Origin of the sequence: Burkholderia sp. Bp9142 (assembly GCF_003853415.1) — a bacterium.
GTDB lineage: Bacteria > Pseudomonadota > Gammaproteobacteria > Burkholderiales > Burkholderiaceae > Burkholderia.
Genome location: NZ_QTPP01000002.1, coordinates 114657 through 171758, shown reverse-complemented (window position 1 = coordinate 171758; position 57102 = coordinate 114657). Strand labels below are relative to the sequence as shown.

At 67.8% G+C, this 57102-nt stretch carries 51 protein-coding genes (2 of these 51 running past the window's edge); 32 read left to right on the top strand and 19 right to left on the bottom strand.

What is annotated here, in order from left to right; genetic code table 11:
• Nucleotides 1–1126 carry the 3' portion of a DHA2 family efflux MFS transporter permease subunit gene (locus tag DIE22_RS03515; RefSeq protein WP_124604533.1) on the top strand. Its footprint begins 305 nt before the window's first position, so only the last 1126 of its 1431 coding nucleotides appear in the window; its start codon lies off the left edge, out of view; its stop codon occupies nucleotides 1124–1126.
• 31 nt (nucleotides 1127–1157) lie between these two features.
• On the opposite strand, the gene DIE22_RS38630 is transcribed toward DIE22_RS03515, so the two are convergent.
• Nucleotides 1158–1817, bottom strand: coding sequence for a hypothetical protein (locus tag DIE22_RS38630; protein ID WP_260426602.1), 660 nt, complete (start codon nucleotides 1815–1817; stop codon nucleotides 1158–1160).
• Between the two features lie 43 nt (nucleotides 1818–1860).
• Between DIE22_RS38630 and DIE22_RS03505 the strand changes: the two genes are divergently transcribed.
• A complete protein-coding gene (locus DIE22_RS03505) occupies nucleotides 1861–3102 on the top strand; it encodes a mechanosensitive ion channel family protein (RefSeq protein ID WP_124604532.1) in 1242 nt (413 codons plus the stop codon).
• A 67-nt stretch (nucleotides 3103–3169) separates the two neighbouring features.
• On the opposite strand, the gene DIE22_RS03500 is transcribed toward DIE22_RS03505, so the two are convergent.
• On the bottom strand, nucleotides 3170–4591 hold the full coding sequence (locus DIE22_RS03500; RefSeq protein ID WP_124497781.1) for a PLP-dependent aminotransferase family protein: 1422 nt from the start codon (nucleotides 4589–4591) through the stop codon (nucleotides 3170–3172).
• A gap of 155 nt (nucleotides 4592–4746) precedes the next feature.
• Between DIE22_RS03500 and DIE22_RS03490 the strand changes: the two genes are divergently transcribed.
• The 4 genes from DIE22_RS03490 to DIE22_RS03470 all read left to right on the top strand — a co-directional run bounded on the left by DIE22_RS03490 (nucleotide 4747) and on the right by DIE22_RS03470 (nucleotide 10389).
• Nucleotides 4747–7071, top strand: a complete 2325-nt coding sequence (locus DIE22_RS03490) for an FdhF/YdeP family oxidoreductase (RefSeq protein WP_124497783.1) — start codon at nucleotides 4747–4749, stop codon at nucleotides 7069–7071.
• A 12-nt stretch (nucleotides 7072–7083) separates the two neighbouring features.
• Nucleotides 7084–8004, top strand: a complete 921-nt coding sequence (locus DIE22_RS03485) for a bestrophin family protein (protein ID WP_124497784.1) — start codon at nucleotides 7084–7086, stop codon at nucleotides 8002–8004.
• Between the two features lie 325 nt (nucleotides 8005–8329).
• Nucleotides 8330–8662, top strand: a complete 333-nt coding sequence (locus DIE22_RS03475) for a sugar ABC transporter ATPase (protein ID WP_124497913.1) — start codon at nucleotides 8330–8332, stop codon at nucleotides 8660–8662.
• A gap of 137 nt (nucleotides 8663–8799) precedes the next feature.
• Nucleotides 8800–10389 (top strand): ABC transporter substrate-binding protein, encoded by a 1590-nt coding sequence (locus DIE22_RS03470; RefSeq protein ID WP_124497785.1) that lies wholly within the window; start codon nucleotides 8800–8802, stop codon nucleotides 10387–10389.
• Between the two features lie 76 nt (nucleotides 10390–10465).
• Here the strand turns inward: DIE22_RS03470 and DIE22_RS03465 are convergent, their stop codons facing one another.
• On the bottom strand, nucleotides 10466–11437 hold the full coding sequence (locus DIE22_RS03465; protein ID WP_409364631.1) for an Nramp family divalent metal transporter: 972 nt from the start codon (nucleotides 11435–11437) through the stop codon (nucleotides 10466–10468).
• 84 nt (nucleotides 11438–11521) lie between these two features.
• Here DIE22_RS03465 and sapR point away from each other — a divergent pair, with 84 nt between their 5' ends.
• The 13 genes from sapR (at nucleotide 11522) to DIE22_RS03400 (ending at nucleotide 25160) form a co-directional block, all read left to right on the top strand.
• Entirely contained in the window at nucleotides 11522–12403 is an 882-nt protein-coding gene (sapR, locus tag DIE22_RS03460) for a sap1 transcriptional regulator SapR (RefSeq protein ID WP_124497786.1), read from the top strand.
• 17 nt (nucleotides 12404–12420) lie between these two features.
• Nucleotides 12421–12984 carry a D-alanyl-D-alanine dipeptidase gene (gene ddpX / locus DIE22_RS03455; RefSeq protein WP_124497787.1) on the top strand — a complete coding sequence of 188 codons (564 nt, stop codon included), beginning with the start codon at nucleotides 12421–12423 and terminating at the stop codon, nucleotides 12982–12984.
• Nucleotides 12985–13049: 65 nt separating this feature from the next.
• Nucleotides 13050–14651, top strand: a complete 1602-nt coding sequence (locus tag DIE22_RS03450; RefSeq protein ID WP_124497788.1) for an ABC transporter substrate-binding protein — start codon at nucleotides 13050–13052, stop codon at nucleotides 14649–14651.
• Nucleotides 14652–14661: 10 nt separating this feature from the next.
• Nucleotides 14662–15732 (top strand): ABC transporter permease, encoded by a 1071-nt coding sequence (locus DIE22_RS03445; protein ID WP_124497789.1) that lies wholly within the window; start codon nucleotides 14662–14664, stop codon nucleotides 15730–15732.
• A 66-nt stretch (nucleotides 15733–15798) separates the two neighbouring features.
• On the top strand, nucleotides 15799–16713 hold the full coding sequence (gene nikC / locus DIE22_RS03440; RefSeq protein WP_124497790.1) for a nickel transporter permease: 915 nt from the start codon (nucleotides 15799–15801) through the stop codon (nucleotides 16711–16713).
• Between the two features lies 1 nt (nucleotide 16714).
• Nucleotides 16715–17629: an ABC transporter ATP-binding protein gene (locus tag DIE22_RS03435; RefSeq protein ID WP_124497791.1), complete on the top strand. Its 915-nt coding sequence runs from the start codon at nucleotides 16715–16717 to the stop codon at nucleotides 17627–17629.
• Nucleotides 17626–18402, top strand: coding sequence for an ABC transporter ATP-binding protein (locus tag DIE22_RS03430; protein ID WP_124497792.1), 777 nt, complete (start codon nucleotides 17626–17628; stop codon nucleotides 18400–18402). The genes DIE22_RS03435 and DIE22_RS03430 overlap by 4 nt, the downstream gene beginning before the upstream one ends.
• 412 nt (nucleotides 18403–18814) lie before the next feature.
• Nucleotides 18815–19366: a fimbrial protein gene (locus DIE22_RS03425; protein WP_124604531.1), complete on the top strand. Its 552-nt coding sequence runs from the start codon at nucleotides 18815–18817 to the stop codon at nucleotides 19364–19366.
• A gap of 112 nt (nucleotides 19367–19478) precedes the next feature.
• Complete coding sequence (locus DIE22_RS03420; RefSeq protein ID WP_124604530.1) at nucleotides 19479–20219, top strand: molecular chaperone; 741 nt, start codon at nucleotides 19479–19481, stop codon at nucleotides 20217–20219.
• A 210-nt stretch (nucleotides 20220–20429) separates the two neighbouring features.
• Complete coding sequence (locus DIE22_RS03415) at nucleotides 20430–23027, top strand: fimbria/pilus outer membrane usher protein (protein ID WP_124604529.1); 2598 nt, start codon at nucleotides 20430–20432, stop codon at nucleotides 23025–23027.
• Nucleotides 23028–23357: 330 nt separating this feature from the next.
• Complete coding sequence (locus DIE22_RS03410) at nucleotides 23358–24035, top strand: fimbrial protein (protein ID WP_260426601.1); 678 nt, start codon at nucleotides 23358–23360, stop codon at nucleotides 24033–24035.
• Between the two features lie 159 nt (nucleotides 24036–24194).
• Nucleotides 24195–24449, top strand: a complete 255-nt coding sequence (locus DIE22_RS03405) for a GlsB/YeaQ/YmgE family stress response membrane protein (protein WP_124497797.1) — start codon at nucleotides 24195–24197, stop codon at nucleotides 24447–24449.
• A 375-nt stretch (nucleotides 24450–24824) separates the two neighbouring features.
• Nucleotides 24825–25160 (top strand): type 1 fimbrial protein, encoded by a 336-nt coding sequence (locus DIE22_RS03400; RefSeq protein ID WP_124497798.1) that lies wholly within the window; start codon nucleotides 24825–24827, stop codon nucleotides 25158–25160.
• A gap of 25 nt (nucleotides 25161–25185) precedes the next feature.
• Here DIE22_RS03400 and DIE22_RS03395 read toward each other — a convergent pair whose 3' ends face one another.
• From DIE22_RS03395 to DIE22_RS03385, 3 genes are all read right to left on the bottom strand, one after another.
• On the bottom strand, nucleotides 25186–26058 hold the full coding sequence (locus tag DIE22_RS03395) for a LysR substrate-binding domain-containing protein (RefSeq protein ID WP_124604595.1): 873 nt from the start codon (nucleotides 26056–26058) through the stop codon (nucleotides 25186–25188).
• A gap of 124 nt (nucleotides 26059–26182) precedes the next feature.
• Nucleotides 26183–27082: a class A beta-lactamase gene (gene bla, locus DIE22_RS03390; protein ID WP_124604528.1), complete on the bottom strand. Its 900-nt coding sequence runs from the start codon at nucleotides 27080–27082 to the stop codon at nucleotides 26183–26185.
• A gap of 208 nt (nucleotides 27083–27290) precedes the next feature.
• Nucleotides 27291–28130, bottom strand: a complete 840-nt coding sequence (locus tag DIE22_RS03385; RefSeq protein WP_124497800.1) for a peptidoglycan DD-metalloendopeptidase family protein — start codon at nucleotides 28128–28130, stop codon at nucleotides 27291–27293.
• 535 nt (nucleotides 28131–28665) lie between these two features.
• Between DIE22_RS03385 and DIE22_RS03380 the strand changes: the two genes are divergently transcribed.
• Nucleotides 28666–29559, top strand: coding sequence for a LysR substrate-binding domain-containing protein (locus DIE22_RS03380; protein ID WP_124497801.1), 894 nt, complete (start codon nucleotides 28666–28668; stop codon nucleotides 29557–29559).
• A gap of 52 nt (nucleotides 29560–29611) precedes the next feature.
• The gene (locus DIE22_RS03375; protein ID WP_124604527.1) at nucleotides 29612–29998 is read left to right on the top strand and encodes an ester cyclase; all 387 of its coding nucleotides are present in this window, start codon (nucleotides 29612–29614) and stop codon (nucleotides 29996–29998) included.
• Nucleotides 29999–30010: 12 nt separating this feature from the next.
• Here DIE22_RS03375 and DIE22_RS03370 read toward each other — a convergent pair whose 3' ends face one another.
• Nucleotides 30011–30760, bottom strand: a complete 750-nt coding sequence (locus tag DIE22_RS03370; RefSeq protein ID WP_124604526.1) for a sulfite exporter TauE/SafE family protein — start codon at nucleotides 30758–30760, stop codon at nucleotides 30011–30013.
• A 142-nt stretch (nucleotides 30761–30902) separates the two neighbouring features.
• Nucleotides 30903–31919: an aldo/keto reductase gene (locus tag DIE22_RS03365; RefSeq protein ID WP_124604525.1), complete on the bottom strand. Its 1017-nt coding sequence runs from the start codon at nucleotides 31917–31919 to the stop codon at nucleotides 30903–30905.
• 144 nt (nucleotides 31920–32063) lie between these two features.
• Between DIE22_RS03365 and DIE22_RS03360 the strand changes: the two genes are divergently transcribed.
• A complete protein-coding gene (locus tag DIE22_RS03360; protein ID WP_124604524.1) occupies nucleotides 32064–32975 on the top strand; it encodes a LysR family transcriptional regulator in 912 nt (303 codons plus the stop codon).
• Between the two features lie 47 nt (nucleotides 32976–33022).
• Here the strand turns inward: DIE22_RS03360 and DIE22_RS03355 are convergent, their stop codons facing one another.
• Entirely contained in the window at nucleotides 33023–34177 is a 1155-nt protein-coding gene (locus tag DIE22_RS03355) for a porin (RefSeq protein ID WP_124497806.1), read from the bottom strand.
• A 379-nt stretch (nucleotides 34178–34556) separates the two neighbouring features.
• On the opposite strand from DIE22_RS03355, the gene DIE22_RS03345 reads away from it, so the two are divergent.
• The gene (locus DIE22_RS03345; RefSeq protein WP_124604523.1) at nucleotides 34557–35660 is read left to right on the top strand and encodes an OpgC domain-containing protein; all 1104 of its coding nucleotides are present in this window, start codon (nucleotides 34557–34559) and stop codon (nucleotides 35658–35660) included.
• A gap of 61 nt (nucleotides 35661–35721) precedes the next feature.
• Nucleotides 35722–36657, top strand: a complete 936-nt coding sequence (locus DIE22_RS03340; protein ID WP_124497808.1) for an esterase family protein — start codon at nucleotides 35722–35724, stop codon at nucleotides 36655–36657.
• A gap of 103 nt (nucleotides 36658–36760) precedes the next feature.
• Here DIE22_RS03340 and DIE22_RS03335 read toward each other — a convergent pair whose 3' ends face one another.
• A complete protein-coding gene (locus tag DIE22_RS03335; RefSeq protein WP_124604522.1) occupies nucleotides 36761–37999 on the bottom strand; it encodes an SfnB family sulfur acquisition oxidoreductase in 1239 nt (412 codons plus the stop codon).
• A 294-nt stretch (nucleotides 38000–38293) separates the two neighbouring features.
• Here DIE22_RS03335 and DIE22_RS03330 point away from each other — a divergent pair, with 294 nt between their 5' ends.
• Together DIE22_RS03330 and DIE22_RS03325 are read left to right on the top strand one after the other, a co-directional pair.
• A complete protein-coding gene (locus DIE22_RS03330) occupies nucleotides 38294–39559 on the top strand; it encodes an acyl-CoA dehydrogenase family protein (protein ID WP_124497810.1) in 1266 nt (421 codons plus the stop codon).
• Nucleotides 39556–40956: an LLM class flavin-dependent oxidoreductase gene (locus DIE22_RS03325; RefSeq protein WP_124604521.1), complete on the top strand. Its 1401-nt coding sequence runs from the start codon at nucleotides 39556–39558 to the stop codon at nucleotides 40954–40956. Before DIE22_RS03330 ends, DIE22_RS03325 begins: the two co-directional genes overlap by 4 nt.
• Before the next feature lie 113 nt (nucleotides 40957–41069).
• On the opposite strand, the gene DIE22_RS03320 is transcribed toward DIE22_RS03325, so the two are convergent.
• Complete coding sequence (locus DIE22_RS03320; protein ID WP_124497812.1) at nucleotides 41070–42284, bottom strand: NAD(P)/FAD-dependent oxidoreductase; 1215 nt, start codon at nucleotides 42282–42284, stop codon at nucleotides 41070–41072.
• A gap of 173 nt (nucleotides 42285–42457) precedes the next feature.
• Here DIE22_RS03320 and DIE22_RS03315 point away from each other — a divergent pair, with 173 nt between their 5' ends.
• The 3 genes from DIE22_RS03315 to DIE22_RS03305 all read left to right on the top strand — a co-directional run bounded on the left by DIE22_RS03315 (nucleotide 42458) and on the right by DIE22_RS03305 (nucleotide 45394).
• Nucleotides 42458–43402, top strand: coding sequence for a LysR family transcriptional regulator (locus DIE22_RS03315; RefSeq protein ID WP_124497813.1), 945 nt, complete (start codon nucleotides 42458–42460; stop codon nucleotides 43400–43402).
• A 116-nt stretch (nucleotides 43403–43518) separates the two neighbouring features.
• Nucleotides 43519–44277, top strand: coding sequence for an SDR family oxidoreductase (locus tag DIE22_RS03310; protein WP_124497814.1), 759 nt, complete (start codon nucleotides 43519–43521; stop codon nucleotides 44275–44277).
• 139 nt (nucleotides 44278–44416) lie between these two features.
• The gene (locus tag DIE22_RS03305) at nucleotides 44417–45394 is read left to right on the top strand and encodes a helix-turn-helix domain-containing GNAT family N-acetyltransferase (protein WP_124604520.1); all 978 of its coding nucleotides are present in this window, start codon (nucleotides 44417–44419) and stop codon (nucleotides 45392–45394) included.
• A gap of 13 nt (nucleotides 45395–45407) precedes the next feature.
• Here DIE22_RS03305 and DIE22_RS03300 read toward each other — a convergent pair whose 3' ends face one another.
• The 5 genes from DIE22_RS03300 to DIE22_RS03280 all read right to left on the bottom strand — a co-directional run bounded on the left by DIE22_RS03300 (nucleotide 45408) and on the right by DIE22_RS03280 (nucleotide 51710).
• Entirely contained in the window at nucleotides 45408–45740 is a 333-nt protein-coding gene (locus tag DIE22_RS03300) for a cupin domain-containing protein (protein WP_124497816.1), read from the bottom strand.
• Between the two features lie 113 nt (nucleotides 45741–45853).
• Complete coding sequence (locus tag DIE22_RS03295; RefSeq protein ID WP_124604519.1) at nucleotides 45854–47281, bottom strand: MFS transporter; 1428 nt, start codon at nucleotides 47279–47281, stop codon at nucleotides 45854–45856.
• A gap of 285 nt (nucleotides 47282–47566) precedes the next feature.
• The gene (locus DIE22_RS03290) at nucleotides 47567–49045 is read right to left on the bottom strand and encodes a sensor domain-containing diguanylate cyclase (RefSeq protein WP_124604518.1); all 1479 of its coding nucleotides are present in this window, start codon (nucleotides 49043–49045) and stop codon (nucleotides 47567–47569) included.
• Nucleotides 49046–49190: 145 nt separating this feature from the next.
• Complete coding sequence (locus DIE22_RS03285; RefSeq protein ID WP_124604517.1) at nucleotides 49191–50285, bottom strand: TrkA family potassium uptake protein; 1095 nt, start codon at nucleotides 50283–50285, stop codon at nucleotides 49191–49193.
• A gap of 90 nt (nucleotides 50286–50375) precedes the next feature.
• Nucleotides 50376–51710 carry an FAD-binding oxidoreductase gene (locus tag DIE22_RS03280; RefSeq protein WP_124604516.1) on the bottom strand — a complete coding sequence of 445 codons (1335 nt, stop codon included), beginning with the start codon at nucleotides 51708–51710 and terminating at the stop codon, nucleotides 50376–50378.
• 614 nt (nucleotides 51711–52324) lie between these two features.
• On the opposite strand from DIE22_RS03280, the gene DIE22_RS38040 reads away from it, so the two are divergent.
• Complete coding sequence (locus DIE22_RS38040; RefSeq protein WP_185640538.1) at nucleotides 52325–52465, top strand: hypothetical protein; 141 nt, start codon at nucleotides 52325–52327, stop codon at nucleotides 52463–52465.
• Between the two features lie 49 nt (nucleotides 52466–52514).
• Here DIE22_RS38040 and DIE22_RS03275 read toward each other — a convergent pair whose 3' ends face one another.
• Nucleotides 52515–52790 (bottom strand): hypothetical protein, encoded by a 276-nt coding sequence (locus DIE22_RS03275; protein WP_124497821.1) that lies wholly within the window; start codon nucleotides 52788–52790, stop codon nucleotides 52515–52517.
• Between the two features lie 332 nt (nucleotides 52791–53122).
• Nucleotides 53123–53332, bottom strand: coding sequence for a hypothetical protein (locus DIE22_RS03270; protein ID WP_124497915.1), 210 nt, complete (start codon nucleotides 53330–53332; stop codon nucleotides 53123–53125).
• Between the two features lie 532 nt (nucleotides 53333–53864).
• Here DIE22_RS03270 and DIE22_RS03265 point away from each other — a divergent pair.
• Both DIE22_RS03265 and DIE22_RS03260 read left to right on the top strand, forming a co-directional pair.
• On the top strand, nucleotides 53865–54719 hold the full coding sequence (locus DIE22_RS03265; RefSeq protein WP_124497822.1) for a helix-turn-helix domain-containing protein: 855 nt from the start codon (nucleotides 53865–53867) through the stop codon (nucleotides 54717–54719).
• A gap of 122 nt (nucleotides 54720–54841) precedes the next feature.
• The gene (locus tag DIE22_RS03260) at nucleotides 54842–56509 is read left to right on the top strand and encodes an ATP-binding domain-containing protein (protein WP_124604515.1); all 1668 of its coding nucleotides are present in this window, start codon (nucleotides 54842–54844) and stop codon (nucleotides 56507–56509) included.
• Between the two features lie 51 nt (nucleotides 56510–56560).
• Here the strand turns inward: DIE22_RS03260 and DIE22_RS03255 are convergent, their stop codons facing one another.
• A protein-coding gene (locus tag DIE22_RS03255; RefSeq protein WP_124497824.1) for a methyl-accepting chemotaxis protein crosses the window boundary here: on the bottom strand, nucleotides 56561–57102 show its final stretch. The gene runs 1018 nt beyond the window's last position; only the last 542 of its 1560 coding nucleotides appear in the window; its start codon lies off the right edge, out of view; it ends in the stop codon at nucleotides 56561–56563.

Genomic DNA, 57102 nt, shown 5'->3' with positions numbered 1-57102 from the left:
CGCGCCGTCGCTGATCGCGTTCCGCGTGCTGCAAGGCGTCAGCGGCGGGCTGCTCGCGCCGATGGCGCAGATGATGATCGCACGCGTGGCCGGCCAGCAGATGGCGCGCGTGATCGGCTATGCGGCGGTGCCCGTGCTGATCGCGCCGATCCTGGGCCCGGTCGTCGCCGGCGCGATCCTGCAGCACGCGTCGTGGCGCTGGCTCTTTCTCGTGAACCTGCCGGTCGGCGCGCTGGCGCTCGCGCTGGCCGCGTGGTTCCTGCCCGGCGACCGCGAGGAAACGCAGCGGCGCGAGCTCGACTGGGTCGGCCTCGCGCTGCTGTCACCCGCGCTCGTGCTGTTCCTGTACGGCGCGGAGCGGATCAACGCCGTGCCGGGTATTGCCGCGATCGCGGTTTCCGTGCTGCTGCTCGCTGCGTTCCTGCGCGTCGCGCGGCGCCAGGGCGAGCATGCGCTGATCGACCTCGCGCTGTTTCGCTCGCGCGTGTTCGGCGCGGCCGCCGCCACCCAGTTCCTGTCGAACGGCGCGATCTACGCGGGCCAGATGCTGATTCCCGTGTTCCTGATCGAAGCGTGCGGCCGCTCGCCCGGCGAGATGGGCTGGCTGCTGGCGCCGCTCGGGCTCGGCATGCTCGTCACCTTTCCGTCGATGGGTGCGCTGACGAGCCGGTTCGGCGTGCGCCGGCTGGCCGCCGCCGGCGCGATGCTCGCGTTCGTCGCGACGCTGCCGTTCGTGTATCTCGCGCTGGCCGGCTTCGATCCCTGCGTGCTGGTGCCCGCACTGTTTCTGCGCGGGATGGGCCAGAGCGCGATCGGCGCCCCGTCGATTTCCGCCGCGTATGCGTCGGTCGAGCGGCGCAACCTGCCGATGGCGACGACGTCGCTCAATATCGTCGCGCGTCTCGGCGGCCCGACGTTCACCACGACGTGCACGCTGTTTCTCGCGTGGCGGCTGCAGGTCGAATCGGCAACGACGAGCGGCTCGCACGGGGCCGCGTATGCATGGGCGTTCGGCCTGCTTTGCGCGCTGCATGCGGCGAGCGTCGTGACGACGCTGCGGCTGCCGCGATGGTCCAGCAGCGCGGGCGAACGGCCGACAGGAGCCGCGCGGGTCGGTTCGCGCTGAATGGCGCGCCTGCGCCGCGCGCGCAGCGTCGCTATCGCAACCACATCGGCACGATCGACGCCGCGAGCAGGACGCCCAACCCGGCATTCACGCAACGCCACTGCCGCTCCGTGCGCAGCACGCGCGCGAACAGCACGCCGATCCGGCGCGCGTGCAGCGCCTGGACGAGATCGGTGATCGTGCGCGCGGCCGAGTAATCGAGATCGGTGATCGCGCCCGCATCGACGACGAACCAGCACAGCGGAACCGGCGACGCATCGACGAGCTCGTCACGGCCGGCATGCCGGCTATGCGCGCATAGCCGAGCACCTGAGGGATATCCATCGACGCAAGCGAGATGCCGGCGAACGCGTCGCGGATCGCCGCGGCCCGGCGAATCGGCAGAACGCCCTTCAGCAGCGGTACACGTGACGGCAGGCTTTCGTTGGAATCTTGCATGCGTAAATGCGTGAAATGCGTGGATGACGTGAATGACGGGGAAACGGGATGCGCAAAGCCGTTCGTGCATCGTGCCCCGAGCGGGCATTGCGTGGCAAGTGCACAGTGTGTTGCGCGGCATGAACACGAGGAATGTCCACGCAACGGTGAGGATGTTCGGGAGCCGTGCGTCACGCATTCGCGGCATCCGGCCGGAACCCGATGGCACAATCACGGTCCCTTTCATGTGCCCTTCACCGGGCGCGCGCCGCATCGCGGCGCAGATTCAACGCACGAGAAGGACCCTGCCTGCCCTTATGACCCTGAACGAATCCTGGTTTGCGCCGCTCGTCGGCCTCCTCATCCTGCTCGCCGCCGCCGGCGCGATCACGGCCGCCGTCCATTTCCTGCTGTTTCGCGTGGTCGCGCGCCTCGCGCGGCTGTCGGCCACCCGCATCGACGACGCGCTGTTCGAGTTCGGCGCATTCAGGTGGCTGAACCGCATCGTCCCGTTCGTCGTGATCAAGCTCGGGCTCGCCGCGGTGCCCGGCATCCCGGCCGTGGCCGCGCAAGCCGCCGACAAGGTGCTGTTCGCGCTGACCGTATTCCTGTTGTCGATGACGATCAGCGCGACGCTGTCCGCGCTCGAACACACGCATCGCACGAGCCATCGCGACCAGCCGCGCCTGTCGCTGAAAGGCGCGATGCAGCTCGTCAAGCTGGTGATGTTCATCACGGCCGCGCTGGTCGTGATCGGCGACGCGACCGGCAAGCAGATCGGGCTACTGCTGTCGGGCATCGGCGCGATGTCGGCGGTGCTGATGCTGATCTTCAAGGACACGCTGCTCGGCCTCGTCGCCGGCGTGCAGCTGTCGTCGAACGACATGCTGCGGATCGGCGACTGGATCACGATGCCGTCGGCCGGCGCGGACGGCACCGTCATCGACATCACGCTGAACACGGTCAAGGTCGCGAACTTCGATCACACGATCATCACGGTGCCGACGTGGAAGCTGATCACCGAGAGCTACCAGAACTGGCGCGGGATGACCGAAGCCGGCGGGCGCCGCATCAAGCGCGCGCTGTTCGTCGACGCGACGAGCGTGCGCTTTCTCGGCAACGACGAGATCGAACGGCTCGAACGCCTGACGCTGCTGAAGGACTACCTGGAAGACAAGGTCGACGCGATCGCGCAATGGAACGGCACGCTCGGCGCGGCCGGCGAATGCCCGGCGAACCGCCGCCAGTTGACGAATCTCGGCACGTTCCGCGCGTACGTCGCGAACTACCTGAAGGGCCATCCGCGCATCCGCCGCGACATGACGTGCATGGCGCGCCAGCTGCCGCTGACCGCCGAAGGCATTCCGCTCGAACTGTACTGCTTCACCGACACGACGTCCTGGGTCGACTACGAGACGATCCAGGCCGACCTGTTCGATCACCTGATCGCGGTGCTGCCTGAATTCGGGCTGCGCGTGTACCAGCACCCGTCGGGCTTCGACATGCGGCGGATGGCCGGCACGGCGCAAGCCGAGCTGCAGGCGCCGCACGCGCGGTAATGCTACCCGCGGCGGCCTGCGACGGGCCGCCGCCCGCAGCCGCGTATCGCGGCGCGCGCGGCGCCGCTCACCGCCCCGCGCACTCGGACGCGAGCCGCCCCAGCACCTTCAACGCGTCCTCGATCTGCCGCGACCACGGATAGCTGTAGTTGAGCCGGATGAAATGCCGGTAATCGGCGCTCGCCGAGAACATGTGGCCGGGCCCGACCGTGATCCCTTGCGCGAGCGCGAGCGCATACAGCTTCATCGCATCGACCCGCGACGGCAGCTCGACCCACAGCACGTACCCGCCCTGCGGCTGCGACAGCCGCGTGCCTTCCGGGAAGAAACGCCGCACCATCGCGCTCATCAGGCTCGCCTGCTGCGCGTACTGCTTGCGCATCCGCCGCAGGTGAAAATCGTAGCCGTCGTGCTTCAGGTATTCGGCGATCGCGAGCTGCTCGATCGCGGGCGTCGCGAGCGTGTTCAGGAATTTCAGCTTCTCGACCTGGTCGCGGTAGCGGCCCGGCATCGCCCAGCCGATCCGGTAGCGCGGCGACAGGCTCTTCGTGAACGACGCGCAATGCAGCACGAGCCCGTCGCGGTCGTACGACTTCAGCGCGCTCGGCGTCGCGTCGCCGAAATGCAGTTCGTGATAGACGTCGTTCTCGATCGCGGGCACGCCGTGCTTCGCGAGCAGCTCGACGAGCGCGCGCTTGCGCGCATCGGGCATCTGGAAGCCGAGCGGATTCTGGAAATTCGGCATCACCATGCACGCGGCGATACGCTCGCGCCCGAGGATCCGTTCGAGCGCGTCGAGATCGATGCCGTCGCCCGGATGCGTCGCCACCTCCAGCGCACGCATGCCCATCCGCTCGATCGCGTGCAGCATCGCGTAGAACGTCGGCGACTCGACGGCGATCGTGTCGCCCGGCCGCGCGACGGCCTGCAGGCACAGGTTGATCGCCTCGGTCGCGCCGATCGTCATCACGATCTCGCCCGGCTCGACCGCGATCCCGCGCTCCGCATAGCGGCGCGCGATCTGGCGGATCAACTCCTGGTTGCCGGGCGGCAGATCGTCGATCACGCCCCAGCGCGTGCGGCGGCGGCCGATCGCCTGCGCGTAGCGCGCGAGGCGCTGCACCGGGAACTGCGACGCATCGGGATACGGCGAGCCGAGCGGCACCGCGTCGTCGCGCGCGATCGAGCGCAGCGTCGACAGCACGAGCCGGCTCACGTCCACGGCCGACGGCTCGGCGGCCGGCGCCGACACGTGCAGCTCGGCCTCGGCCGGCGCCGACGCGCGCGCCCGCACGAAGTAGCCCGATTGCGGCCGGCTCTCGATCAGGCCGCGGCTCTCCAGCACGAGATACGCGCGCAGCACGGTCGTGACGCTGAGCTGCTGCTGCCGGCTCGCCTGCCGCACCGACGGAATCCGCTCGCCGGGCCGGTACACGCCACGCTCGATCTGCGCCTGCAGATCGTCGGCCAGTTGTTCGTAACGCTTCACGCGCCTCCCTTTCAACTTCCCTTCAACAACACAGTTGCGATCCGCACTGCCTGGATGGCCGCAACTGTACTCTTTTTTGAAGTGACCAGGTGTACATACAGCCGGGCGAGCGCGCCGCGTACTCTGCACGCATCGACCCCGACACCCGCTGCACCATGAAAAAGAAATCCGCCACCGCGCGCATCGAACCGTATCACCACCCGGCCGCCGGCTGGGGCGCGCTGAAAGCCGTCGCGATCAACCTGATCAAGGAAAAGGTCACCGGCGGCAACTACCGCACGCTGCTGCGCCAGAACCAGCCGGACGGCTTCGACTGCCCGGGCTGCGCGTGGCCCGACCGCCAGCACGCATCGACGTTCGAATTCTGCGAGAACGGCGTGAAGGCCGTGGCCGCCGAAGCGACGAGCAAGCGCGTGACGCCCGAATTCTTCGCCGCGCATACGGTCACCGAGCTGCTCGAACAGTCGGATTTCGCGCTCGAACAGCACGGCCGCCTGACCGATCCGATGGTGTACGACGCGCGGACCGACCGCTACGTGCCGATCGCCTGGGACGACGCGTTCGAACTGATCGCGCGCCACCTGCGTGCACTGCCGGACCCGAACCAGGCCGCGTTCTACACGTCCGGCCGCGCGAGCAACGAGGCGGCGTTCCTCTACCAGCTGCTGGTGCGGCGGTACGGCACGAACAACTTCCCCGACTGCTCGAACATGTGCCACGAGGCGACGAGCCGCGGGCTGCCTGTGTCGGTCGGCGTCGGCAAGGGCACCGTCACGCTCGACGATTTCGAGCATGCGGACATGCTGCTGATCTTCGGCCAGAACCCGGCCACCAACCATCCGCGAATGATGGGCGAGCTGCGCGAATGCGCGAAGCGTGGCGCGACGATCGTGTCGATCAACCCGCTGAAGGAACGCGGGCTCGAGCGCTTCGCCGATCCGCAAAGCCCGCTCGAGATGCTGACGATGTCGGGCACGAAGATCGCATCGACGTTCGTCCAGCCGACGATCGGCGGCGATTTCGCGCTGATCAAGGGGATGGCGAAGCGCGTGCTCGAACTCGACGATGCCGCGCGCGCCGCCGGTGCGCCGCGCGTGCTCGACACCGCGTTCATCGGCGAGCACACGACCGGCTTCGACGCATTCGCCGACGACCTGCGCAACGAGAGCTGGTCGGCGCTGACGGCCGAAAGCGGCGTGCCGTACGAGCAGATCGACGGCCTCGCGCAGCGCTATGCGCGCAGCGAGCATGTGATCGCGACGTGGGGGATGGGCATCACGCAGCACAAGCATTCGGTCGCGACCGTGCAGATGCTGACGAACCTGATGCTGATGCGCGGCAACATCGGCCGGCCCGGCGCGGGCCTGTGCCCGGTGCGCGGCCACTCGAACGTGCAGGGCAACCGCACCGTGGGCATCGAGGAAAAGCCGTCGCAGGCGTTCCTCGACCGGCTCGGCCACGTGTTCGGCTTCGAGCCGCCGCGCCACCACGGCTACGACGTCGTCGAGACGATCGAAGGGATGCGCGAAGGCCACGTGAAGGTGCTGATCGGTCTCGGCGGCAACTTCGCGATGGCGACGCCCGACACGCCGCGCACGTGGGAAGGCATGCGCCGCTGCGATCTTTCCGTGCACATCACGACGAAGCTGAACCGCAGCCACCTGATCCACGGCCGCGATGCGCTGATCCTGCCGACGCTCGGCCGCACCGAGATCGACCTGCAGGACAACGTGCCGCAAGGCGTGACGGTCGAGGACTCGATGAGCATGGTCCACGTGTCGTACGGGATGAACCAGCCGGCTTCCTCGAACCTGATGTCGGAGCCGGCGATCGTCGCGCACATGGGCCACGCGCTGTTCGGCAGCGGCGAGATCGACTGGCTCGCGTACAAGGACGACTACGCGACGATCCGCGATGCGATCGAAGCGACCGTCGACGGCTTCCACGACTACAACGCGCGCATCGCGCGGCCCGGCGGCTTCCACCTGCGTGTCGCGTCGCGCGACCGCGAATGGCTGACGCCGACGGGCAAGGCAAACTTCATCGCGCACGCGCTGCCGACCGACACGCCGATCCAGCGCGCCCGCGCGCTGCACGGCGAGCGCCTGATGACGCTGATGACGACGCGCTCGCACGACCAGTACAACACGACCGTCTACGGGCTCGACGACCGCTATCGCGGCGTGTTCGGCCAGCGCCGCGTGGTGTTCGTCAACCGCGACGACCTCGCGATGCTCGGCCTGCAGGCCGGCGACCGGGTCGACCTGGAAACCGTGTGGCACGACGGCATCGCGCGGCGCGCGGACGGCTTCCTGCTCGTCGAATACGACATCCCGCGCGGCTGCATCGGCGCGTACTACCCGGAAACGAACCCGCTGGTGCCGCTCGACAGCGTCGGCGACGTGTGCAACACACCGACGTCGAAGTCGGTGCCGGTCCTGCTGCATCGCGCGGCCGCGCCGGCGGCGTCTGTCGCCTGACGGAGCGCGGCGATGATCGTTCGGCCGCGCGAGCACTGGCTGCGGATGCTGCTCGTCTGGAACGGGTCGGTGCTGCCGACCATCCTGCCGCAACTCGTGCTGACGCTCGCGATCAGCCTCGTCGCGGTGTGGGGCGGCGGCCGCGTGCTCGGCGAGAAGGTGCCGCTGAACCCGACGCCGTTCACGCTGATCGGCCTCACGCTCGCGATCTTCGCGGGGTTTCGCAACAACGCGAGCTACGAACGCTACCGCGAGGGCCGGCAGCTGTGGGGCGGCGTGCTGACCGCCACGCGCACGCTGGTGTCGCAGACGCTCTGCTACGGCGCGATCGACGACGACCACGCTGCGCGGCGGGCGTTCGTGCGCAAGGTCGTCGCGTTCGTCCATGCGCTGAAGCACCAACTGCGCGGCACCGATCCGGCGGCGGACCTGCGCGCGCTGCTCGACGGCGCTACCCATGCGCGCATCGTCGCCGCCCGGTTTGCACCGATCGCGATCGTCCATGAACTGCGCGAAGCATTCGCCGCACGCGCCGACGCGGGCCGCCTCGCCGATACGCGACTGTGGATGCTCGACGCGCGCCTCGACAAACTCGTGTCGATGGTGAGCGGCTGCGAACGCATCGCATCGACGCCGATCCCGTTCTCGTACGACGTGCTGCTGCACCGGACCATCTACGCGTACTGCGTGCTGCTGCCGTTCGGCCTCGTCGACTCGATCGGCGCGGCGACGCCGTTCGTCACCGTGTTCGTCGCCTATACGCTGATCGCGCTCGACGCAATTGCCCATGCGATCGCCGAGCCGTTCGGCGACGGGCCGAACCACCTCGCACTCGATGCGATGACGCGGACGATCGAGCGCACGCTGCTCGAACTGAACCGCGAGCCGCTGCCGGATGACGTGAAGCCCGGCCCGGCGTATCGGCTCACCTGAGTCCGACTCCAACGCGTCGGTCGATTCGCAGGCGGCCGTGATGGGACTGAACGACATTTTCTCGTGTCGGCGATCATCTTCATTGCGATCATTCCGCCGATCCTGGTCACCAAGCCGTCGCGCTCGTGCGCCAGCGGGCGCCTGTTGTTGTATCGAATCGTTTCAGCAGGCCGTACGCGTCAAGTGCCGCGGGTATACTCCGACGTCATCCGCCACCCGCATCGACCGCCAAAATCGGCACGGTTCCGGCGGTTTCGTCGCGAAGCTCCGCGTTTCGCGTACCCCGCGCCCCAGCCTCGACACGAGACACACGACGATTCCGATCATGAAACGATTCCTGCTGCTCCTTCCCGCCGCCCTGCTCGCCGCCTGCGGTTCCGCACCCTCGACCGACTCGGCCGCGTCCGGCTCGGCGCCGATGATCTACGTGTCGTCGGCGCGCCCGGCCCACGCGATCGCCAACTGCCTCGACAGCCGCCTGTCCGGCACCGAGCAGTCGCAGCACAATGGCGTGACCGACATCACCGTCGGGTCGCGCTCGTACTTCGTCACGCTCACGCCGTCGGGCCACGGTTCGGTCGTCAAGGTCGTGCGCGGCTCGGGCAGCGAGCCGGCCGAGGAAGCGATGCGCTTCGCGATCGCGCGCTGCGTGATCTGAGCGCCGCCGCCGCCGGGCGCCCCCGCCCTGCCCGCAAGCCGCACCGCGGGCGCCGTCATGCGCGCCCTTCGAATATTTTCATCCGGGCCGCGGTCGATGAGAGAATCGCACCACGATTCCTTTCTCATGGAGCCCGCATGAAGCATCTGCTGTCCCGGTTGTTCGTCAGCGCCACGCTCGTCGCCCTCGTTCCGGCGCTGCCGGCGCAGGCCGCGACGCCGCCCGGCATTTTCGTCGTCGCCACCCAGCTCGGCGAATTCACGACCCTCGATCCGAGCGAAATCTACGAGCTCGTGCCGTCCGAGTACGTCGCAAACACCTACGAACGGCTCGTGCGGGTCGACCTGAAGGACCCGACGCGCTTCGACGGGCAGATCGCGCAATCGTGGTCGGTCGGCGCCGACGGCATCACCTACACGTTCAAGCTGCGCCCGGGCCTCGCCTTCCATTCCGGCAACCCGGTCACCGCCGACGACGTCGCGTGGTCGCTGCAGCGCACCACCCTGCTCGACAAGGGCCCGGCCGGCGTGCTCGCCGATCTCGGCCTCACGAAGGCGAACGTGATGCAGAAGGTGCGCGCGGTCGACCCGCAGACCTTCGTGCTCGAAACCGACCGCAAGTACGCACCGAGCTTCGTGCTCAACGTGCTGAGCGCATGCCCGGCGTCGGTCCTGGACAAGAAGCTGCTGATGTCGCACCAGCAGGGCAACGATTTCGGCAGCGGCTGGCTGAAAACCAACGACGCGGGCTCGGGCCCGTACCAGCTCGTCAAGTGGACGCCGAACGAAAGCATCGTGCTGCAGCGTTTCGACAAGTACCGCACGCCGTACCCGATGAAACGCGTCGTGCTGCGCCACGTGCCCGAGGCATCCGCGCAGCGGCTGCTGCTGGAAAACGGCGACGCCGACGCCGCGCGCAACCTGAGTCCCGACAGCCTCGCCGCGCTGACCAAGGCCGGCAAGATCAAGGTCGCGTCGTGGCCCGTGTCCGCGCTGCTGTACCTGAGCCTGAACACCAGGAACCCGAACCTCGCGAAACCCGACGTGCAGCAGGCGATGAAGTGGCTCGTCGACTACGACGGCATCCAGCACAACATCGTCAGCACCACCTACAAGGTGCACGAGACCTTCCTGCCCGAAGGCTTCCTCGGCACGCTGAATTCGAACCCGTACAAGCAGAACGTCGCGAAGGCGAAGGCGCTGCTCGCGAAGGCCGGCCTGCCGAACGGCTTCGACGTGACGATGGACATGCCGAACGACTATCCGTACATCGAGATCGCGCAGGCGCTGCAGGCGAACTTCGCGCAGGGCGGCATCCGCGTGAAGCTGATCCCGGGCGATGCGAAGCAGGCGATCGGCAAATACCGCGCGCGCCAGCACGACATCTTCATCGGCGAATGGTCGCCCGACTACATGGACCCGAACAGCAACGCGCGCGGGTTCGCATGGAATCCTGACAATTCCGACCAGTCGAAGACGAAGATGCTCGCGTGGCGCAACAGCTGGGACATTCCGCAGCTGACGAAGGACACCGAGGCCGCGCTCGTCGAGCCGTCGCCCGCGAAGCGCGCGCAGCGCTACGAGTCGCTGCAGAAGTCCGTGCTCGCGAATTCGCCGTTCATCATCATGTTCGAGAAGGTCGTGCAGGTCGCGACGCGCCCCGGCACGACCGGGCCGGAGATCGGGCCGATCAACGATCTCGTTTCCTACCGGACGTTGAAAAAGTAGGTTTGCGACACCGCCCGCGCGGCCGATCCGGGCTGCCGCGCGGGCGTCGTCGTCCCGCATGCCCTCCGGCCGCCGTTCAGCTGAGCGCCGCCCACACCAGATACGCGTTCAGCCCGACGATCAAGACCGTCGCCGCGCCCGCGACGATCCGCAGCGGCATGCGCATCGCGTAGTGCCCCATCACGTCCCCGCGCGCCGACAGCATCAGCAGCGCGATCATCGGCATCGGCAGCACGAAACTCAGCACGACCTGGCTCGCGATCATCGCGCGTGTGACGTCGCAGCCGAGCGCGACCACCGCGAACGCGGGCGCGATCGTCACCGCGCGCCGCACCCAGACCGGCAGGCGGCGCCGGATGAAGCCCTGCATCACGAGTTGCCCGGCCATCGTGCCGACCACCGAACTCGACACGCCCGAGGTCAGCAGCGCGACGAGAAACAGCACGCCGGCCGCCGGCCCGAGCACCGGGATCAGCGTGTGATACGCGTCGCCGATGTCGGTCATGCCGGGCGCGCTCGCATGGAACGCCGACGACGCCATCATCACCATCGCGAGATTCACGAACCCCGCCAGGCCAAGCGCGACGACGACCTCGCGGTTCGAGAACCGCATGAGCCGGCGCCGCTCCGTGTCGTCGCGCGGCGCGATGCGATCCTGCGTGAGGCCCGAATGCAGATACAGCGTATGCGGCATGATCGTCGCGCCGATGATTCCCACGGCGATCGTCAGCGCCGCATGATCGGGAATCTGCGGGACGATCAGATGGAACGCAGCCGCGTGCCAGTCCTGCGGCGCGATCAGCAGCTCGCCGAGATAGCACGCACCGATCACGCCGACCAGCGCCGCGATCGCGGCTTCCAGCGGCCGGAAGCCGCGCTTCTCGAGCGCGAGGATCGCGCTGGTCGCGAGCGCACAGGCATAAACGCAAATTATTCCTGTCAGAGATAACCAAAAAATATGTCTGCCACGAATAATTTGCCGCTGCCGTACATCGCTCCGCTGTCGTTGGGCATGCCAGTTCGACCCTATCACCTTCCGCCAAGCCATAGTTTTTATCTGCTGGCGCGAATGATTTTGGCTTTGTCAGATGGATGACATCGAATCATCCAATGACAAACATCTAACAGCCGGATGACCTGCGCGTTCGCCCATACCGTCGAATCCCGCTTTGCCGAGCTGACGCCGACCGCGAAGCGCATCGCGAGCTACATGCTCGCGAACCTCGACCGGCTCGGGCTCGAAACGGCCGACCAGATCGCGCAGCAGGCCGGCACCAGCGGCATCTCGGTCGGGCGCTTCCTGCGCAGCATCGGCTACCGGAATCTCGACGACCTGAAACGCGAGCTGCGCGGCGGCAGCGACCGCCCGTGGATGATCACCGATCGCCTCGACGAATATCGCCGCAGCACGGGCACAGACACGACCGCCAGCGACAGCAGCCGCAGCGACGGCACGCTTGCATCGTCGCTCGATCGCGAGCTCGACGCGATCCGCCACGTGTACCGGCTCGCCGAAGAACCGGTGTTCGCGCAGGTCGCGGACCGGATCGCGCATGCCGATGCCGTGTTCATCCTCGGCATCCAGTCGACCCGCGGCATCAGCAACGCGTTCAGCAGTTATCTCGAATACCTGCGCCCGCGCGTGTTCTATTCCGACGGCCAGTCGGGCTCGTACGTCGATTCGCTGAATTCCGAGTTCGAGCGGCCGTACTGCATCGTCACCGACACGCGCGCCTATTCGCGCAGCGCGCGCCGCTATTGCCAGGCGGCCGCCGAGCGCGGCCAGCCGTTCGCGCTGGTCACCGATCTCTATTGCCCGTGGGCGCGCGAATGGCCGGCCGACCTGCTGCAGGTGAAGACCGACGTCGGGCAGTTCTGGGATTCGCTCTCGCCGCTCACCTGCCTGTTCAACCTGCTGATCACCGCCGTGGTCGACCGCCTCGGTCCCGCGATCGACCGGCGCGTCGCGCGCAACCGCGAGCTGCAGCGCACGTTCGACCAATTCGAATCCTGAGCGAACCCGGACCGCCGATGAACCGCCACCGCCTCGTCGAAATCACGCCCGCCACGCATCACGTCGAGATCGATCTCGTCTATGCGACCGAGCGCAACCTGACCGGCAAGCCGATCTACCGCCACGCGCACTGCCTGCTGCTCGAGCCGGCCGAAGCCGCGCTGCGCCGCGCGGTCGACGTCGCCGCCCAGGCCGGCTTCACGCTGCGCATCTACGACGCGTACCGGCCGCCGCAGGCGCAGCAGGTGCTGTGGGATTTCCTGCCCGATCCGAACTTCGTCGCCGATCTCGGCCGCGGCTCGAACCACAGCCGCGGCACCGCGCTCGACCTGACGCTTGTCGACGCGAACGGCGAGCCGCTCGACATGGGCACCGCTTTCGACGAGATGGTGGCCGCGTCAGGCCACTTCCACGCGGGGCTGCCCGAAGCCGTGCAGCGCAACCGGCTGCTGCTGCTCGGCGTGATGCATGCGGCCGGTTTCGCGCATATCGACAGCGAGTGGTGGCACTACGAGCTGCCCGGTTCGCGCGCGTTGCCGCAGATCGACAACGCCGCGAGCGGCCCGTGGCGGCTGATGTAACGACGATGCATGTTCCCCTCACCGTTCACGTTCAACGACTTCAACGACAGATGGAGAAGCGCCCCATGAAACCCCTGACCTCCCGGCTCGTCGCGGCGCTGGCCGCCGCGTCCGTTCTCGCCGCCGTTCCGCTTCGCGCCGCACACGCTGAAACGCCGAAGGACATGTTCGTGATGGCCACGCTGCTCGACGAATTCACGACGCTCGATCCCGGCGAGATCTACGAGCTGGTGCCGGAGGAATACGTCGCGAACACATACGACCGGCTCGTGCGCGTCGACCTGCGCGATCCGTCGAAATTCAACGGCGATGTCGCGCAGTCGTGGACGGTGAGCCCCGACGGGCTGACCTATACGTTCAAGCTGCGCCCGGGTCTCAAGTTCCACTCGGGCAACCCGCTGACGGCCGACGACGTCGCATGGTCGATCCAGCGCGCGGTGCTGCTCGACAAGGGGCCGGCCGCCGTGCTGACGGGCATCGGCCTCACGAAGGCGAACGTCGCGGCGAACGTGAAGAAGCTCGACGACCAGACGGTGTCGATCACGACCGACCACAAGTACGCGCCGACCTTCGTGCTGAACGTGCTCGGCTCGTGGCCCGCGTCGGTGGTCGACAAGAAGCTGCTGCTGTCGCACCAGCAGGGCAACGACTTCGGCAACGCATGGCTGAAGACCAACGAGGCCGGCTCCGGCGCGTACAGGCTGGTCAAGTGGAGCGCCGGCGACAGCCTCGTGCTGCAGCGCTTCGACGGCTACCGGCTGCCGCTCGCGATGAAGCGCATCGTGCTGCGCCATGTGCCCGAAGCGGCGAGCCAGCGCCTGCTGCTGGAAAACGGCGACGTCGACGCGGCGCGCGACCTGAGCCCCGACGATCTCGCGGCGGTCGTGAAATCCGGCAAGGCGAAGGTCGCGGCATCGCCGCAGGCGACGCTGCTGTATCTCGGCCTGAACACGAAGAACCCGACGCTCGCGAAGCCCGAGGTGCAGGAAGCGCTGAAGTGGCTGATCGACTATTCGGGCATCCAGGCCAACGTCGTGAAGACGACCTACAAGGTGCACCAGACCTTCCTGCCCGAAGGCTTCCTCGGCACGCTGAAGTCGAACCCGTACAAGCTCGACGTCGCGAAGGCGAAGGCGCTGCTCGCGAAGGCCGGCGTGCCGAACGGCTTCCCGGTGACGATGGACGTGCGCAACGACTATCCGTACACGGAGATCGCGCAGGCCGTGCAGGCGAACTTCGCGCAGGCCGGCGTCAAGGTGCAGCTGATCCCCGGCGACAACAAGCAGACGCTCGCGAAATACCGCGCGCGCCAGCACGACATCTACATCGGCGAATGGTCGGCGGACTACATCGACCCGCACAGCAACGCGCAGGGTTTTGCATGGAACCCCGACAATTCCGACAAGTCGAGCTATAAAATGCTGGCCTGGCGCAACAGCTGGGACATCCCGCAACTGACGAAGGAGACCGACGCCGCACTCGCCGAGCCGACCGCCGCGCAGCGCGCGCAACGGTATCAGGCGATGCAGAAGGACATGCTCGCACGCTCGCCGTTCGCGATCATGTTCGAGAAAGTCGCGCAGGTCGCGACGCGGCCCGGCGTGAGCGGGCTCGACGTCGGGCCGATCAACGATCTCGTGTCGTACCGTAACCTGAAGAAGCCGTAAGATTCACCGCATGTCGACTCCCGCCTCCTCCCTCGAAGCACTGCGCACGCTGCCCGCGCGGCGCCCGGCCGTGCGCTGGGCACTGCGCGTGCTGCGCTGGGCGCTCACGCTCGCCGTCACGTTCACGGGCCTGCTCGCGCTGACGTTCGTGATCGGCCGCAAGGTGCCGATCGATCCCGTGCTCGCGATCCTCGGCGATCGCGCGTCGGCCGAGGCGTATGCGGCCGAGCGCATCGCGCTCGGTCTCGACAAGCCGCTCGTCACGCAATTCCTGATCTATGCGCGCGACGTGCTGCACGGCAATCTCGGCATGTCGCTGCTGACGTCGAACCCGGTGCTCGACGACATCCGGCGCGTCTTCCCCGCCACGCTCGAACTCGCGACGATCGCGACCTTGATCGGCATCGCGATCGGCGTGCCGCTCGGCGTCGCGGCCGCAGTGAAGCACAACCGGCCGATCGACCACATCGCGCGCTTCGTCGGACTGATCGGCAGTTCGGTGCCGGTGTTCTGGCTCGGCCTGATGGGGCTGCTGCTGTTCTATGCGCGGCTGCACTGGGTCGGCGGCCCCGGCCGGCTCGATCCCGTGTACGACGGCATGGTCGACCCGCGCACGGGCAGCCTGCTGATCGACTCGGCGCTCGCGGGCGAGTGGGACGTGTTCCGCAACGCGGTGTCGCACATCGCGCTGCCGGCCGCGATCCTCGGCTACTACTCGGTCGCCTACCTGAGCCGGATGACGCGCTCGTTCATGCTCGACCAGCTGAGCCAGGAATACATCGTCACCGCGCGCGCGAAGGGCCTGTCCGAGCGCCGCGTGATCTGGCGGCATGCGTTCGGCAACATCGCGGTGCCGCTCCTGACCGTGATCGCGCTCACGTACAGCAACCTGCTCGAAGGCTCGGTGCTCACCGAGATCGTGTTCGCGTGGCCGGGGCTCGGCTCGTACCTGACGGGCGCGCTGCTGAACGCCGACATGAACGCGGTGCTCGGCGCGACGCTCGTGATCGGCGCGATGTTCATCACCGTCAACCTGCTGACCGACGCGCTGTACCGCGTGTTCGATCCGCGTGCGCGCTGAGGGCCGCGTCGACATGAGCGCATCCACCCTGCTTCTTTCCCCGTCCATGCCGAAGGCCGTCCGAACATGAATGCCGAGCGTCTCACGCTGCGCGCGTGGCTTCTTTCCGATGCACCCGCGTCGCGCTCGCAGGCCGCGTTCGGCCTCGCGTACCGCCGCTGGCGCCGCTTCGCGGTCAATCCGCTCAACCTGTTCGGGCTCGCGATCCTGGTCGCGCTGATCGTCGTCGCAATCGTCGGCCCGCTGATCATGCCGCACGATCCGCTGCGCCAGGTGCTGTCCGACCGTCTGCTGCCGCCCGGCTCGGCATCGCACTGGCTCGGCACCGACCAGCTCGGCCGCGACATCCTCTCGCGGCTGATCGGCGGCTCGCGCCTCACGCTCGGCATCGCGCTGCTCGTCGTCGTGATCGTCGTGCCGATCGGTCTCCTGATCGGCACGACGGCCGGCTATTGCGGCGGCTTCGTCGACAGCGTGCTGATGCGCATCACCGACATCGCGCTCGCATTCCCGAAGATCGTGCTCGCGCTCGCGTTCGCGGCCGCGCTCGGGCCCGGCGTGATCAACGCGGTCGTCGCGATCTCGATCACCGCGTGGCCCGCGTATGCGCGGCTCGCGCGCGCGGAGACGATCCGCATCGCGCAGGCCGACTACATCCATGCGGCGCGGCTGCAAGGCGCCTCGGGCCCGCGGATCCTGCTGCGCTACATCGTGCCGCTGTGCATGTCGTCGGTGATCGTGCGCGCGACGCTCGACATGGCCGGCATCATCCTGACCGTCGCGGGCCTCGGCTTCCTCGGCCTCGGCGCGCAGCCGCCGAGCCCCGAATGGGGCTTCATGGTCGCGTCCGGCCGCAACGTGCTGCTCGACGCGTGGTGGGTCGCGACGCTGCCCGGCGCGGCGATCCTGCTCGTCAGCCTCGCGTTCAACCTGCTCGGCGACGGGCTGCGCGACGTCTTCGATCCGCGTCATGGAGCGTGACATGCCACTGAATTCCGTCAACGCCGCCGCGCCGCTCTGCGAGATCGACGGCCTGAAGATCGGGTTTCGCGGTCACGACGGCGTCGTGTCCGACGCGGTGCGCGACCTGTCGCTGACGCTCGCGCCCGGCGAGCGGCTCGGCATCGTCGGCGAATCAGGCTCCGGCAAGTCGCTGACAGGCCGTGCGCTGCTCGGCCTGCTGCCCGAGGCCGCGCGCTGGTCGGCCCGCACGATGCGCTTCGCGGGCCACGACCTGCTCGCGATGTCGGCGAGCGAGCGCCGGCGCCTGTGCGGCAGCCAGATGGGAATGATCCTGCAGGATCCGAAGTATTCGCTGAACCCGGTGATGACTGTCGCGAAGCAGATGGGCGAGGCGTTCCGGCTGCACGAGCCGGGGTTGCGCGGCCGCGCGCTGCGCGAGCGGATCGTCGATGCGCTCGCGGCCGTGCAGATTCGCGATCCGGCGCGCGTCGCCGATGCGTATCCGCACGAACTGTCGGGCGGCATGGGCCAGCGTGTGATGATCGCGATGATGGTGTCGACCGGTCCGCGCCTGCTGATCGCCGACGAACCGACGTCCGCGCTCGACGTCGCGGTGTCGATGCAGGTGCTCGCGGTGCTCGATGCGATGATCGCGCGACACGGCACGGGCCTGATGTTCATCAGCCACGACCTGCCGCTCGTGATGTCGTTCTGCGATCGCGTCGCGGTGATGTATGCCGGCCGCGTCGTCGAAACCTGCGCCGCGCGCGACCTGCGCGATGCGACGCATCCGTACACGCGCGGGCTGCTCGCGGCGAATCCGCCGCTCGCGAACCCGCCCGACGAACTGCCGGTGCTGCGGCGCGATCCGGCGTGGCTCGACGCCGCTTCGCCCGCGCCGTCATCGAACCCACCCCGGGAGGCCGCACGATGATCGACGTCGATCACGCCTCGATCCGTTTTCCGACCCGCACGGGCCATGTCGACGCCGTGCGCGATGCGAGCTTCGCGGTGCGCGACGGCGAGGTGTTCGGGCTCGTCGGCGAGTCGGGCTCCGGCAAGTCGACGCTGCTGCGCGCGCTGACCGGCCTCGTGCCGCTCGCCGGCGGCAGCCTGTCGATCGACGGACGGCCGGTCGGCGGCACGCCCGACCGCGCATTCCGCCGTCACGTGCAGATGGTGTTCCAGGATCCGTACGCGTCGCTGCATCCGCGCTTCACGGTCGACCAGACACTGCGCGAGCCGCTGTCGATTCACGGCATCGACGACGCCGACGCGCGCATCGCCCGCGCGCTGTCCGAAGTCGGGCTCGGCCCGGCGTTCCGCTTCCGCTATCCGCACCAGCTGTCGGGCGGCCAGCGCCAGCGGGTCGCGATCGCGCGCGCGCTGATCGTCGAGCCGCGCGTGCTGCTGCTCGACGAGCCGACCTCCGCGCTCGACGTGTCGGTGCAGGCCGAGATCCTGAACCTGCTGCGCCGCCTGCATCGCGAACGCAACCTGACGATGATCCTCGTGAGCCACAACCTCGCGGTGATCGGCTTCCTGTGCCAGCGCGTCGCGGTCATGCAGCACGGCGAGATCGTCGAACAGCTGCGGATCGAGGACGTGCGCGCCGGACAGGTCGCACGCGACTACACGCGCACGCTGCTGCGCGCGACCGAAGGCTATCGCCGCCTCGACCCGGCGATCGACGCGCCGGCGGCCTGACCCGCGGCGCACAACGAGATTGCAGCCGCGCGATCGCGCGAGCCTTCCCGGCATGACGTGATCGCGCGGCACGACATGCCGAGCGCCCTCGCCCACCACCCTCCCGTTATTTCAATTCCAGTCCGCTTCGAATAGCGCCGACCGATACCGCCGGCCCCCGATCGATTTCCGATGACGGGGGCCCGTGCGCTCGCGCGCCCCTCGCCCGCCGGCCCGCACGCCGCGCCCTGCCTGAATGCCGATCCCGGCAAAAACGATTTAGTACTTGTCCTATTAAAAACAAATATCACTTCGTACTTATCGTATTACAAACTCATTACATAACCGCGATAATTTCAACCGAAACGCGCCACCCGGATATTTAAATCCAATTCGCGCTTTCGAAAACCGACGTTTATTTGGAGATTTAAATATGCACATCATCAAGCGCAGCGCAATTCCGTTCCTGCTCGTCGTCGCGAGCGCAGCCGGTTCGTCCGCGGCCTACGCGGCGGACGGCACCATCAACTTCTACGGCAACGTCATCGCGTCGACGTGCAGCGTCACCGGCGGATCGGATCTCACCGTCCCGCTGCCGCCGGTCAGCACCACCGCGCTCGCCGATGTCGGCTCCGTCGCCGGCCGCAGCGCGTTCTCGCTGGCGCTCACGGGCTGCGCGGTCGGCGATGGCAACCCGGTGAAGGTCGGCGTCATGTTCGAAAACGGCACGAACGTCGATCAGTCGAGCGGCCGACTGACGATCGACACGGGCGCCAAGGCCGCCGAAGGCGTCCAGATCAACGTGCTGGATTCGCAGCAGAAGCCGATTCCGGTTGGCGCGCAAACCGGCGCGAGCACCGAGATGGCCACGATCGATGCCGACGGCAAGGCAAAGCTGAACTACTTCGCCGAGTACTACGCCGCGGGCGCCGTGAAGGCCGGCGACGTCAAATCGCGTGTCGAGTACTCGCTGATCTACCAGTAAGGACGCGTGCGCGGAGGTCGCCGCCCCGGCGATCTCCACGCGTCATGCCGTGCGGCGCGGCAAGTGCCGCTTCCGCCCGCTCCCTGCCCCAACGATCCGACTCTCCACGCCCATGAAACTGTTGAAGCTCTTCCGTACGCTGACCCTCGCCGTCACCGCGTTCGCGTCGCAGGCCGACGCGAGCGTCGTGATCGCCGGCACGCGCGTCATCTTCCCGTCCAGCGAGCGCGAAGTCACGATCCAGCTCACGAACGACAGCAAGCGTCCGGCGCTGGTGCAGGCATGGCTCGACGACGGCGACAGCCGCGCGCTGCCCGAGAACATCGACGTGCCGTTCACGCTGACACCGTCGATCTTCCGGATGGAAGCCGGCAACGGCCAGACGCTGCGTCTCGTGCATACCGGCGAACCGCTTCCTGCCGATCGGGAATCGCTGTTCTGGTTGAACGTGCTCGAAGTGCCGCCGAAGGCGTCCGCGGCAGAAGATCGCAACCGCATCCAGCTGGCGTTCCGCTCACGCATCAAGATCATGTATCGCCCCGCCGGGCTGGCCGGCAATGTGGACGACGCACCGATGCAGCTCGACTGGCGCGTGGTGCGCGTCGACGGCGGCTACGCGCTCGAGGCCAGCAATCCGACGCCGTTCGTCGTCAATTTCGGCAACGTGCTGCTGAAGTCGGCCGGGCGCAAGCATGACGCCGGCATGGGCTACGTGCTGCCGCGCGGCACGCAGCGGTTCCCGATCAAGGATCTCGCCGGCGCGCCTGCCGCGGGCGCGACGGTCGAATTCGGCAGTATCAACGACTGGGGCCGCGCAACCGACATCGAACGTCCGGTCAGCGTCGCACCGTAACGCGATCGAGGCCGTCAACGCGCATCAACGGCGCGTGCCGGCCGCTTCACCTCTTTTCGTCCACCGTCGTTTGGCCGTCCCGACGACCGGCACGGACATCCCGGACTGACCATTCGCCGCCGCAGCGCCGCACCGCACAACGCGCACGCCCGTGCGCCTGCACCCCGTCGAACGCGCCCGCTCGATCCGAAACCTTGTGGAGTACTGAGCATGACCCCGACTCGACTGCCGCGCCGCGGTGCGGCCGACATGCCACGCGTCAAGCCGATCCATCTGCTGGTGGCGGCCTGCGTCGCCGCGTGGTCCGCCGATGGCCGCGCGACGACACCGGCCGCCGCGGAAAGCACGCTCGCGCAAGTCGAGTTCGACGGCGCATTCATGCAGAACCGCCTGGGCAGGGATTTCGACGTGTCGCGCTTCGCCCGGCGCAACATGACGGCCCCCGGCGTGTATACCGCCGACGTGCATGTCGGTCCCGACTGGATCGGCCGCTACGACGTGCGCTTCGTGGCCGCGCCGGATTCGGGCGACGCACGTCCATGCTTCGACCGCACGCTGCTCGAGCGCGTCGGCGTCGATTTCGGCAAGCTCGCGCCGGACGTCGTCGCGCGACTTGCCGGCGACGACGCCTGCCTGCGACTCGACGAAGTCGTGCCGGGCGCCAGTACGGCATTCGACTTTACGCGACAGACGCTGCGGCTGTCGATCCCGCAGGCGTCGCTCGCGCGCAAGGCACGCGGCTACGTGAGCCCCGATCAATGGACTTCAGGCGAAACCGTCGGCCTGCTCGGCTACAACTTCAACCTCTATACGTCGAAGGCCAGCGGCCACACCGCGCAAACGCGAGGCTATCTCGGCCTGAACGGCGGCGTGAATATCGGCACCTGGCGCTTTCGCCACGAAGGGTCCTATTCATGGTCGTCGCGCGGCGAGAGCCGGTACCAGGGCCTCGCGACCTATCTGCAGCGCGACCTGCCGTCGCTGTCGTCGCAACTCGTGATCGGCGAAAGCTACACGTCGGGCGAGCTGTTCGACTCGACGCAATTCCGCGGCGTGCGCCTGTCGACCGACGACCGGATGCTGCCCGACTCGCTGCGCGGCTATGCGCCGGTGGTGCGCGGCATCGCGAACAGCAACGCGAAGGTAACGATCCGCCAGAACGACGTGACGATCTACGAGACGACGGTCGCGCCCGGCAATTTCGAAATCGACGACCTGTACCCGACCGGATATGGCGGCGACCTGCAGGTATCGGTTACCGAAGCCGACGGCTCCGTGCACTCGTTCTCGGTGCCCTACGCCGCCGTGCCGATGTCGCTGCGGCCAGGCATCGGCCGCTACAGCTTCGTCGCCGGCACGCTGCGCAATCCTCACGGCTCGAGCCAGCCGCTGTTCACGCAGGCCACGTACCAGCGGGGCCTGACCAACCTGCTGACGGCCTATGGCGGCGTCACGCTCGCCGGCGGCTACGCGTCGGCGATGCTGGGCGGTGCGTTCAACACGACGTTCGGCGCGTTCGGCGCGGACGTCACGCATGCGCTGACCGCAATCCCGGGCGCGAAGCGCTACAGCGGTTCGAGCGTGCGCGTCAGCTATGCGAAGTCGGTCGAAACGACCGGCACCGACATCGCGCTCGCCGCATATCGTTATTCGACGGACGGCTATTTCGGCCTCGACGACGCGATGCAGGCGCGCGATGCCGCGCGCGACGGTCGCTCGACCCAGTCGCTCTGGCGTCAGCGCCATCGCGCATCGCTGGCGTTGACGCAGCGCCTCGGCGCGACCGGCGGGCGCATCAACGCCACGGCGTCCGCCGTCAACTACTGGAACCGCCCCGGCTCGGACGTCAACTACTCGGTCGGCTATACGAACCAGTTCCGCAACGTGTCCTACAGCCTGACGGCCACGCGGCAGCGCAATGCCGGCGGCGACATGAGCACGCTCTACTACGCCAGCGTCACGATTCCGTTCGGCCGAGAGCGCCCGATGACCGTCTCGGGCAACGTGTCGCGCGATACGCTCGGCCGCACCCGCTTGCAGTCGACGCTGTCCGGATCGCTCGGCGAAGACCATGCGCTGTCGTACAGCGTCAGCGCGAACCACGCGTCCGGACCGAATTCGTCCACGGACGGCAGCGCCAACGTCACGTACCGCACGCGCCTGGCGGAAGTCAGCGCCAGCGCGGGCGCGGGCACGGAGTTCCAGCAAGGCTCGCTCGGCGTGCGCGGCGCGCTGGTCGCGCACCGCGGCGGCATCACGTTCTCGCAGCCGGTATCCGAGACGTTCGCGATCGTCGAGGCGCCGGGCGCGGCCGGCGCGCGCATCACGAACGCGTCCGGCGTCAAGGTCGATGGCAGCGGCTACGCGGTCGTGCCGTACCTGACGCCATACAGCCTCAATACGGTCGCGCTCGATCCGAAGGGCATCTCGATGGATGTCGATCTGAAGGAAACCAGCCGGCAGATCGCACCGCGCGCCGGCGCGGTGCCGCTGATCCGCTTTGCGACCGCCACCGGCCGCGCGGCGCTCGTTCAGGCGCGCCAGGCCGACGGCACGCCGCTGCCATTCGGCGCCGCCGTGCACGACGAGACCGGCAAGGAAGTCGGCGTCGTCGGCCAGGCGAGCAAGATCTTCACGCGCGGGCTCAACGACAGCGGCTCGCTGACCGTGCGGTGGGGCGCCGATTCCGGCTCGATCTGCCGGATCGCGTACGACCTGCCCGTCGCGGAACACCGCCGGCAAGCGCCGGGCATTCAGACCGTGCAGAGCATTTGCCGGCCCGATTCGACGACCGCCGACATTCAGTAAGGAATCCCTATGTCCCACTTTCGCCAATCGTCCGTATTGACCCGACTCACGATCCCGGCAGTCATGGCGCGCACGCGCGACGCACGTGGCTGCGTTGCTCGCCACCCGTTTCGCCAGATTGCGGTCCCTTGGTCGCTTCTGCTCGCATGCGTCGCATTCTCGACCGACGCGGCCGCACTCTATGCGTTCGGACAGGCAACCGTTGCCAGCCCCGGGAACGCCACGCCCGGCACCGTCGTCGCGCGTCATTACTTCACACCGCAGGACGTTTGCGGCAAGAGCACCTGCGAGATCACGAGCATCGCGATGTATCCCAAAGGAAGCGTGTGGGTGTCCGACGGCCCCGACCTGGAAACCAACGTGTCCGGCCTGTCGACACGCATGATCGTCGACGGTAACGTCGCCGTCGCGTCGACGAAGACGACACTGCGCAACACGCTCGAAATCATGCTGTTTCGCGACAGCCGGCCGCCGCAGGACGGGTCGCTCAATTCGGGCTTGGCCAGCGCCTATTACACGATCTACTACAAGTCCGGCCTCCTCGGCGGGTCGAACCCGGTCAACCTGGCCGCCAAGGTCAGCTTCATCAACGGAACGTGCTCGATTCCCGATCAGACCGTCACGCTGCCGCCCGTGCAGCATCGCGAGTTCAACGGCGTCGGTTCGACCGCCGGCGCGACGGATTTTCAGGTGCAGTTGAACAACTGTCCGGCCGGTTACAACCGGATCGGCTATCAACTGACGCCGCTGGACGACGTGGTAGCCGGCACGCCCGGCGGGATGCAACTGCGCCCGGATGCCAAGGCCACCGGCGTCGGCATCCATATCGCCGATGCCACGACGGGCCAGCCGCTGGTGCTGCGAAAATCGCACACCGTGACGAACTACAACCAGGCCACCGGCGGATCGCCTTCGATTCGGCTCCGCGCGTCCTACCTGCAAACGGACGCGAAAGTCGGCGGCGGCTCCGTTCATGCCGCGGCGCAGGTTCTGCTCGACTATCAATGAACGACGGCGGCGCGCGCCCCGCAGCGACCTGCGCCACGTGACGCGGCGGCGTGCGATACTCGGCACGCCGCGCGCCGGTTTGCCGCCGCAGGGAACCCCGGCGCGCCGCACGAGTCCATTTCCTTTCGTCAACAGCTCAACAGCAATAGGGAGGCGTTCATGCTGCAATTCATCGAAACCCTGGTCGTCGGGCTCATCGTCGGCCTCCTCGCCCGTGCACTCAAGCCCGGCGACGACAAGATGGGCATCCTGATGACCGTCGTGCTCGGCGTCGTCGGCTCGCTGGTCGCGGGCTACGTCGGCCGCGCGGCCGGCTGGTACTCGCCCGGCCAGGGCGCGGGCTGGATCGCGTCGATCATCGGCGCGATCGTGCTGCTCGTGATCGTCGGCGCGGTGCGCAAGCGCGCGGGCTGATCCGCCGCCACACCGCTCCACGCCAAACGGCCGCTCGTCACTGAGCGGCCGTTTTCTTTGGCGCACCGCCCTTCGCCCGCGCACCGCCTCAGCGGCGCGTCAATTCGTTGACCTCACAACGACCTCGGGAACGACTGGCGCCGGACGACCGCCCGCCCGTTGCACGTACCACACCGGCATTACCCTGACTTGCTATCTCGAAAATACGGCATACATTGATTCTGGAAAAGCCGCGTTATTTTCTTATATCCCATATTTATGATTTTCGATTCAAGGGACTCGACGGATCTGCCGTTTACGCATACAGCATCGCAGCGTTGACGGACTGCCATTCAAGCGGCCCCGCTGCGACGCGCGTCCTCTCTGGAGCCTGTCATGAAGCATCGCCTGTTTGCCGCCTCGTTTGCCCTGGCTGCCTCGCTTCTGGCCTCGTCCTCGTCATTTGCCGCCGGCACGTCCGGCATCATCCACTTCACCGGCATGATCGTCGAGCCGCCGTGCTCGTTCGCGCTCGATACGGCCGACACCGTGCATGCGCACGTGCGCCCCGACTGCCCGCGCCCGGCGAGCGGGCAAGTCGCGTTCGTCGACGCGGCCAGCCTGCGCACGATCAAGACCGCCCGCTTTACGCAGGCCTCGCGCGCAATCGTTTTACCTGACCGTCCGGGCAACGCGCGTGCACCGATGATCGCTGTCGTGACCTACCAGTAAGACGTGTTGCCGGCGCTGTCGCGCGTCAGTCGCGATGGCTGGCGATCCAGTCGCTGAACGCGCGGATCTTCTGCTGGCTGCCGATGTTCTCGGGATAGACGAAGAAATAACGGGCGCCCGTCTCGAGCACGATGTCGAACGGCCGTTCGAGCCGGCGCGCGCTGACGTCGTCGTCGACGAGCGTCACGTCGCCGATCGCGACGCCGAAACCCTGCATCGCCGCGTTCGTCGCGAGATCGAGCGTGTCGAAGGTAGGCCCGCGCTCCGCGTCGACGGTGCGCTCGCCCGCATGATCGAGCCACGCGCGCCAGTCGCGATGGTCGCGCGTCGGATGCAGCAGCGTGTGGCGCGCGAGATCGCCGACCGCATCGAGCGGCGCGGCCTGCCGCAACTCGGGTGCGCATACCGGCGTCAACCGCTCGTCGAACAGCGGCAGCGCGAACACGCCCGCGCCCGGTGACGTGCCGTAGACGACCGCCGCATCGAACGGCTCGGTCGAGAAATCGACGACATGCTGCCACGCGGTCGTGATCTGCACATGGAGATCGGGATGCTCGCCCTGGAAGCGCATGATGCGCGGCAGCATCCAGCGCATCACGCAGGTCGGCACCTTCAGCGCGAGGTCGGTGCGCTGCCGCGTGAGCTTCATCGAGATGTCCTCGATCCGCGCGAAGCTCTCGTTGACCACCGGCAGCAATTGCTCGCCCTCCGCCGTCAGCGTGAGGCCCTTTGCGTGCCGCTTGAACAATGGAAAACCGTAGTGCGCCTCGAGCGTCTGGATCTGCCGGCTCACCGCGCCCTGCGTGAGGCACAGCTGCTCGGCCGCACGCGTGAAGCTGCGGTGGCGGGCCACCGTCGAAAAAATCTGCAGCGCGTGCAGGGGCGGAAGTCGGCGCATGACGAAGCGGGTAAACGGATCGACCGCGCCGAAGAACGGCGCGGCAAGACCGCGCGCCGGCACCGGCGCGCGCTGACCGACACGATAAGCCAAACGCCGGCTTTACGCGAGATGCGCCGAGCGCTCAGGCCGCCGCGGTGAACGCGCCCGTCGCGATGCGCGCCGCCGACGCGACGACGTCCGCGCGTGCCGCGGCGTCGGCTCGCGGCTGCGTAAACGACACGGCCAGCACGATCGGCGCACGCGACGGCGGCCACAGCACCGCGACGTCGGTCGTCGTGCCGTAGCCGCCGGTGCCGGTCTTGTCGGCGATGCGCCAGCCGGGCGGCACGCCCGCCGCGATCCCGGCCGCGCCGCGCGCGCCGCCGGTCATCCATTCGGTGAGCTGCGCACGCTGCGGTTCGCGCAGCGTGTCGCCGAGCAGCAGCCGCTGCAGCAGGTCGACCATCGCGACCGGCGTCGACGTATCGCGCACGTCGCCGGGCGCGACCTGGTTCAGCTCGGGTTCCCAGCGGTCGAGCCGGAACGCGGAGTCGCCGCTTTCGTGCGCGAACGACGTGACGGCCTGCGGGCCGCCGAGCACGCCCATCACCAGGTTCCCCGCGCCCTTGTCGCCTGCCTGCAGCATCGCCGCGCACAGCTGCGCGATCGTCATCCCCGTGTCGACATGGCTTTCCGTCACCGGCGAGCCGGCCACGACGTCATAGCGGCGATACAGGATGCGGCGCGGCAGCAGCGAGGCGTCGAGCGAACCGCGCGCGAGTATCGCGGCGGCGGCGGCGACCGCATAGGTGCCGCACAGCGGGAAGCGTTCGCGCGCGTGATGCGCGATGCGCGTGCCGTTCGACGTATCGAGTGCGGCGACGCCGAGCCGGCCGTTCGATGCTGTTTCGAGCGCGGCGAGTTCGGCCTGCGCGGCACGGGCGCGCCCCTGGTCGGCGACGGGCGCCGACGAGCACGCGGCGACGAACGGCGCGGCGACGGCGGCAAGCAGCAGCGAGCGGCGTGTCGGAGAGTGTTCCATGGATCTGTGGTGGTCTGTCGGAAACGGTGGCACGGAACAACGCACGCGCGCATCGGCGATGCGCGCGCGTTCACGCCGACGGCCGGCTCGCGACGGCATGCGCCGCGCATCCCCGAAGACGTCCGTCGGCCCCGCACGCGGCAGGACTCGCATGAACAGACCCTAGCGTAGCAGCGACCGCTGCCGCGTTCCAGCGGCGCGGCCCGCCTCAGCCTTGCGACGAAGGCAGGTACGGCATCGGATTGACGGGCTTGCCGTCGCGCCGCACCTCGAACAGCAGCGCGACCCGCGAGTTGTCGAGGTCGCCCATCTCGGCGATCTCGTCGCCCTGGCGCACGATGTCGCCGGTCTTCACGAGCAGCTTGCGGTTGTGCGCATACGCGGTCAGGAAATCCGCGTTGTGCTGGACGATGATCAGGCTGCCGTAATCGTTCAGGCCCGTGCCCGCATACATCACGCGGCCGTCGGCCGCCGCGCGGACCGGGTCGCCCGACCGGCCGGCGATCTGGATGCCGCGGTTCTGCCCCGGCCGGAACGCATCGACGATCTTGCCCTGCGCGGGCCACGTGAGCGATACCGCGCCCGCATGCCGCTTGGTTTCCTTCACGACCTGCCGGTCGCTCGCCGTCGACGCGCTCGCCTGCGCGGCACCCGCCGAATTATTCGCGGCGACCTGCGTGCCGACGTTCGCAGTCCGCGCCTGCAACGGCTGCTGCCGGACGATGCGCAGCACCTGCCCCATGCGCAGCTTGCCGCGCGTGTCGAGCTTGTTCCAGGTGCGCAGGTCGGCGACGCTGCAGTCGTTCGCGGACGCGATGCCCGTCAGCGTGTCGCCGCGCTTCACCACGTACTTCTGCGCGACAAGAATGGGCGCCGGCGGCGGCGGCGCGGGCATGGACGCTGCCGCGGCGGCGGGCTGGCCCGACGGCGACCCCGCCAGCGTGTCGCTCGGCGGGACGGACTGCGTGCTGGCACAACCGGCCATGACGAGCACGGCGGCCAGGCCAGACAGCCAAGCCGACTTGCGGCAAATCTCGCGCTGTTTCATGGACGATCGACTCCGGTTTGACAATCTTTCAAGCATCTCAAAAATGGAACGGCTGACGTGTAACCGGATGCAAACAATGATGACAAACGATCACGAACCGGACGCGGGCAGACGCTTGTTACCGGTAATACGGTCGAACTCGGAAAAACTTGACGGTTTTTTGCGCACGAGGCGGAAGAAATTTCGCATCGCGCCTTTATTTCGAATGGCTTTCGATGCGCAGACGGTCGCGCCGAACCGCCGAACCGGCCTGCGCCGGCCGCCCGCTCAACGCAGCCAGTCGACCAGCTCCGCGCAGGCCCACGCGACGCCGATGCACAGGAACAGCAGGTGCAACGCAATCTTGAACGACACGCCCCATGACGAATCGACCCGCATGACAGTCTCCCCCGGTTGATATGCGGTCATGATCCGGCATCGATCCCGCCCCGAAAATGCGGAACCGGCGAACGGGGCCTCAAGCCCGGCCTGAGACCGGCGCGGCGGTTCCTGCTAACTTATCGGCCATACCCATCCTTACGCGCCCCGACCGACCATGCGCTTCGACCTGACCGACCTGCGGCTCTTCCTGAACATCTGCGAAGCCGGCACGATCACGAGCGGCGCCGAGCGTACCCACATCACGCTGCAGGCGGCCAGCGAGCGCATCCGCGGGATGGAGGACGAGCTCGGCGTGCCGCTGCTGCACCGGACCCGGTCGGGCACGCAGGTGACCGACGCCGGCCGCGCACTCGAACACCACGCGCGCACGGTGCTGCAGCAGATCGACCACATGCGCGGCGAACTGCAGCAATACGGCCAGGGGCTGCGCGGGCATATCCGGCTGCTGTGCAACACGGCGTCGCTGAGCGAATACCTGCCCGACGCGCTCGCCGCGTATCTGCCGCATCATCCGAAACTGTCGATCAGCGTCGAGGAGCGCTCGAGCCAGGAGATCGTGCATGCGATCCGCAACAAGACGGCCGAGGTCGGCATCGTCGCCGATTCGGTCGGGCTCGGCGGGCTCGAACAGAAGCCGTTCCGCGAGGACTGGCTGATCGCGGTCGTGCCGGCCGGGCATCCGCTCGCCGCGCGCGACAGGGTCGCGTTCGACGAGATCGCCGACGCCGATTTCATCGGGCTGACCGACGGCAGCGCGCTGCAGGTCCATCTCGCGGACCAGGCGCGTGCGCTCGGCAAGCGGATTCGCTACCGTGTGCAACTGAAGAGTTTCGATGCGATCTGCCGCGTGATCGAAAGCGGCGTGGGGATCGGCATCGTGTCGCGCCATGCGGGCGAGCGCGCGATGCAGACGATGGACGTGCGGCTCGTCGAGTTGTCCGACGCATGGAGCCACCGCAAGCTGACGCTCTGCGCGCGATCGTTCGATGCGCTGCCGAAATACACGCAGGCGTTCGTGTCGTACCTGTCGGGCGAAACGCCGCGCTGATCGTCCGCGTCATCCGGAACGACCAGGCGATACACGAGGAGGCACCGCAGCCATGACCGAACCCGACCTCGCCATGCGCTACCGCGCGTACATCGACTGCCTGAACCGGCAGGACTGGCTGGCGCTCGGCCAGTACGTCGCCGGCAACGTGATCCACAACGACCGGCCGCTCGGCCTGGCCGGTTACCGCGCGATGCTGGAGCAGGATTTCCGCGACATTCCGGATCTCCGTTTCGAGATCCGGCTGCTCGTGTGCGAACCGCCGCGCGTTGCATGCCGGCTTCGCTTCGCCTGTGCGCCAAAAGGGAGGTTCATGGGGCTCGCCGTGGACGGCGCGCGCGTCACGTTCGCCGAAAACGTGTTCTACGAATTTCACGGCGGCAGGATCCGGCAGGTCTGGTCGGCGATCGACAAGGCCGCGATCGAAGCGCAGCTGTGACGCCGCGGGCCGTCACGGCGCGGGCTGCCACCCCGTCACGGCCATGTAGGCGCCGAGCGCGGTCATCCCGACGAAGAAGCAGCGCCTGAACGCCTTCTCGCTCATCACGCGCCGCGCGTATTGCCCGCCGATCATCCCGGCGAGCGCCGGCACGAGCGCCAGCGCCGATACGCCGAGATCGACCGTCTGCAGCGCGCCCGTCACGCACAACTGCAGGCCGAGCGCGATCGTCGACGCGGTAAACGACAGCCCGAGCGCCTGGATCAGGTCGTCCTTCGCCAGGCGCAGCGCCTGCAGGTACGGCACCGCCGGCACGACGAACACGCCGGTCGCGGCCGTCACGACGCCGGTCAGGTAGCCCACCGCGGCCGACAGCCACTTCTCGTGGCGCCCGGGCGCGGGCAGCCGCGCGGCCGCGAGCCCCCAGCAGCCGTATGCGACCAGCACGATGCCGAGCGCCGCGTGGGTCCACGCGCTGCCGGCCGCGAGCGCGGGCAGCCCGCCCGTCAGCGTGCCGATCGTCAACCCGGCGAGCAGCGGCCACAGACGCCGCAACAGCGGCCCGAACGACGGGCCGAGCCACAACTGCCACACATTGGTGATGAATGACGGCACGAGCAGCAGGCTCGCGGCGGCCGACGGCGGCATCGCGAGCGTCAGCAGCCCCATCGCGATCGTCGGCAGCCCGAGGCCGATCATGCCCTTGACCGCGCCGGCCAGCAGGAAGACCAGCACGATGATCGTCGGCGTATGCGTTTGCATGGAGGGCGTTCCGTCGGTTGAATCCGGCGCCGATGGTGAACCCCCGTCACGCCGCCCGCCATCTGGTTTTGCCTGAGGCTGGCTCGTGCCCGTCCGGCTGCCCCGCCACCTCGTGACCTCGCCATGCTCGCCGCACGGACGCTCAGTCGCCGTGAACCGCCCCCCGGCCCTGCTCGCTGTCGAGGTGCGTCATCTGGGCGGCCGGATAGCGCGTGCCGGCCGCCGCCCCGGCGGGAACCGCCGCTTCGATGCGCACGAGATCGTTGACCGTTAGTTGCAATTTAGACGCCTGGAGCGCGTCCTGGCGCTGCGTACGCTTGCGCGCGCCGATCAGCGGCACGATGTCGTCGCCGCGCGACAGCGCCCATGCAATCGCGATCTGCGCCGGGTTGCCGCCCTTCTCGTCCGCGATCGTGCGCAGCGCATCGACCAGCGCGAGGTTGTGCGCGAGGTTCTCGCCCTGGAAACGCGGGCTGGCCGCGCGGAAATCGCGCTCGCCCTGCCGCGCCGCGCTCCAGCCGCCGCCGAGCAGGCCGCGCGACAGCACGCCGTACGCCGTGACGCCGATCCCGAGTTCGCGGCACACGGGCAGGATGTCCGTCTCGATCCCGCGCGACAGCAGCGAGTATTCGATCTGCAGGTCGGCGATCGGCGCGACGGCCGCCGCGCGGCGGATCGTGTCGGCGCCGAGCTCCGACAGCCCGATATGGCGCACGTGGCCGGCCTTCACGAGATCGGCGATCGCGCCGACCGTCTCCTCGATCGGCACCGCCGGATCGACGCGCGCCGGCCTGTAGATGTCGATATGGTCGGTGCCGAGCCGCTTCAGCGAGTACGCGACGAAATTGCGGATCGCCTCCGGCCGCGCGTCGTAGCCGGCGAATGCGCCGGCCGGGTCGCGCAGCGCGCCGAACTTCACGCTGATCAGCACCTGGTCGCGCGTACGGCCGCGCAGCGCGTCGCGGATCAGCATCTCGTTGTCGCCCATCCCGTAGAAGTCACCGGTGTCGAGCAGCGTGATGCCGTTGTCGAGCGCCGCGTGCAGCGTCGCGATGCTTTCGTCGCGATCGGCCGGCCCGTAGAAATCCGACATCCCCATGCAGCCGAGTGCGATCGCCGAAACCCGCGGGCCCGTGCGGCCCAGTTGACGCTTGTCCATGTCCGTTTCCTTGCGGTGGTGGTGAGTGAATGAACCGGATTCTGGGCGCATTGCGCCGCGCGATAAACGCGAAACGCCCAACCAAATCATTCGACGCTGATTAACAATGGAGCCTGTTCCCATCCGCCCCCGCCACCGCCCCGCATGGACCACCTGCATGCAATGCGCATCTTTGCGCGCGTCGCCCATCTCGGCAGCTTCACGAAAGCGGCCGAACAATTGCAATTGCCGCGCCCGACCGTCAGCAATGCCGTCCAGTATCTGGAGAAACACCTCAAGGTTCGCCTGTTGCAGCGGACCACGCGGCGAGTCGCCCTGACCGCCGAAGGTTCGACCTACTACGAGCGCTGCACGCGTCTGCTGGCCGATCTGGACGACGCCGAGACGCTGTTCGACGACACCGGTGCGTCGCCGCGCGGCCTGATCCGCGTCGACCTGCCGGAGCGCTTCGCGCTGAACCACGTGATTCCGGCGCTGCCGGATTTCCATGCGCGCTATCCCGACCTGCGCGTCGTGCTCGGCACGACCGACCGCTTTGTGGATCTCGTCGCCGACTGCATCGACTGCGCGGTGCGGGTCGGCGTGCTCGCCGACACGTCGCTGGTCGCGCGTCGCGTCGGCGAGCTGGCGCAGATCAACTGCGCGTCGCCCGCGTATCTCGCTCGGCACGGCACGCCGCGCTCGCCGGACGACCTGCCCGACCACGTCGCGGTCGGCTATTTCTCGAGCCGCACGGGCCGTGAACTGGACTGGGAATATGCGGACATGGATTCGGGCGCGCTGCAGACCGTGAAGATGCGCAGCATCGTCGCGGTGAACAGCTCGCAGGCGTATCTCGCGTGCTGTCTCGCGGGCCTCGGGTTGATCCAGGCGCCGCGCGAAGGACTCGCGCCGCTGCTCGAGGACGGCTCGCTGGTCGAGGTGCTGCACGAGTGGCATGCCGCGCCGCTGCCGGTGTCGGTCGTGTTTCCGAACAGCCGGCATCTGGCGCCGCGCGTGCGGATCTTCGTCGACTGGCTCGCGGCAACGCTTGGCGACACGCACCGGGCGGAATGACGGCAACCGGCACCGGGGCGATCAGGCCCCGGCCCGGTATCGCGCACTCAGAACTTGTGCCGGATCGCGGCGCGCACCGCGAACTGGTTCGACGACGACGACGGGCCGTCCGTCCCGACCACGTAGCCGCCGTCAGCCGCGGTGCCGGTCTTGTCGCCGGCAGCCTTCTGCCATGCGCCCTGCAGGTAGACGTCGGTGCGCTTGGACAGGCTGTAGTCGGCCATCAGCCCGACGGTGTGGTATTTCGGCTTGAACGAACCGGCCGCGGCGTCGAACTTGCCGTCGGTGTACACGTACTGCGCGCCGAGATAGAAATCGGGTGTGAGCTGGTACTTGCCGTTGATCTCGAAGTTCTGGAATTTGGTCGCGGTCAGCCCGAGGCCCGAGAACGTGGACGCCGGCAGGTAGACGGTCGACACCGGGTTCTTCACGTCCGTCTTCGTATACACGAAGCCGACCGTCGCCGGGCCGAACGTATAGTTGACGCCGCCGCCGAAGATGCGCAGGCGATCGGCGACGAAATTCGCGTCGTCGGCCGCGATCGCGCCCGCGCTGCCGACGCCCGGGCTGTTCGCCTGCAGATAGGCCGCCGCGACCTGCAGCCCGGCGAGCGAATACTGCGCACCGATGCTGTACTGGCGGTTGGTCGAGAAGCCCGTGCTGTTGCTGAAGCTGTAGGTGCCGCCGAACGACAGCCCGTTCCAGTCGGGGCTCGCGTACTTGACCGTGTTGTTGACGCGGAACGAGTTGTCCGTGTTGTCGTTGTCGAACGGATGCGAGAACAGCGTGCCGCCCCAGTTGCCGTTCGCGGTCAGCGGCGCGAGATAGTCGACGACGGAATCGTACTGGCGGCCGAAGGTCAGCGTGCCGAATCGCGACGCGCTCAGCCCGACGAACGCCTGGCGGCCGAACATCCGGCCGCCCTGGTTGAGCCGGCCGTTGTTCACGTCGAAGCCGCTTTCCAGCGTGAAGATCGCCTTCAGCCCGCCGCCCAGGTCCTCACTGCCCTTCAGGCCCCAGCGGCTGCCCTGTGCATAGCCGCTCGCGAGCTGGTAATTCGCTTTTCCGACCCCATTCACGTTCACGTTGTTCGTGTAGTTGAAACCCTCGTCGATCAGGCCGTACAGCGTCACGCTGTCCTGCGCGAAGGCCGGCGCGGCGAAGGCTGCCAGCGCGGCGGCAAAAATGACATGCTTCCTCATGACGGATCTCCGGAGCCGGGTGCCGGGCAGGCCTTGCGCCCGGCGGTCGTTTGGTCTGTTTTATAGGATGGCCCGCAGGGCGGACTGCGCGGTGTGCGGCCGCGAGGACAAAATGGTGTCACGTCGCAAACCGCCCGTCCATCGGGGCGTGGGCGCGGCGCACAAAGCGTTGCGCTCGTCCAACTGCCCGGTCGGCCGACTGCGTGAGCAGGCTTGCCGGCAACGGCTGACGGGCCCGCCATCCGCGTAAACCCGGGCGGCGTCGCATCGGTGGCACAATGCGCATCCGTTCGTCATTTCTTCACGAAGTCATGCTTCACCCCGATTCATGCGCGGCAGGTGCCGGCCGCGCACGCGGCGCGCGCCGGGAGGCGGCCCGATGACCGCCGCAGCCCGGGCCGGCCGCTACGCCGAGCTCGACTTCTTCCGCGGCCTCGTGCTGCTCGTGATCGTCATCGACCACATCGGCGGCAGCATCCTGTCGCGCGTGACGCTGCATGCGTACGCGCTGTGCGACGCGGCCGAGGTGTTCGTGTTCCTCGGCGGCTTCGCGACCGCGATCGCATACAACTCGCTCGCCGAGCGCCACGACGAGGCCGCCGCGCGTCAGCGTTTCATCCGCCGCGCCTTCGAGATCTACCGGGCCTTCCTCGTGACGGCCGGCCTGATGCTGTTGATCACCGCCGCGCTGAACGCATTCTCGATCGACGGCCCGAACATGCCGACCAACGATCTCGACGGCCTGCTTCACCGGCCGCTCGCCGCGCTGCGCGACATCCTGCTGTTCCGCCGCCAGCCGTATCTCGCGTCGGTGCTGCCGATGTATGCGTTCTTCGCGCTGCTCGTCCCGCTCGCGCTGCCGCTCGCGCGCACGCAGCCGTGGCTGATGCTCGCGTTCAGCGGCTCGCTCTGGTACGCGGCGCCGCATGTCGCGCGCTTCCTGCCGACCGTCGAAGGCGCGCCTTGGGATTTCAACCCGTTCGCGTGGCAGTTCCTGTTCGTGCTCGGCGTGATCGCACGCTGCCAGCCGGTCTACCAGACACTCGCGCCGAAGCCGCAGGGCTGGCTGCTGACGGCCGTGTCGCTCGCGATCGTCGCCGCCGGCGCGTATTACCGGCTGCGTATCGAGCCGTTCCCGACGGATCCGTCGATCAAGCAGAACCTCGGCGCGCTGCGGCTTGCGAACTTCCTCGCGATCGCGTGGCTCGCGGCCAAGCTCGTGCACCTCGGGTGGATGAAGAAGGTCGCGCACGCGATGCCATGGATCGGCACGATCGGCCGCCAGGGGCTGCTGTGCTTCGTCGCCGGCACCGGCATCTCGCTCGCGGTCGACTCGCTGCTCTACCAGGCGACCGAAGGCTATCTGAACGTGCCGCTCGGCCTGACCGCCGACGTCGTCGCGATGGCGCTGCTGTATCTCGTCGCGAAGCTCCACGCGCCGCTGATGTCGCGGCTGCCGTTCCCGTTCCGTGCGCGGCGATGACGTGCCGCGCCGTCATGCGCCGCTGCTACGATAGCGGGCGCCTTTCCTGAAACGATTCGCCATGCGCCGACTCGCCCTTCCGTTCGCCGTCGCCCTGCTCGCCGGCTCCCTGGCCACCGCCCACGCCACGCCGGGCGGGCCCGCGGCTTCGCCGGCGCCCGCGGCCGCGACCGTCCCGCCCGCAACGGCCGCGCCGGCCGCCCAGGAGCCGCCGGTCAATCCGGGCAGCAGCGTCGTGCTGCGCGCGTTCCGGTCGGCGTCGCTGAAGCGCGACTGGTCATACACGGTCTACCTGCCGCCCGGCTACAACCCGGAAGGCGCGCGCTATCCGGTGCTGTACCTGCTGCACGGCAATGCCGGCAACGCGAACGACTGGATCACGCAGGGCCGGCTGCAGGCCACGACCGACACGCTGATCGAGCGCCACGAGATCCCGCCCGTCGTGATCGTGATGCCGCAAGGCGGCACCGACTGGTACGTCGACCGCAAGGAGAAGATGCAGAGCGCGTTCCTGAACGACCTGCTGCCGGAAGTCGAGGCGCACTTCGCGGTGTCGAACCAGCGCGCGGGCCGCGCGATCGGCGGCGTATCGATGGGCGGCTTCGGCGCGCTGCGTTTCTCGCTGCTCGAGCCGGGCCTGTTCTGCGGCGCGATGCTGCTGAGCCCCGCGATCTACGCGAACGAGCCGCCGCTCAATTCGGCCGCGCGCTATGTCGGCGTGTTCGGCGACCGGCAGTTCGATCCGCGCGTGTGGCACGAGTTCAACTACCCGGCACTGATGCGCGGCTATTTCGCGCGCAACTGGCGCGTGCCGATGTTCATCGCGACCGGCGACGACGACCTGACGATCCAGGCCGAGTCGAGCGTGCTGTATACGCACCTGCGCCGCGCGCAGAACCCGGCCGAGCTGCGCATCGTCGACGGCGGGCATACGTGGGAAGTGTGGCGCGGGCTGCTCGGGCAGGGGTTGAAATATGCGCTGGAATGCGTGAAGTAACGAGGCCGCATTACGCGTCAGGCAACCGCTCACCGGCTGCCTGACGCTTCATTCCCCGCTGCGCCGCGGACTCCGGCACACTGCGCGCATCGGCGCCCGCGCCTCAGTTCCACGCATGGCGCGCCGGCCGCACCCCGTTCAGGTAGTAGTTGCCGACGAGGTGATACTTCCACCGCACCGGATCGTGCAGCGTATGCGTGCGCGCATTGCGCCAGTGCCGGTCGAGATTGTGCTCGGCGAGTGTCGACTGCGTGCCGGCCAGCTCGAACAGCTTCTCGCCCGCGAGCAGCGCGATCTCCGTCGTCAGCACCTTCGCCTCGCCGACCGCGACCGACGCGCGGGCGACATCGTCGTCGGTCACCGTGCCGCGCGCGCCGATCTCGTCGAGCGTGCGCGCCGCGCGTTCGAGCAGCGCCTCGGCCGCATGCAGCTGGATATGCAGACGGCCGATCTCGCGGACGATCAACGGATCGTCGGCCGCCCGCTCGACGCCGCTGTCGACCCACGGCCGCGTGCGGGTGCGCACGAACGCCTCCGTATCGGCGATCGCGGCCTTCGCGATGCCGGCATCGATCGCCGCCTGGATGATCTGCGACAGCGGGCCGTTGAGCGTCGGCTCGTCCGACACGCGTTGCGCGGGCAGCACATGTGAAGCCGGCACGCGCACGCCGTCGAGCACCACCGTGCCGCTCGCGGTCGTGCGCTGCCCGAAGCCCGACCAGTCGTCGATCACGGTCAGCCCCGGCGTCGGCTGCGGGATGTAGGCGAGCCACGCCTGCCGTGCATCGTCGAGGCCGAGCACCGGCACGTAGTGCGCGAACAGCGCACCGGTCGAATAGAACTTGGTGCCGTCGACGACATAGTCGTTGCCGTCCCGCCGCACGCGCGTCTTCAGGTCGAGCACGTGCTTCGTGCCCTTCTCCGAGAAGCCGTTGCCGAAGCGCTTGCCACTCAGGATTTCCGCGAAGAAATGGCGCTTCTGCGCGTCGGTGCCGATCAGGGCGATCACGTCGACCAGCCCGAAATGGTTCTGCGGCAACTGCCCGAGCGACCCATCGGCCGCCGCGACGATCTTGATCACCTCGGTGAGCGTCACGTGCGATACGCCCGCGCCGCCGTAGGCCTTCGGCACCGTGATCGCCCACAGCCCCGACTGCGAGAACCATTCGATCTCGTCGCGCGGCAGCCGGCGCTCGCGATCGCGCTCGGCCGCCCCTTGCGCGAGCCGCTGCGCGAGCGCATGCGCAACCGCGATCGCCTGCGCGTCGTCGGCGATCACGCGGGCCACCTGCGGTGTCGCGTCGGCCGGTCGCTCCTGAATCGTCGCGCGCGTATCTGACATCGGGCTCTCCTGTCGATTGACGAAAGCATTCAATCTAGCAGCGCGCCGCAGGCCGGCCAACCGAGCGATTCTCGTAACGATATTCCTTCGGACAACAAACGACATGGCATCGCCCGGCGCTCGATTCCGCGCTTCGGCGTCGCAATCGATGCCCGGGCGTCGAAGCCGCCCGTCGTTGATCCGCGTAATGCGCAGCGACGATAACGATCTGCGAATCCGTTATTGGAACGCGCGCGCCGCGCTTCCTATACTGGCCTCCCGGTGCAAACGGCCCCGCCTTTCGAGGAACACCGCATGACTTCGTCGCACGCAGATACCGATCTTTCCACCGGCACCGACTACGACGCGCTCGCCAGCCGGTTTCGCCCCCTCTTCGACCGGATCGCGGCCGGCACCGCCGAGCGCGAACGCCGCCGCGAACTGCCGCACGAAGCGATCGGCTGGCTGAAAGCCGCCGGGTTCGGCGCGGTACGGCTGCCGGTGCGCGACGGCGGCGCCGGCGCATCGCTGCCGCAGCTGTTCCGGCTGCTGACCGAGCTTGCCGACGCCGATTCCAATCTGCCGCAGGCGCTGCGCGGCCATTTCGCGTTCGTCGAAGACTGGCTGAACGTACCTGCCGGGCCGCAGCGCACGACGTGGTTCGACCGCTTCGCGAGCGGCCAGCTCGTCGGCAATGCATGGTCGGAAGCCGGCGACGTCCCGCTCGGCCAGACGATTACCAGGGTAGCGGAACGGAACGGCCAGCTCGTGCTGAACGGCCGGAAGTTCTACAGCACGGGCAGCCTGTTCGCGGACTGGATCGACGTATTCGCGCAGCGCGAACAGGACGGCAGCGACGTGATCGTCGCGATCGCCACCGCGCAGCCCGGCGTGATACTCGAAGACGACTGGGACGGCTTCGGCCAGAGAACGACCGGCAGCGGCACCACGCGCTTCGAGAATGCGGCGGTCGACGCCGGCAACGTGATCGACTTCGCGCGCCGCTTCAAATACCAGACCGCGTTCTACCAGCTGTTCCACGTCGCCACGCTGGCCGGCATCGGCCATGCGATCGTGCGCGACGCCGGCGAGCTCGTGCGCAACCGCACGCGCGTGTACAGCCACGGCAACGCGGCGCGCGCCGGCGACGATGCGCAACTCCAGCAGGTGATCGGCGAAATCGCATCGTGGGCCTATGCCGCGGATGCGCTCGCGCTGCGTGCCGCGCAGCCGCTGCAGCATGCATACGTCGCGCGCTTCGGCGGCGACGACGAAGCCGAACATGCCGCGAACGTCGCGGCCGAAATCGAATCCGCGCAGAGCCAGCTCGTCGTGTCGGAACTCGTGCTGCGCGCGGCCACGCGCCTGTTCGACGCGCTCGGCGCGTCCGCGACGCGCAGCACGACGGCGCTCGACCGTCACTGGCGCAACGCGCGCACGGTGTCGTCGCACAATCCGCTCGTCTACAAGGCGCGGATCGTCGGCGACTGGGTCATCAACGGTCGCACGCCGCCGTTCGTCTGGCGCGTCGGCAACGGTGCAAGTGCTGACGCCGGCACGGCAACGGGAGCCGCACGATGAGCAAGACCATCCGCTTCAACGCGTTCGAGATGAACTGCGTCGGCCATCAGTCGCCCGGCCTGTGGGCGCATCCGCGCGACCGTTCGTGGCAATACAAGGATCTCGACTACTGGACCGATCTCGCGCGCGTGCTCGAACGCGGGATCTTCGACGCGATCTTCATCGCGGACGTGATCGGCTATTACGACGTCTACCAGGGCAGCAACTACCACGCGCTGCACCAGGCCGCGCAGATCCCCGTCAACGATCCGCTGCAGCTCGCCGCGCCGATCGCGATGGCGACCGAGCATCTCGGCATCGGCATCACCGCGTCGACGACGTTCGAGCATCCGTACACGTTCGCGCGCCGGCTGTCGACCGCCGACCATCACACGAAAGGCCGGCTCGCGTGGAACATCGTCACGTCGTACCTGGAAAGCGGCGCGAAGAATGTCGGCGACAACGGGCTGCGCACGCACGACGACCGCTACGCGGTCGCGGCCGAATACGTCGAGGTGCTGTACAAGCTGTTCGAGGGCAGCTGGGAAGATGGCGCGGTCGTGCGCGATCGCGACGGCCGCGTGTTCACGCATCCGGAGAAGGTGCACGAGATCGGCCACAAGGGGCGCTTCTTCGACGTGCCCGGCTATCACCTGTGCGAGCCGTCGCCGCAGCGCACGCCGGTGCTGTTCCAGGCCGGCGCGTCCGGCCCCGGCAAGGCGTTCGCCGCGCAGCACGCCGAATGCGTGTTCGTCGCCGCGCCGACCCGCCCGCAGCTCGCACGCTATGTCGCCGACGTGCGCACGCAGGCGGCGGCCGCCGGCCGCGATCCGCACGACGTGCTGATCTACAACCTCGTCACGGTGATCGTCGACGAGACCGACGAGAAGGCGCAGGCGAAGTTCGACGAATACCGCCGCTACGTATCGTATGACGGCTCGCTGGTGTTCATGTCCGGCTGGACCGGCATCGATTTCGGCCAGTACGCGCCGACCGATCCCGTCAGGCGCGTCGAGACGAATGCAATCGTGTCGGCCGTCGAGCATCTGGCCGGCGGCGATACCGCGTGGACGATCGAGGAACTGGCTGCCTGGGGCGGCATCGGCGGGATGGGGCCCGTGTTCGTCGGCTCGGCGCAGACCGTCGCGGACATCCTGCAGGAATGGGTCGCCGCGACCGATGTCGACGGCTTCAACCTCGCGTATGCCGTTGCACACGAAACCTTCGAGGACATCGTGCGCTACCTCGTGCCGGAGTTGCAGCGGCGCGGCGTCTATCCGACCGGATATGCGCCCGGCACGCTGCGCGAGAAGCTGTTCGGCGGCTCGGCACGGCTGCCGGACGCGCATCCGGCCGCACGGTTCCGCGACATCGAGCAGGTCAAGCGCACTACGGAACAGGTCGCCGACTACGCGTGATGGCCATCCCGGCTGGCCCGCGCGGGGGACGGCCGGCATTCCCGACGAACCGCCGCGCGACTGCCGCACCGGTTGCCCGGCACGCTACCGCTGATCGCACTGCATCTTGCCGCTCAAAGCCACGTCCCGCCCTGCCGCTCGTTCGGCTCGTCGGCAAGCGCATCGAAATCGTGAATCCAGTCCAGGTGATGCAGCACGCTGTCGCGCTCGCGGAGCCGCGCATCGCGCGCCTGCGCAGCCGGCCCGTCGGGCAAATGCAGCACGTCGGCCGCGGAGATCGACGCGTACTGCACCTTGCGCGTGCGGCCGCGCCGCAGCCGCTCGTACGCCTCCTGCGCTTCGCGCCAGTTGCCGGGCCCGGCCTTCGCCAGTTGCGCGGCCAGCACCATCGCATCCTCGATCGACTGATTCGCGCCCTGCCCGTGATGCGGCACCAGCGCGTGCGCGGCGTCGCCGATCAGCGTCACGCGCCCGCGGCTCCAGCGGCCGAGCGGCGGCCGGTGGAACAGCCCCCAGCGCTGGCTGATCGGCACCGCCGTGATCATCTGCACCACCGCCGGATGCCAGTTCTTGAACAGTCGCAACTGCTCGCCTTCTTCAGCCGGCATGACCCAGTCGCGCGACGGCCAGGGCGACGGATGGCGCTCGACCAGCAGGAAGTTCTGGTCGCCGTTGTCGCCGATCGGATAGTGCAGCAGATGGCCGTGCGGGCCGACCCAGAACTGAATGGTCTCGGGATCGGGCAGCAGGTCCGTCCGTTCGGCCGGCACCACGCCGCGAAAGCCCGAGCACCCCGAATACAGCACGTCGTCGTAGCCGAGCATCCAGCGCCGCGTGATCGAACGCGCGCCGTCCGCGCCGATCACGAGATCGGCGTCGACGCGCTCGCCGTTCTCGAAGGTCAGCGTGACGCGATCCGGATGCTGCGCGAGATCGACCAACCGGTGGCCGAGATGAATCTGCCCGGCACCGACCGCCTTCGACAGGATCGCCTGCAGGTCCGCGCGATGCACGCCCCAGTACGAGCCGCCGAACTGCCGGCGATAATCGGGCTCGCCGCGATGATGGCCGATCACCGCGCCGCTGCGCCCGTCGCGATAGACGAGACCCGGAATCTCCGCGCACACCGCGTCGAAAGCCGGACGTAATCCCATCCGTTCGTAGAAGCGCGTCGCGTTGGCCGACAGCGCGACGGCCGCCCCCACCTCGCGCAGCACGTCGGTCTGCTCGTACAGTTGCGCGTCGATGCCCTGCTCGCGCAATGCGAGCGCCAGCGTCAGGCCGCCGATGCCGGCACCGACGATCGCGATCCTCAGATTCGTCTGCATGATGAACGTGCTCCGATATTCAGATAGTGAGTGGTCGAGGCCGCGGCGCGCGTGGCCTGCCCGGCGCGCCCGCCGAAGGCAGGCGCCGTACCGGTATTGTCAGCAGCGCACCCTCATCCCACAATAAAATGGAGGGAATCTGCTTCATCACTGAACGGAATGATCACCGAACCATGGAACTGAGCGAAATCGACCTCAACCTGCTGTTGCTGTTCCAGCGGCTGATGCAGGAGCGGCGCGTGTCGACCGTCGCCGGGCAGATGAACATGAGCCAGCCGGGCGTCAGCAACGCGCTCGCGAAGCTGCGCCGCCGGCTCGGCGATCCGCTGTTCGTGCGCGGGCCGGGCGGCGTGGTCCCGACGCCGTTCGCGTTGCGCCTGGCCGAACCGGTTGCGCAGGCGCTGTCGACGCTGCATGCCGCGCTCAATCCCGAGACCGGTTTCGATCCGCTGCGCGCGTCGCGCACGATGACGATCGGGATGACCGACATCGGCGAAGTCGTGTTCCTGCCCGCGTTGCTCGAACATCTTTCGCGCGCGGCGCCGGGCATCGCGCTCAACACCGTGCGCAACACGAGCGTCAACCTCGGCGACGAGATGGCCGACGGCCGCGTCGATCTCGCGATCGGGCTGCTGCCGCAACTGCAGGGCGGGTTCTATCAGCGCCGGCTGTTCGATCAGCGGTACGTGTGCCTGTTCCGGCGCGGCCATCCGCTCGAAGACGCGCCGCTGACGATCGACGCGTGGCGGGACGCCGAGCATCTGGTCGTGGTGTCGGCCGGCACCGGTCACGGTCAGGTGGACGAATGGCTGAAGCGGCGCCGCGTGAAGCGCCGCGTGCGGCTGACGGTGCCGCATTTCATGAGCGTCGGCTATATCCTGCAGCGCACCGACCTGATCGCGACCGTGCCGGAACACCTCGCGCTTCAGCTCGCCGCACCGTTTGCGCTGGGCTGGCGGGCGTTGCCGGTCACCCTGCCGGGCGCGCCGATTCACATGCTGTGGCATGCGCGCGTGAACCAGGACGAAGGCAACCGGTGGCTGCGGGAGGTCGTGGTCAACCTGTTCGCGGAAGCCGGGACACGTGGACGGAAGGCCGCGCCTGCGCGCAGGAAATAGCGGCGCGCGCCGCGAAGCCCGTGGCGCGCGTTACGATGTCGCGTCAACCGGCGCTCGGCGACGATCTCGCGCCCCCGCCGCCGCTTTCCTCACCCCAACCCGCAGGGAATCAAGCCATGTCTGCCTCGAAGAAAGTCGCCGCCGTGACGGGCGCCGGCTCCGGCATCGGTCGTGCCGCGGCCATCGCACTCGCGAACGCCGGATTTGCCGTCGCGCTGATCGGACGCAAGGAAGCATCGCTGCGTGAAACGAAAGACGCGATCGTCGCCGCCCACGGCGACGCACACGCGTTTCCGGCCGACGTCGCCGACGAAGCCTCGGTCGAACACGCGTTCGCGCGGATCGCGCGGCAGTTCGGCCGGCTGGACGTCCTCTTCAACAACGCCGGCCGCAATGCGCCGGCGGTTCCGCTCGACGAATACGCGTTCGACGTGTGGAACGACGTCGTCGCGACGAACCTGACGGGCGTCTTTCTGTGCGCGCGGGCAGCGTGGCGCCTGATGAAAGCGCAAACGCCGCAGGGCGGCCGGATCATCAACAACGGCTCGATCTCCGCCCATACGCCGCGCCCGAACACGATCGCATACACGGCCACCAAGCATGCGGTGGCCGGCATCACCAAGTCGCTCGCGCTCGACGGCCGTGCGTACAACATCGCGTGCAGCCAGATCGACATCGGCAACGCGGCGACGTCGCTCACCGACCGGATGACGGAAGGCGTTCTGCAAGCCGACGGACGCACGGCGCCCGAAGCGCGGATGGACGTCGCGCATGTCGCGAACGCCGTCGTTCAGATGGCGAATCTTCCGCTGGATACCAACATCCTGAACATGACGATCATGGCGACCACGATGCCGTTCGTGGGGCGCGGATAGGTCGAGTCGCCGCGCCTTTTGCAGCGCGCGGGCCGGCGATATCGGTCACGCGGCCCGGCACGCCGACGAAATCGTCCTTGACAAGTTGCGAGTCGCAACTAATATGACTTGCGACGCGCAACTTTCCATTGGATCGGTCATGGACCTCATCGATATTCCGGCAAAGCCTCGCGAGGCGACGATCCTCGAGCTGCGCGACTTTTCCCGCAAGCTGGTTCGCGAACTGGGTTTCATGCGCGCGACATTGGCCGATAGCGATCTGGCGCCATCTGCCGTTCATGCCGTTCTCGAAATAGGCATGGCGCCCGGCATCAGTGCAAAGGATCTGGGCAGCATTCTGCGCCTGGACAAATCGAATACGAGCCGGCAGCTTTCCCGGCTCGAGACGGCCGGCTTCGTGACGCGCCGCATCTCGCCCGACGATGCGCGTGCGACCGAGTTGTACCTGACTGCCGACGGGCAAGCACTTCGCGACAGGATCGACCAGTTTGCGACACGTCAGGTGTCGAATGCGCTACGCCGGATGGTGCCGGCGGACCAGCAAACCCTCGTCCGCTCCCTCGCGCTTTACAGCGATGCGCTCGCGCAAGACAACGTTGCCGGGGCCCCCCCGCCGAAACCGGACGCCGCGCGGATTGTCGACGGCTACCAGCCCGGCTGTATCGGCGACATAGCAAGCCTTCACGCGCGGTTCTATGCGGAACACTGGGGGTTTGGCGCTTTCTTCGAGAAAAAGGTGGCGACCGAGCTCGCGGAATTTGCCGGCACACTGCCAGCCCAAGGCAAGGCTCTGTGGCTCTACGCAGAAAACGGCCGCGCGCTCGCCTCTGTCGCGATAGACGGGAATCCGGCCACGGGCATCGCACATTTGCGCTGGTTCATCGTCGACGACGGATTGCGCGGCGCCGGTATCGGGCGGCAACTGATGACGCGCGCCATGCATTTCGTCGACGAGCAGCAGTTCGGCGAGACCTACCTGTGGACCTTCAAGGGCCTGGATTCGGCACGTCACTTGTATGAATCGTTCGGCTTCACGCTGACCAGCGAATCGGAAGGCGCGCAATGGGGAACCCGCGTCGTCGAGCAGCGCTTCAGCCGGTGCCGGCCAAGCCAGTAAGCCGCCGCACGCTTCATCGATCGTGATAGATCGCGAGCCAGACCGACTGCTCTTCCGGATGCGTCCATGCGACGCGATGCCGGCAATGCGGCTCGATCAGCACGTAGTCGCCGGGGCGCATGTCTTGCAGCGTCGCGTCCGCCTCGAACTCGAGTACGGCCGCGCCTGACAGCAGCACGACCCATTCGGCACGCGGATCGTCGTACCAGAACCCGTCCGGACTCGTGTGCCCCATCGACACGATGCGCTCGACGTTCAGGCTCGGCCCCGCGACGAGTATGTCGATCCGTTCGTCGTCGCCGCGCACGGCGTCAGTGTTGAACAGATTGCCGGTTTGAAGTTGCATGATGCGCCCCTCGCGTAGCCCGTCGCTCGTCGTTCGTCGGCGGTTGACGTTCACTGTAGCGCGGCAGCCGTCGTTGCGGCGAACTTGTTTGCGGGTCCCGGCAAGACCGGCACTCAGGCGGCCGCCTCGTCGTCGATATCGCGCGCCGTCGGTTCATGGCGCACGATCAACAGGAACACGATCGGCGTGGCCGCGCTGACCGCGACGACCCAGAACATGTCCGTGCCGAGACGAGCCTGCAGGATCGGCAGCACGAACAGCGCGAGCGCCTGGCCGATTCCGCACAGCGAGCGCCCGAAGCCGACGCCGGTGCCGCGGATCGCCGCCGGATAGGACAGCGTGGGATAGATCATCATCTGCGCACCCGGCCCGAAGCCCTCGGCGAACAGCCAGGTGCCGAGCATCAGCAGCACGAGGCCGACCGCGAGTGCGCCATGCGGATGCCCCGCCAGGGCGAGCGCGACGAGGGCGACGAACTGCAGCGCGAAACCCGCGATCGCGACATGACGCGACGGATAGCGATACGCCAGGCGCATGCCCAGCAAGCCGCCCGTCAACGCGAACAGCACGTTCAGCGCGAGCGACGCCGCGATCGTCTCGAACACGCCCGCGCCGAGAAACTGCGACAGGATCGACGGCAGGAAGAACGCGATCGCCGTGTATTCGAACGGAATGCACAGGTTCATCACGCTGGCGACGATCGTGCGGCCGAGATACGGCCGCTGGAACAGCACGCGAATCCGCACGGGCGGCGGGCTCGGCTCGCGCGGCGCGTCTTCCGCTTCGTGTGCGTGAATACCGTACGATTCGCGCAGAATGCGCGCGGCATTGGCCAGGTCGCCCTGGTTCGCGGCCCACAACGGCGATTCGTTCATGAAGCGATTCCGGACCAGGATGATGACGAGCGCGGGCACCGCGCCGAAGATCAGCGACGCGCGCCACAGCCAGCCCGCATGCCCGGCCGGCAGCAGGAAATACATGCCGAAGATCAGCAGGAAACAGACCGACGACGCCACGTACCACATCGGGCACCACGCGGCGAGCCGCGACGCCTTGTTGCCGCGGCCGCTGAACTTCGAGAACTCGGCGAGAAACGCCATCGCGACGGGCAGGTCGATGCCGACCCCGAGCCCCATCACGAAGCGCGCGCCGATCAGCACCCAGACGTTCGGCGCGAGCCCGGCCGCGATCGCCGCGATCACGAAGAACAGCATGTCGGCCATGAACACCTGATAGCGGCCGATCCTGTCGGTCAGCCATCCGCCGATCAGGCTGCCGAAGATCGTGCCGATCATGATCGCCGAGCCGACCAGCCCGGTCAGCTCGGGTGTCAGGCCGAATTCGCGCGCGACGTCGTCGATGCCGTACGACAGCGTCGTCAGGTCGTACGCATCGAGAAACACGCCGCCGAGCGCGAGCAGCACGATCATCCGTGCATGGCTGACGGAGCTGTCCGTCGTATTGATCAGGCGCGCCACGTCGCTCGCGGAGCGGATGGGCGCGGAAACCGGCGTGACAGCGTTCAGATCGATCGAACTCATCGCATTCCCTTGTTTGGCCGGAGATCCGGCGCGAGCCTTCTGGTTCAGGAAGCGACGATTCTGTTCTTGCGATGCGGTTATCCCAACCGATATAAATCGATAAATTATTCGGTGTGCGTCATAAAGTTTGCGGCCGCATTCGCCTGGCGGCAGCACGCATGTGGAAACGCGGATTCCCTCGTTACCGCGTCGGTAACGCATCTGTCATTCAGGTATCCGCCCACCTCGCCCACGGGTTGTGATACGTGCCCGCCGGCTGCCACGACGCTGCCATGCAGCGACGCGTCACACCGGTGGCTGAAAGGCGGAGACCTTGTTCCGGCCGGTCGCCTTCGCGTAGTAGAGCGCCTCGTCGGCGGCCTTGATCACGCTGCCGGCCTCCTCGTCGTGCTCGGGCGTCCAGCTCGCGAGGCCGATACTGGCGGTGACGTGCCCATGCTCGCTGCCGGCGTGCTCGAGCGCCAGCTCATCGATCGCCGCGCGAATTCGCTCGGCGATCTGGGCGGCGCCCGTCTCGGGCGTATCGGGGAGCAGCACGACGAATTCCTCCCCGCCGTAGCGGGCCGCGGTATCGACCGGCCGGCGGATGTTGTCGCCGATGCAGCGCGCAACCGCCGCCAGCGCGTCGTCTCCCGCCTGGTGGCCGTAGGTGTCGTTATAGGCCTTGAAGCGGTCGACATCGACGAACAACAACGAGAAAACCGATCGCGCTCGCCGTGCACGACGCCATTCGCGATCCAGCACTTCCCCGAAGCTGCGGCGATTGTTCAGGCCGGTGAGACCGTCGGTGCGTGCGAGCAGCACGAGTTCCGACTCGGCGCGCATCCGGCGCCGGAGCTGCGTGCCGAGCATGATGGACACCGCGATGAACGCGGCGCCGAACGTCGCCACCAGCGCGCCGATCGTCACGGCCCGGTGCCGCCACGCTGCGTAGATGTCCTGCTCCGCCTCGGCGACCATGATGACCAGCGGCAGCTTCGGCAAGTGCCTGAAATAGTAGAGACGGCGCACTCCGTCGAGCGACGAGGTCTCCGAGAACACGCCTTCCCGCACGGTCTGAAACCGCTTGAAGGTCGCGGCCTGGCTGATGTCGCGACCGATGGTGTGGACGTCGTACGGCTGACGCATCACCATGATGCCGTCGTTGCCGATCAGCGAGATCGAGCCGTGCTGCCCGAGCGACAGGCCGGCAAACAGCTGATGGAAATACTCGAGGTTGACCGCAATGAGCACGACGCCGGCAAACGAGCCGTCCGGGTTCGAGATCCGCCGCGTGAGCCCGATGCTGAGCGAGCCCCCGCGCAGGCGCGACGGGTACGGGTCGCTGAGATAGAGCCCTGCATCCGGATTGTCGCGGTGGACGGTGAAGTACTTGCGATCGGCGAAATTGCCGCGGCGCGGCACGTCGTTGGCCGAATCCAGGACGACGTTGCCGGCGGCATCGAGTACCAGCATCGAGCCGAGAAATTGAGCTGTCATCGCGTTATCGAACAGCACGGCGCGCCGCAAGCTCGCGGGCGCATTCATCACGTCGGGACGTTTGAGGCCTTCAATGACCGCCTGCAGCGACAGGTCGTAGAGTTCGAAGTTGCGTTCGATGTCGCGCTCGGCGATCAGGCCGAGATTGCGCGAGGTTTCGCTCGCCCGCTCGCGCGCGTCGTTGCGGCTCTGGAACAACTGCAGCACGCACAGGCCCATTAGCGCGCAGGCGATCACGATGCCGATCACGACGATGGTGTGGGGAGCCGCCGACCTGGATTGCATGTGTCTCCTCGATGACCCAGCTTGTGCGCAGGCGCACGCCGCGATTACTTCATACTAAAAACGGATGGTGCCATAACTGGCGGCCGAGGTATCGGTCATGGCGCGACATGGGCGTCTCGATGCCGGGTCATGTCACACCCGATCCTCACGCATCCGGATCCGGAATCCGCGCCGACTGAATCACGACCAGCGTATCGCCCGCCTCGATCCGGCACGGCGGATCCTCGTAGAACGATTGAATCTTCCCGCAGCGATCGAGCCCGACGACGATCGCGCCCGGCACGACGTTCGTCATGCAGCCGATCTCGTGCGGCAACGCCTCGCGCTCCAGCAGCGTCGCCCGCCCGCGCGTCGACAGCATGTCGTTCACGAACGGCACGATGTAGCGGCTGTGCACCGCATCCGCGAGCAGCAGCGCGCCGATCTTCGTCGACGACACGATCACGTCCGCGCCCGCCTGCCGCAGTTGCCGCTGATACAGGTTCTCCTGGATCCGCACGACGATCTTCGTCTCGGGCGCGATGCTGCGCACCGACAGCGTCAGCAGGATCGCGGTCGGATCGTCGGTCACCGAGATGATCACGGCCTTCGCCGCGCGCACCTGCGCCTGCTGCAACAGATCCTCGTGCGCGGGATCGCCGAGCAGCCCGGTCACGCCGAGCGACGCCGCGGCTTCGAGCGCCTGCTGCTGCGCATCGATCACGATGATCGTCGACGGATCGACGCCGCTCTCGAGCAGTTCGCGCACGGCGATCGACCCCGACAGGCCGTAGCCGCAAACGACGATGTGATCGGACAGCTGCTTCTGCAGGCGTTTCATGCGGAATTCCTCGATGACGCGCTGGATCACGAACTGATACGCCGTGCCCAGGAAGATGAACCAGATGCCGATGCGGATCGGCACGATGAAGAACGCATCGATCAGGCGCGCTCGCGCCGTGACCGGCACGATGTCGCCATAGCCGACCGTCGCGACCGTGACCATCGTGAAGTACACGAGATCGGCGACGTTCATCGGCGTGCTCTTGGTCGAATCGCGCAGGCCGTCGCGATCGAGATACAGCACGAGAAACGCGAGCACGCACAGCACCACGACCGCGCCGAGACGGAACAGCAGCGTGCGCCGCGGCGACGTCGCGGGGCGCGTGAACAGCGTGCGTGCACGCGGCGCCTGCCACGGGTTGCGGGCGCGACGCAGGCGTGAGCGCAACGAGCGGCGCTTGTCGGAAGGCGTTGCCAACGGGGGAAATCTCCTGAAGGATGCGGGCTCGATTCTACGACGGGAACACGCGGGCCCGTCCGCTACCAGCCCTCCGCAACCGGCCGTCCGCTACAGCATGCTGCGCGGCCGGACCATCGTTCCGTCGGCGAAACGCCGTGCACGGAACGCCGACAGGTCGAGCGACGGCTCGCCCGTGTCGACCCATTCGGCCAGCAGCCGCCCGACGATCGGCCCCATCGCGAAGCCGTGCCCGCAGAAGCCGGTCGCGATCGCGAGCCCGGCCGGGGTGCCGGGCGCGTCGATCACCGGAATCCCGTCCGGCAGCACGTCGATCAGGCCGGCCCACGCCTCGACGACCTGCGCGTCCTTCAGCGCGGGGAAGATCGCCTTCAGCTTCGCGAGCGCGCGCGGCGCATGCGCGCGATTGGGTTGCGGCTGCGGATCGCGCGGCTCGATCGGCCCGGTTGCGCCGCCGATGCGCGCGCAGGCCTCCCGCCACGCCGCCGCATTCAGATGCAGCCGGAACTTCTCGCGCTGCGACCAGAATTCCGGCCAGAACAGGCTCAAGCCGCGCAGATGGCCAAGCGTCAGGTCGACGTCGACCTGCATGTCGTCGGCGAGATTGATCGCGCCGTTCCGGCGTTGCCGAATGCCGAGGCCGTGCCCCCAGATCGTCGACGCGGACACGTCGGGCAGCACGTTGGTGCGCATGCAGGTGCCGCGCACGGCCTGCTGCGGCAGCCGGATGCCGACACCGTCGAGCAGCCGGAAGCTGGTCGCGCCGGCCGCGCAGATCACGCGCCGCGTGCGGATCGTGCCGCGCTCGGTCACGACGCCGACGACCGCGCCGCCGGCCGTCTCGATCGCCGTCACGCCGCAGCCTTCGAAGAAACGCGCGCCGGCTTCGGTCGCGCGCGCCGCGAACGCGGCGGCCACGCGGCGCGGTTCGGCCTGCCCGTCGGTCGCCGTGTACAACCCGCCGAGCGTGCGCGCTTGCGCCGACAGGCCGGTCACGCGCGCGTCGATCTCCGTACGCGTCAGCGTGCGCGTGTCGAGCCCGTGTTCGTGCGCGACGGCAAGCCACGCCTGGAACGACGCCCAGTCGTCTTCGTTGTCCGCCATGTAGAGGCAACCGCCCTGCCGCCATTCGAGGTCGAAGCCGAGCGCCTGCTCGAGCCCCTCCCAGATCCGCATGCCGGCCATCATCAGCGGCACTTCGGCGGATTCGCGGCCCTGCTGCCGCACGAAGCCCCATGCGCGCGTCGATTGCTGGCCGGCGATGCGCGACTTGTCGAGCACGACGGCCTTCAGGCCGCGCAGGCCGAGGTAGTACGCGGCCGCGCAGCCCATGATGCCGGCGCCGGCGATCACGATGTCGGCTTCGGCCGGAAACGCCGTGTCGGCGTGCGTCAATGCGTCATGCAGCGGATAGGTGGTCGTCATTGTTCTCTGTTGGCGTCGATCCATCCGGCGCATTCATCGACGTTTGCGATGGCGGCACCGGATCATGCTGTCAGGTTCCGGATGTGGCTGGCGAACGTGCGGGAAGGTCGATGAACGGTCCGGCCCGCCGGCAGCGGCCCGCCCGCCGGTCATCGCGGCCCGTCGGCCGTCCCCATTTTTCGCCTTGACGGCGCTATGTTATCGCGCGGTGGACTCGCGGTGGACTGTATAACCACACAGTGCCGCTGCAGTAGAAACGATCTTCGCGCTCGATCAACTCAAGCGGCGGCTGTCCGTCGAGCGGGAAGACGGCGAGCCGTTCACGTATATGCCGGCGTAAGTCGATTGAATTTGGCGGTAGTGGATGAATGGTGGCGATGGAGCGCGCCGCACGTCGATCGTCACGTCGCGCATGCCGACATCGCTCGCTTTCCTGGACCCGATTTATTCTCTTTGACGGATTCCGTATCCGCAGCGAACATTCGCGCCGCTCTCTCTGTTAGTACTTCTTAAAACAGAGAAATACGTTGCTCGCCATGTAATCGACGACCTTGCGTCGCTTCGCCGATTGATACCTGATCGAAGGGGAAGAAATGATGCGGTTGTCCCGGGATGTGAGCATCACAAGAACGGCTGCCGCCGCGGCCGCGCTGCAGCGGTTGCTGTCGCGACACGCCGGCCGCCACGTGTCGACGATCGCCGACGACGCATCCAGGCGTGCGGTCACCGCTTATCGGCTTGCGGACGAATACTGAAGGCGCGATAGCCACGAGACGTGGCCGAGCGATCCCGGCGCGACCGGCATCAGTGTGAATAGCGCATGCGTGCGCCTGTCGCGCGGTCGTACGGCCGAAGCCGCGCAAGCTGTTCGAGCGACATCGCGACGACTTCGAGCACATGCCGGGCAATTTCGTCGTCCGCCATACCGGCGTTGACATACTGTTCGATGCTCATCGTACGCGGCGGATGGCTGCCCGCTTCGTCGTCGACGATGTCAATCCTGACGGTACGACGCTCCAGCGACAACATGACCTGGACAGTCTTACCGTGAACGGCGGTCTGCATGGACAAGGTGGTCATTCGCAGTCTCCAGTTACGTTGCCGTCAATCGATCGCCGAACGATACCTCACTATGTGGGAAATTAATCTACAAACTTCCCCGGGTATTGACAATGATCAGGAGTGAATCCGGGGCGGCCGCGCGTTCACGCCGCGGGCCATCGATCGGCACGGCGATACCGACGTCGCAACGAGGCAAAGGCGTGATGGAGCAATGGCGCGCGCCATCCGCACGGGCGTTCGGGGCGTCCGTCGTGTTTCGCCTTCAATGACCCTCGGTCCGGGCCCGGCGGCTCATGATGCATGCGCCTGCCGGTCGTGCCGGCGCCCGTCCTGCACGGGCGAACGACGCGCTACGCGTAGCGGCTCAACCACTCTTCGGAGAATTTTTTCGCATAGGCGACGGCTTCGGCTTCGCCATCGAATTCGCCCAGCTTGCGGAAAGCCGCCTCGCGGCTGAAACCCAGCTTCGTGACCTCGACCTGGGCGGCGTACTTGCCGTCCTCCGTCACACGCGGCTCGCAGTTCATCTCATACCCGCGCATCACAAATTTCTTCTGCATCGCTTCAACGCTATTTTGAGACGGGGGAATCGTAGCATGGTGCCCCGCCGCGTTCATGCCCTCTTCCGAACAGGTGCCCGCATCGGTTCATTAGAGTAAACCATCAAACGATCCGCGTATAAGATGCGGTTCCGCCTGGCCCGACGCGGACTGTCATGTAAAGATTTGTGGCCGGCCGGGCGGCACGATTCCCTGCTCCGGACTGCGAATGTGCCCTGCCCTGGTGCATCGCGCCGGCCGCGGGGTGCGATTACGCGCCGCCGTGCGAGGAATCGTGTCCCGGCACCTCGCGATCCGCACCGGAAGCTTGCGACCGGGCCAGCGGCGCCCGGCACACGCCGCCGGGCCAGGCGTAACGTCGTGACACATCTTTCACAGAAACGCACCTTTCGCGACACGGAATGACAGCTGTTTTGCGGTAAAGTTATCTTTTCCGCGCGTGGCCGGTCGGCTCGCCACCGGACGTCATCAAGACTGTCCGCCGAGACTGCCGCAAGGCGTCGTTCTGAACGTCACGATCCGTTCCCGTAGCATGACCACTGAAGCAATCACCACGGATTCCCTCGCGGTTGCCGAGCGCGTGCGCGAGCTGATGACCCGCAACGGCATCGGCAAGCGCCAGCAGACCACCGAGCTGTGCCGCATCCTCGACCTGAGCTTTTCGCAAGGTCACCGCAAACTGCGCGGCAGCAGCCCCTGGACGCTCGCGCAGATCAAGAAAGTCGCCGAAGCCTATGGCGAGCCCGCCGCTCAACTGTTCGGCGCGCAGACGCTCGACCCCGGCATGGTCGGCGCCTATTCGCAGGAGGCCGTCCTTTACGCCGGCGTCGCCGAAATTCCGTGCACCGCCTGGATCGGCGCGCCGCTCGAAGCCGGCGCTCGCCCCGAGTTCGTCGCGTACGAACAGAACGGCCGCTGGCGCGTGCTGCGCCATACGGGCGTGCTGTACCAGAACGCATACGACGTGCACAAGATCGAGATCTATCCGCGCCGCGCGGAGAGCGACAAGCTCGTCGTCGCGGTGATCGATCCCGATCGCGTCAGCGCGACCGAGCTGTGCCGCTATCTCGAGCTGCAGGGTTTCGCGACGGCCACGTTCGATGGCCTCGCGCCGTTCGTCGACGCGCTGCAGGGCCAGGCGTTCGACGCCGTCGTCACCGAATGGCTGTTCGACGACAGCACGGCCGCCACCGCGATCAAGGCGGTGCGCACGTCCGACAATCCGGGCGCGCCGATCTTCGTGCTGACGGGCGACCTGCTCACGGGCCGCGCGAGCGAAGCGGACATCAGCGAAGTGATCCGCGCGTTCGACGTCGTCTGCTATGAAAAACCCGCGCGCATGGCAATCCTCAGCGCCGATCTCGCGAAGCGGCTCGCACGCGGGTAACGCCCGCCCGCCGCGCGCTTCTGCTTCGCATCGCCGGCGCCCGCGCGGCGCGGCGGTCGTGCACAGGTTCCTCAGTACAATAGCCGGACCCTGTTCACGACCGGCATCCGCCGCCCGACTTCATGGCCCGCCTCATTCCCGACGACTGGAAAAGCCTCGCCGCCACCGGCGCGGCCGAACGCGAGCGCGAGACGCTCGCGGCGCTCGAACACGCGCTGCCGGATGACTACACCGTCTACCACGGCGTGCACTGGACGCGTGCCGACCAGGGCTTCTCGGTATTCGGCGAAGCGGCGTTCGTCGTCGTGAGCCCGGCCGGCCGCGTGCTGCTGATCGAGCAGAAGGCCGGCTTCCTGCGCGAAACGCCGAAGGGGCTGGTGAAGGTCTACCTGCAGAAGGAGCGCAACGTCCCGATCCAGCTCGCGCGCACGCAGGAAACGCTGCACCGGCGGCTGACCGCGGCGCTCGGCGCGGGCGTCTACGGCGTCGAGGCGCTGCTGTACTGCCCCGACTACTCGATCCGCGAGACGGCGATTGCCGGCGTCGCGGCCGACCGCATCGTCGACGCGTCGCGCAAGGCGCAGCTCGCGCAGGTGATCCTGCAGATCCTGCCCGAGCATGACGACGCGCTGCCGAACGCCGCGAAGCTGCATCATTTCCTCGCGGACGAGCTGGCGCTCACGCCCGACACGAGTGCGCTCGTCGGGCAGGCCGGCACGCTCGTCACGCGGCTGTCGGGCGGGCTCGCCGCGTGGGCGCGGCAGCTCGAGTTCACGCCGTTCCGCTTGCGCGTGACGGGCACCGCCGGTTCGGGCAAGACCCAGCTCGCGGTGCAGGCGATGCGCGATGCGGTCGCGGCCGGCAAGCGCGTGCTCTACGTGTGCTTCAACCGGCCGCTCGCCGACTACATCGCGCGCATCGCGCCGCCCGGCGCGACGATCGCGAACTACCATCAGCTGTGCGACTGGGTGGCACGCGACGGCGGCTACACGCCCGACTTCGACGCGCCGGGCGCGTTCGAGCGGCTCGAGGCGCGTTTTGCGCAAGCGCCGGTTCCGGAACGCTGGCGCTTCGATGTGCTGATCGTCGACGAAGGACAGGATTTCCACGCGCCGTGGGCAGCGGCGCTGGAGCGCCTGCTGGTACCGGACGGCGCATGGTGGTGGCTGGAAGACCCGCTGCAGAACCTCTATCTGCGCGAGAGCGTCGCGCTGCCCGGCTGGGTCACGCTGAAGGCGCTGACGAACTACCGCAGCCCGCGCGACCTGCTCGAATTCGTGCGCGACGTCGTCGGCCGCGTCGAGCCGCTCGCGGCGGAACTGCGCTCGGGCAGCCCGTTCGACGGTTCCGATCCGTCGGTGTCGTCATACGGGGAAGACGGCGCGTCGGGCGACGCGCTCGCCGCGGCCTGCATCGACGCGACCAAGCGCGCGATCACGCACGCGCTGTCGCTCGGCTTCCGCAAGCAGGACATCGCGGTGCTGTCGTATCGCGGCCGCGAAAGCTCGGTGCTCGCGCGGCTCGACCAGCTCGGCCCGCATCGGGTCAAGCGCTTCACCGGCAAGTACGATCTGTTCGGCAACCCTGAATATCGCGAAGGCGACGTGCTGCTCGATTCGATCTACCGCTTCAAGGGGCAATCGGCGCCGTGCGTGATCCTCACCGAGATCGACTTCGACACGCTCGATGCGCGCGCGGCCCGCAAGCTGTTCGTCGGCGCGACGCGCGCGACGATGAAGCTGCTGCTCGTCGCGTCGGCGCGCTCGGCCGCGCAGCTCGCGAACGATTGACACGGTGGCGGGCGCGCGTCGGACCGAGCGCCCCGCCCGCGGCTCCCCGCGTCACGCGACGCGAAACGCCCCCACCGCGCGCCGCAGCCCGTCGGCCTGCTCCTCGAGCGATGCAGCCGCGGCCGCCGCCTGCTCGACCAGCGCCGCGTTCTGCTGCGACACCTGATCCATCTGCGACACCGCGCGGTTCACCTGCTCGATCCCGTCGCGCTGCTCGTTCGACGCGGCCGCGATTTCGGTCATGATGCCCGTCACGCGGCCGATCGCCTGCTGGATGTCCTGCATCGTCGCGCCGGCCGTGCCGACCAGTCGCGAACCCGTCGCGACACGCTCGACGGACTCGCCGATCAGCGTGCGGATTTCCTTCGCGGCCGACGCCGAGCGCTGCGCGAGCGTGCGCACTTCGCCCGCGACCACCGCGAAACCGCGGCCCTGCTCGCCCGCGCGCGCGGCTTCGACCGCCGCATTCAGCGCGAGGATGTTGGTCTGGAACGCGATGCCCTCGATCGTGCCGATGATGTCGGCCACCTTCTGCGAACTCTGGTCGATCTCGTTCATCGTGCCGATCACTTCGCCGACGACCGTCGCGCCGC

Bases quoted from the DNA above. Each gene is read 5' to 3' on its own strand.
- DIE22_RS03490 (WP_124497783.1), top strand. From the start codon at position 4,747: ATGAAAAAGAAATCCGCCACCGCGCGCATCGAACCGTATCACCACCCG.
- DIE22_RS03280 (WP_124604516.1), bottom strand. From the start codon at position 51,710: ATGACGACCACCTATCCGCTGCATGACGCATTGACGCACGCCGACACG.
- DIE22_RS03310 (WP_124497814.1), top strand. From the start codon at position 43,519: ATGTCTGCCTCGAAGAAAGTCGCCGCCGTGACGGGCGCCGGCTCCGGC.
- DIE22_RS03415 (WP_124604529.1), top strand. From the start codon at position 20,430: ATGACCCCGACTCGACTGCCGCGCCGCGGTGCGGCCGACATGCCACGC.
- DIE22_RS03345 (WP_124604523.1), top strand. From the start codon at position 34,557: ATGACCGCCGCAGCCCGGGCCGGCCGCTACGCCGAGCTCGACTTCTTC.
- DIE22_RS03465 (WP_409364631.1), bottom strand. From the start codon at position 11,437: ATGGCTTGGCGGAAGGTGATAGGGTCGAACTGGCATGCCCAACGACAG.
- DIE22_RS03395 (WP_124604595.1), bottom strand. From the start codon at position 26,058: ATGCGCCGACTTCCGCCCCTGCACGCGCTGCAGATTTTTTCGACGGTG.
- DIE22_RS03505 (WP_124604532.1), top strand. From the start codon at position 1,861: ATGACCCTGAACGAATCCTGGTTTGCGCCGCTCGTCGGCCTCCTCATC.
- DIE22_RS03375 (WP_124604527.1), top strand. From the start codon at position 29,612: ATGACCGAACCCGACCTCGCCATGCGCTACCGCGCGTACATCGACTGC.
- DIE22_RS03340 (WP_124497808.1), top strand. From the start codon at position 35,722: ATGCGCCGACTCGCCCTTCCGTTCGCCGTCGCCCTGCTCGCCGGCTCC.
- DIE22_RS03485 (WP_124497784.1), top strand. From the start codon at position 7,084: ATGATCGTTCGGCCGCGCGAGCACTGGCTGCGGATGCTGCTCGTCTGG.
- DIE22_RS03470 (WP_124497785.1), top strand. From the start codon at position 8,800: ATGAAGCATCTGCTGTCCCGGTTGTTCGTCAGCGCCACGCTCGTCGCC.
- ddpX (WP_124497787.1), top strand. From the start codon at position 12,421: ATGAACCGCCACCGCCTCGTCGAAATCACGCCCGCCACGCATCACGTC.
- DIE22_RS03265 (WP_124497822.1), top strand. From the start codon at position 53,865: ATGACCACTGAAGCAATCACCACGGATTCCCTCGCGGTTGCCGAGCGC.
- nikC (WP_124497790.1), top strand. From the start codon at position 15,799: ATGAATGCCGAGCGTCTCACGCTGCGCGCGTGGCTTCTTTCCGATGCA.
- bla (WP_124604528.1), bottom strand. From the start codon at position 27,082: ATGGAACACTCTCCGACACGCCGCTCGCTGCTGCTTGCCGCCGTCGCC.
- DIE22_RS03335 (WP_124604522.1), bottom strand. From the start codon at position 37,999: ATGTCAGATACGCGCGCGACGATTCAGGAGCGACCGGCCGACGCGACA.
- DIE22_RS03330 (WP_124497810.1), top strand. From the start codon at position 38,294: ATGACTTCGTCGCACGCAGATACCGATCTTTCCACCGGCACCGACTAC.
- DIE22_RS03450 (WP_124497788.1), top strand. From the start codon at position 13,050: ATGAAACCCCTGACCTCCCGGCTCGTCGCGGCGCTGGCCGCCGCGTCC.
- DIE22_RS38630 (WP_260426602.1), bottom strand. From the start codon at position 1,817: ATGCGGCGCGCGCCCGGTGAAGGGCACATGAAAGGGACCGTGATTGTG.
- DIE22_RS03435 (WP_124497791.1), top strand. From the start codon at position 16,715: ATGCCACTGAATTCCGTCAACGCCGCCGCGCCGCTCTGCGAGATCGAC.
- DIE22_RS03400 (WP_124497798.1), top strand. From the start codon at position 24,825: ATGAAGCATCGCCTGTTTGCCGCCTCGTTTGCCCTGGCTGCCTCGCTT.
- DIE22_RS03305 (WP_124604520.1), top strand. From the start codon at position 44,417: ATGGACCTCATCGATATTCCGGCAAAGCCTCGCGAGGCGACGATCCTC.
- DIE22_RS03380 (WP_124497801.1), top strand. From the start codon at position 28,666: ATGCGCTTCGACCTGACCGACCTGCGGCTCTTCCTGAACATCTGCGAA.
- DIE22_RS03290 (WP_124604518.1), bottom strand. From the start codon at position 49,045: ATGCAATCCAGGTCGGCGGCTCCCCACACCATCGTCGTGATCGGCATC.
- DIE22_RS03430 (WP_124497792.1), top strand. From the start codon at position 17,626: ATGATCGACGTCGATCACGCCTCGATCCGTTTTCCGACCCGCACGGGC.
- DIE22_RS03270 (WP_124497915.1), bottom strand. From the start codon at position 53,332: ATGCAGAAGAAATTTGTGATGCGCGGGTATGAGATGAACTGCGAGCCG.
- DIE22_RS03445 (WP_124497789.1), top strand. From the start codon at position 14,662: ATGTCGACTCCCGCCTCCTCCCTCGAAGCACTGCGCACGCTGCCCGCG.
- DIE22_RS03365 (WP_124604525.1), bottom strand. From the start codon at position 31,919: ATGGACAAGCGTCAACTGGGCCGCACGGGCCCGCGGGTTTCGGCGATC.
- DIE22_RS03300 (WP_124497816.1), bottom strand. From the start codon at position 45,740: ATGCAACTTCAAACCGGCAATCTGTTCAACACTGACGCCGTGCGCGGC.
- DIE22_RS03315 (WP_124497813.1), top strand. From the start codon at position 42,458: ATGGAACTGAGCGAAATCGACCTCAACCTGCTGTTGCTGTTCCAGCGG.
- DIE22_RS03370 (WP_124604526.1), bottom strand. From the start codon at position 30,760: ATGCAAACGCATACGCCGACGATCATCGTGCTGGTCTTCCTGCTGGCC.
- DIE22_RS03360 (WP_124604524.1), top strand. From the start codon at position 32,064: ATGGACCACCTGCATGCAATGCGCATCTTTGCGCGCGTCGCCCATCTC.
- DIE22_RS03405 (WP_124497797.1), top strand. From the start codon at position 24,195: ATGCTGCAATTCATCGAAACCCTGGTCGTCGGGCTCATCGTCGGCCTC.
- DIE22_RS03320 (WP_124497812.1), bottom strand. From the start codon at position 42,284: ATGCAGACGAATCTGAGGATCGCGATCGTCGGTGCCGGCATCGGCGGC.
- DIE22_RS03475 (WP_124497913.1), top strand. From the start codon at position 8,330: ATGAAACGATTCCTGCTGCTCCTTCCCGCCGCCCTGCTCGCCGCCTGC.
- DIE22_RS03425 (WP_124604531.1), top strand. From the start codon at position 18,815: ATGCACATCATCAAGCGCAGCGCAATTCCGTTCCTGCTCGTCGTCGCG.
- DIE22_RS03275 (WP_124497821.1), bottom strand. From the start codon at position 52,790: ATGACCACCTTGTCCATGCAGACCGCCGTTCACGGTAAGACTGTCCAG.
- DIE22_RS03260 (WP_124604515.1), top strand. From the start codon at position 54,842: ATGGCCCGCCTCATTCCCGACGACTGGAAAAGCCTCGCCGCCACCGGC.
- DIE22_RS03295 (WP_124604519.1), bottom strand. From the start codon at position 47,281: ATGAGTTCGATCGATCTGAACGCTGTCACGCCGGTTTCCGCGCCCATC.
- sapR (WP_124497786.1), top strand. From the start codon at position 11,522: ATGACCTGCGCGTTCGCCCATACCGTCGAATCCCGCTTTGCCGAGCTG.
- DIE22_RS03325 (WP_124604521.1), top strand. From the start codon at position 39,556: ATGAGCAAGACCATCCGCTTCAACGCGTTCGAGATGAACTGCGTCGGC.
- DIE22_RS03355 (WP_124497806.1), bottom strand. From the start codon at position 34,177: ATGAGGAAGCATGTCATTTTTGCCGCCGCGCTGGCAGCCTTCGCCGCG.
- DIE22_RS03385 (WP_124497800.1), bottom strand. From the start codon at position 28,130: ATGAAACAGCGCGAGATTTGCCGCAAGTCGGCTTGGCTGTCTGGCCTG.
- DIE22_RS03420 (WP_124604530.1), top strand. From the start codon at position 19,479: ATGAAACTGTTGAAGCTCTTCCGTACGCTGACCCTCGCCGTCACCGCG.